The following is a 57,671-nucleotide window of genomic DNA, read 5'->3' as shown; positions in this document are numbered from 1 at the left end:
CCGCCGTATTGATCAAGTGGTGGGCTTATCTGCTACCAACCGAGGCCTATACCCCCGAGGCAGGCAGTTACGCCAAATGGTTGTTTTCCGGCGAATTGATCCACGACGCCATCGGCAGCCTGTACCGCGTCTTGCTTGGTTTTGCCATCGGAGGTGGACTGGCCTTACCGTTGGGCCTGTCGATGGGCGCCAGTCAGCGGGTATATGGGTTGATGAACCCGTTGATCCAGGTATTACGGCCGATCCCTCCCATTGCTTACATTCCGCTGTCGATTCTCTGGTTTGGCCTGGGCAACCCCCCAGCGGTATTCCTGATTGCCATCGGCGCCTTCTTCCCTGTGTTGATGAACACCATTGCCGGGGTTCGCCATGTGGACTCCATTTACATCCGTGCTGCCAAGAATCTGGGGGTAGGCAATCGCGATATGTTTGTCCGGGTGATGTTGCCTGCAGCGACACCGTACATCTTGTCAGGCGCCCGCATTGGCATGGGAACCGCTTTCATTGTGGTCATCGTGTCGGAAATGATCGCTGTCAACAATGGCCTGGGTTTTCGTATTCTGGAAGCACGTGAATATTTCTGGTCCGACAAAATCATCGCCGGCATGCTGACTATCGGCCTGCTGGGCCTGTTGATCGACACTGCCATGAACAAGCTGAACAACCACCTGCTTCGCTGGCATCGTGGGCTGGAAAACTAAGGAATCCCACATGACAACCCAAATTCATATCGACAACGTCCAGAAGGTTTTTCAGACCGCCGACAAACCTGTGGTGGCACTGAAAGATATCAATCTGACTATTCCACACGGCCAGTTCGTTTGCCTGCTCGGCCCATCTGGTTGCGGCAAATCCACCCTGCTGAATGCAGTTGCCGGCTTCAGCCTGCCCAGCAATGGGCAGATTATCGTGGATGGCAAGACTGTTCGTGAGCCGGGACCCGATCGAGGCATGGTTTTTCAGGAATATGCGCTTTTCCCTTGGATGACAGTTTCGCAAAACATCGGGTTCGGGCTGGAGATCAAGGGCCGCAGCAAGGCTGATATCAAGGAGCGAGTCGAATCGTTGCTGGCCAAGCTGCACCTGAGCGACTTCCGTGACCGGTACCCGAAAGACCTGTCTGGCGGCATGCGTCAACGTGTTGCCATTGCGCGTGTGCTGGCACTGGATTCGCCCATCATGCTGATGGACGAACCCTTTGGGGCGCTGGATGCCCTGACCCGCCGTACCTTGCAAGATGAATTGCTGAAGATCTGGGCTGAGTTTGGCAAAACCATTTTGTTCGTGACCCATTCGATTGAGGAATCCATCTATCTGGCCGACCGGATCGTGGTGATGACCTATCGTCCTGGTACCATCAAGCGCGATGTACTGGTCGACCTGCCACGCCCACGTGACCCCAGCAGCGCAGCCTTCAACGACCTGAAGAAGGAACTAGCCTGGCTGGTCATGGAAGAGCAACAGCGCCATCAGGCCGACGAAATGAAGGCCCTGACCACTGACTGACCCTGCAGCGCCCGGCAATTACATGTCAGGCGCTGCTACAGTAGACTGCTCACCATGTCACGACTGTTGATTCCTCGCCGACGCCTGCCCCTGACTGGCCTCCTGTTGTTACTCTCGTCTGCCATGCTGTGGCTGATCATGAATTGGGCTGAACGCACCGAATTGGCGAGGTTGCAGGCGGCCGGTAGCCATCGACTGGAAATCTACGCAGGTAGCCTGCGCAACACCGTTTCACGCTACAGTTATCTGCCACGCGTATTGGCATTAAATCAGGAAGTACGCGACCTGCTTGCTCATCCACAAGACCCCACCTTACAAGCCCGGGCAAATCGCTATCTGGAAACGATCAATCAGGAAGCCGGCTCAGCCAGCCTGTTCGTGCTGGATATCGACGGCACAGCGATTGCCTCCAGCAATTGGCGCGAGGCGGGTTCCTATATCGGCAACCACTACACCTTCCGGCCCTACTACCAACAGGCCCGTGTGGGTCGGCCTGGCCGCTTCTATGGCATCGGCACGACCACCGGCCAGGCGGGCTATTTTCTCAGTCTACCGATCTACCAGCAGCGTGCCCTGATCGGCATTGCCGTGGTCAAGGTCAGCCTGGATGCCCTGGAAGCCAGCTGGAAAGCCGGTGCTGAACAAGTCCTGGTGGCCGATCACCAGCATATCGTGTTTCTGGCAACGGATACCCGCTTGAAAATGCGGGCTCTGCAACCCGTGCCACCCGCAGTTCAGTCTGTTATTCGCGACTCACGACAATATACGGCTACTCACTTCCCAGCCTTGCCGGTGCATATTGATCGACCCGTCGATGTCAACACTGCTGTCTGGCAGTTGTCAGATGCCAACGGCCAAACTCAGCAATTTCTGACCCAACGCCTGCCCCTACCTGAATTCGACTGGCAAATGTTGTTGCTGACCGATGCAGCCTCGGCCCGCCGTGCCAGCCATGCCGCACTATATGCTGGTGTGCCGACCTTGGCTGCCATCTATTTCGGTCTATTCGCCTACCTGCAACGGCGTCGACGTATTCGCGACAACCTGGCAGCCAAGGCATTGTTGGAACAAGCCAATAATGTGCTGGAACAGAAAGTTGCGGATCGCACGCAAGATCTGCAGCAGATCAATCAGGCGTTATCTGACGAGATCCGTGTGCGCCAGCACGCCGAGGCAGAACTGCATGCCACACAGAACGAACTGATCCAGGCTGCCAAGCTGGCCGTATTGGGCCAGATGGCTGCCGGCATTACTCATGAATTGAATCAACCACTGGCGGCCATGCGCACCTTGACCGACAATGCCCAAACCCTGCTGGCCCGCCAGCAATCAGCGGCCGTACAAAGCAATCTGAATTTGATCGCCAACCTGACCGACCGCATGGGACGTATTACCAGTCAACTGCGCTCGTTTGCCCGCCGTGGTGGAGACGATGCCCGTCCGGTCTCCCTGCAAGCATCGTTGTCCGCCGCGCTGATGTTGCTGGACCAGCGCATTCGCCAACAGCAGGTGGACATTGACATGATCTTGCCACGCGATGATTACTGGGTCGTGTTTGAGCCGATCAAGCTGGAACAGGTCTTGATCAATCTGCTGCGCAACGCACTGGATGCATTGCAGGGGCGCGCCGACCCACGTATTGTCATCCGGACCCAAGTCCATGAAACACAGATCACCTTGATGCTTCAGGACAATGGGCCGGGCATCGAGTCAAACCATCTGCCACGACTGTTTGACCCTTTTTTCAGCACCAAACGGGATCACGACAGCATGGGCCTCGGGTTATCGATTTCGCTAGCCATCGCCCACGAATTTGGGGCAGAGCTGACCGCTGGCAATCTACCGGAAGGCGGTGCCTGTTTCAGCTTGATTCTGCAAGCCTCACCCCAGAAAGAAGCCACCCATGCCTGACGCTCTGCAAGTCTGTTTCATCGACGACGAAGTGCTAATTCGCCACGCAACCCAGCAAACACTTGATCTAGCCGACATCCCCGCGACGGTGCACGAAACCGCAGAATCTGCACTGGCCACCCTGAACACGGATTTTGCTGGGGTTGTCGTCAGCGATGTGCGCCTGCCCGGCATGGATGGCCTGCAATTGCTACGACGCATTCACACCATCGATCCGGAGCTGCCCGTCATCCTGATTACCGGCCACGGCGACATCAGCATGGCCGTGGGTGCCATGCGTGACGGAGCTTACGACTTCATTGCCAAGCCTTATCCTGCCGATACGCTGCTCGACAGTATCCGCCGCGCCCTTGATCATCGTCGACTGGTGCTGGAAAACCGTTGCCTACGGCAAGCGCTCAGCCGGCAACAAGGGCTGGACAGCGTGTTGCTGGGCAATGCCCCAGCCATGGTGCGATTGCGGGCCATGATTGCGGCCCTGGCCGATACCGACGCAGACATGCTGATCTTTGGGGAAACCGGTTGCGGAAAAGAAGTGGTTGCCCGTTGTCTGCATCAGTTTTCCTCGCGCACTGGTAAACCTTTTGTCGCCCTGAATTGTGGCGCACTGCCTGAAAGCGTCTTCGAAAGTGAAATATTCGGCCATGAACCCGGCGCTTACACTGGTGCTCAAAAACGCCGAATCGGTAAGATTGAGCATGCCAGTGGCGGTACACTGTTTCTGGATGAACTGGAAACCATGCCATTACAATTACAGATCAAGCTGTTACGTGTCTTGCAGGAACGCACATTGGAACGCTTGGGCAGTAATGACGTTGTTCCTGTGGATTGCCGCGTTGTTGCGGCTACCAAATCGGATCTGCAACACCTTGCCGACCTTGGCCAGTTCCGTGCCGACCTCTACTATCGGCTGAATGTGATCACCTTGACCTTGCCCCCATTACGCGAGCGCCGGGAAGACATCCCGCTATTGTTCGAACATTTCACCAGGCAAGCGGAAATGCGTTATCGTCGAGAAGCCAGACCAGTTGATGCAACCACCCGTGCTCGCTTGCAAGCCCATCATTGGCCAGGCAACGTACGCGAACTAAAAAATGCTGCCGATCGCCACGTACTTGGCATCCCGTTGTATGCCAGCAACACGGTCACGCCACGCAATCTGCCAGAACTGATCGAGGATTATGAAAAAACCTTGATCATGGAAGCCATGAAGCAAAGCGCACAGCAAGTGACACAAGCCGCAGAACAGTTAGGCATTCCACGCAAAACCTTATACGACAAATTGAAGCGCCACGGTCTGCACGGCGACACCCCAGCCCTGCCTCAGGCAGATCAAGGCAAATAGTGGTGATTACATACTGCAAACTAAATATCAGCAGAGCCTAGACCCGGCTCCCCTCAAGCCGTTACAATTCAATCCTTTTCGGCCATACGTTGTTCGCGCCCTTTTTCACAGTCACCCGGCATGCAGGTTTTCCGATCCCCCTTTTCGTCTGATAACACGCCCTGTGCGTTGACCATCGGCAATTTCGACGGTGTCCATCTTGGACATCAAGCCATGTTGCGAAAACTGGTCAACGTGGCGCGCAGCCGTGGTCTACCTGCAGCCGTCATGACCTTCGAACCGCATCCACGCGAGCTGTTTAGTCCTGATGCAGCACCTGCACGCCTCACCAGCCTGCGCGAAAAGTTGGAATTATTGGCCTATCACGGTATCGATCGCGTCTATGTAGTGCGCTTCACTCCTGCTTTTGCCGGATTGAGCGCCCAGGCCTTCATCGAGGATATGCTAGTTCGACGCTTACAAGCGCATTATGTGCTGGTTGGTGATGATTTCTGTTTTGGTGCCAAGCGAGCAGGTAACTATCCACTGCTGGTTGAATCAGGTCGGACCTTGGGGGTCGAAGCCGAGGCAATGCACAGTATCATGGCTGACCAACTACGTGTATCCAGTACAGCAGTGCGTGATGCATTGGCCACTGGTAACTGTTCGTTGGCGACCCGCCTTCTGGGCCGCCCTTATTCCATCAGCGGACGGGTCGTGCATGGCGACAAAATCGGCCGGACCTTGGGCTTCCCGACGGCCAACATCCAGGTGAAGCACAACAAGCCGCCGCTGAAAGGCATTTTTGTCGTCGAGGTGCACGGCCTCGATCAACGTATCTATCAAGGAGCAGCCAGCCTTGGCTTGCGCCCGACCATCACTGCCAATGGGAGAGCCACGCTCGAAGTCAATTTGTTTGACTTCGGGCGCAGTATTTATGGCGAACATCTGCGGGTGGATTTTCTGGCCAAGCTGCGTGACGAGGAGAAATATGCCAGCCTCGACGAGTTGACTCAGGCCATTGCCCGCGACGTTGACAACTGTCGCCGCTTTTTTGCAGCGCGAGACTCAATTTCATCCCCATCCATCAGCCACGCAGGTTGAACTGAACCCTGCCGCTTTTGCGATTAGAATGGGGACATACCCAATATTTGCTTGAGACCACAACGACATGTCTGATCACAAGAATACTTTGAATCTTCCCGATACCGGCTTCCCAATGCGTGGTGACTTGGCCAAACGCGAACCGGGCATGGTGGCCCAATGGCAGCAACGTCAACTGTACAAAAAAATCCGCGATGTTGCCAAAGGCCGCCCGAAGTTCATCCTGCATGACGGCCCCCCCTATGCCAACGGCGATATCCATTTAGGCCATGCGGTCAACAAGATTCTCAAGGACATCATCGTCAAGTCCAAGACCATGGCCGGTTTTGACGCACCTTATGTGCCGGGCTGGGATTGCCACGGCCTGCCGATCGAGCACCAGATCGAAAAACTGCATGGCAAGCATCTGGAGCCAAATGCCTTCCGCAAGCTGTGCCGTGAATTTGCTGAAAGCCAGATCGAACGCCAAAAGGTCGACTTTATCCGCCTGGGCATCTTGGGTGACTGGGATAAACCTTACAAGACGATGGAGTTCAAGACCGAAGCCAATATTGTCCGTACGCTAGGTCATATCCATCAGAACGGCTTCCTGTATAAAGGCGCCAAACCAGTTTACTGGTGTCTGGACTGCGGTAGCTCGCTGGCTGAAGCCGAAGTGGAGTATCAGGACAAGAATTCGCCCGCCATCGATGTGGCTTTCCGCGTCGTCGATAACAACGCTTTGGCAAAGGCTTTTGGCACGCACGTCAACGGTGAAGCAGCCTATGCCGTAATCTGGACCACCACACCATGGACCCTGCCAGCCAACGAAGCGGTCAGCGTTCATCCTGAAGTGGTATACGACCTGATCGAAACCGAAAAAGGTTTGCTGATTCTCGCCCGCGATCTGGCTGAGTTTGCGCTGCAACGTTATGGTCTGGAGTCCGTTGAAGTAGTCGGCCAATGTACTGGCGCACAATTGGAGCACCTCAAGCTCAAGCACCCATTCATCGACAAGGAGGTGTCGATCATCTGCGGCATGCACGTCACCGTCGATGCAGGTACCGGTTTGGTCCACACCGCCCCTGCGCATGGCCTGGAAGATTATCTGGTCGGCAATCATTATGGTCTGCCAGTCAACAATCCGGTTGGGCCAGATGGCAAGTACATCAGCAGCCTGCCACTGTTTGGCGGTATGAATATTTGGGATGCCAACCCCAAGATCCTGGAAACCCTGGAAGCCAACGGAGCACTGCTGGTACACAAAAAACTACAGCACAGTTACCCGCATTGCTGGCGCCACAAGACGCCAGTCATCTTCCGTGCCACCAGCCAATGGTTCATCGGTATGGAAAAAGCCGGCAACGAGGGAGAAACCCTGCGCCGTCGTGCGCAGAAGGCCGTTGAAGATACCCAATTCTTCCCATCCTGGGGTCGTGCGCGCCTAGAGGCCATGATCAACAACCGCCCTGATTGGTGTGTTTCCCGCCAGCGTTATTGGGGCGTGCCGATGACCTTGTTTGAACATAAAGAAACCGGTGAACTGCATCCCCGTACCAGTGAAATACTGGAGGCCGTGGCACAACGCATCGAACAAGGTGGCATCGAGGCTTGGTTTGCACTGGATGCCAAGGAGCTGCTGGGCGACGAAGCCACGCAATACCACAAACTGACCGATACCATGGACGTGTGGTTCGACTCTGGCTCTACACACTATGCGGTGGTTAAGCAACATGCCGACATGGTGCGCCACGATGCCAGCGATGACTTCCCGGCCGATCTGTATCTGGAAGGTTCCGACCAGCACCGCGGTTGGTTCCAGTCCTCCCTGCTGACCGGTTGCGCAACCTTTGGCCACGCCCCTTACAAGCAATTGCTGACCCATGGCTTTACCGTGGATGCACAGGGCCGTAAGATGTCGAAGTCATTGAAGAACGGCATCGAACCACAGGAAATCTGCAACAAATTGGGTGCGGACATCCTGCGCCTATGGATTGCCTCCAGCGATTACTCCGGCGATTTGTCACTGTCCGAAGAAATCCTGAAGCGCGTGACCGAAAGCTATCGCCGTATCCGTAACACACTGCGCTTCTTGCTGGCCAATCTGGCTGATTTCGATGCCAAGACCCAACTGGTACCATTTGATCAGCTGTTGGAAATCGACCAATACGCCATCGTCCAAGCCAAGGCATTGCAAGATCGTATCGCCGAATTCGCCGGCCGCGAAACAGGCAGCCACTTCCAGCGCTACACCTTCCACCATGCAGTGCAGGAACTGACCACCTATTGTTCGGAAGACCTCGGGGCGTTCTATCTGGATATCCTGAAAGACCGTTTGTACACCACAGGCGCCGACTCCTTGCCACGCCGTGCCGCACAAACCACCTTGCATCACATTACCCACAGTCTGGTTCGCCTACTGGCGCCAATCCTCAGCTTTACCGCTGAAGAAGCCTGGGGCTGGCTGACTGGCAACCAGGAAGATTCCATCTTCTTCCATATGTGGTATGACTTCCCAGTGGTCGATGTCACACACGGAGAGCGCTTGGTCACCCGTTGGTCACAGTTGCGCGAGTTCCGTTCGCAAGTACAGAAACAGATCGAAGAAGTCCGTGTCGCTGGCGGCGTTGGTTCATCGCTGCAAGCGGAAGTGACCATCACCGCTTCGGGCGATCTGCATGACCTGTTGGCATCACTCGGCGATGACCTGCGCTTTGTGTTGATCACCTCGCAATCCAAGCTGGTCAAGGCCGAAGCAAACGAAGTCACCGTGGCACCGAGCCAGTATGTGAAGTGCGAACGTTGCTGGCACTATCGTGCCGATGTGGGTAGCAATGCCGCCCACAGCAATTTGTGCAGCCGTTGCGTCAGCAACCTGCATGGTGAAGGCGAGGCACGTCGGCATGCGTAAGTGGTTATTGTTGGCCCTGATCATCGTCATTGCCGATCAGGTGACCAAATTGTGGATTGACGGCAACCTGTTCTATGGCCAGACCATTCCGGTGGTGCCGTCGTTCAACATCGTCAAAGCCTACAACCCCGGTGCGGCATTCAGCTTTCTGGCTGATGCCGGGGGCTGGCAGCGACACTTTTTCAGCTTGATTGCCATTGTTGTTTCTGGTGCGATTATTTGGATGTTGCGTAAGCAATCGGATAATAAGGTTTTGGCGACCTCGCTAAGTCTGATTCTAGGCGGTGCCATCGGCAACCTGATCGACCGCATTGCGTATGGTCATGTAGTGGACTTCATTCAGGTTTATTATCAGCAACTCTACTGGCCTGCATTCAATATCGCCGATAGTGCCATCACTGTTGGGGCTGCCTTGATGGTGATCGACAGCTTTCGTAAGCAACCTGCCTCGCCTACTTGACCCACCACGCACGGAACACCCGGGGAAACCCGGGTTTGCCGTCTGAATCCTCCGTCTCACCTGAATGCTCTGCTATGATCCAGATTGCATGCCAATGCGCACAACTTTGTATACACAGCCCGTTGGCAATCGATTGCGAATTGCAGCATACCTATAAAGGGAGAAAACATGTCCACACCACCCGGCAGTAACCCTTACGCAGCGCCGCAGGCTGTTGTTTCCAGGCCATCGGAAACCTTCGACGGTAATTTCATTCCCAACGGCCGCAGTGTTGGTGCAGGTCAGGGTGCAAGTTGGATTGGCACCGGCTGGAACCTGTTCATGCGGGCGCCGATGATGTGGGTATTGTTGTTTATTGTGCTGTTCATCATGATCATGATCATGGCCTTCATTCCATTACTGGGCAGCATCGCCATCAACCTGCTGATGCCATTTTTTCTGGGTGGCGTCATGCTGGGCTGCCGGGAACTGCAGCAAGGTGGCGAATTACGCATTGATCATCTGTTTTCTGCCAAGGAAAAACTGGGTGATCTGGTCCTGGTTGGTTTGATCTACCTGGGTGCTTTCATCCTGGTCTATATCGCACTCGCCATCATCTTCATGGTCTTTTTTGGTTTTACCGCGCTGGCCGCCATTTTTGGCGGTGGGGGTGATGCCTCTTCGGCGATTGCGCTTGGCGGTTTGGGTATTGGCATGGTGCTGTTCTTCCTGCTGGCTATGGCTGTCAGCATCCCGATTCTGATGGCTTATTGGTTTGCACCTTCACTGGTGGTATTCCATGACATGAAGCCATTTGATGCGATGAAGATGAGTTTCAAGGCATGCATAAAAAACATTGTCCCATTCCTGATATACGGTCTGATCGGGTTGCTACTGACTGTTCTGATCGTCATCACCTTTGGCCTGGGCATGCTGGTCATCTCCCCTGTGTTGATGGCGTCGATCTATGCCTCATATCATGACATTTTCATTACTGAATAACATTCCGTTGCATGCTTGATACACTCCGCGTCATCTCCACACCCGAAGGTGTGGAGTTGACTCTTCGGCTAGCTGGGCCAGTTTCCCGCGGGTTGGCCTGGTTGATGGATGTCATTATCCGTCTGGTGATCTTTGCAGTCTGCTCTGCCACACTGGCCGGCCTGGAACAGTATGGCACCGGCATGGCCATGATTCTATGGTTTCTGCTGGAGTGGTTTTACCCGGTCATCTTCGAGGTTTACCGGCATGGCGCTACGCCAGGTAAGTCGTTGATGAAATTACGCACAGTGATGGACGATGGCACCCCCGTTTCCTGGGGGGCGTCGATGACGCGCAATGTGTTGCGGGCTATCGATTTCATGCCACTCATGTACGTGACTGGCTTTTTGTCGATGATCATCAGTTCACGATTTCAGCGGTTGGGGGATCTCGCCGCCGGTACCGTTGTGGTCTACAGCAACGAACAACGTTATGGCCAGATGCTGCCGGATGCACCGATTCAATCGCCCAGAACTCGACTCCTCCCCACAGAACAACGCGCAGTCATCGATTTTGCCCAACGTTTGCCAGGTTGGACCGACGAGCGCGCCGACGAACTGGCCAGCCTTGCGGAACCATTGGTAGATCAGCGCAAGACCATTGCACCACGCCTGCAACTGGTCGGCATCGCCCGTTATTTGCTGGGGCAGCGATGACACAAGAGCAATTTGAACTACAACACCAAGCCACATGGCAAGCATTCGAGCATTGGTTGAATGGTCGCCACAAGAAAGCAACGATTCAGGAGGTCACACTGCAGGCACGTGACATTCCGGCAATCTATCGCGATGTCTGCGCCCACTTGGCATTGGCCCGTGATCGGCAGTACACCAGCGCCCTGCTGGATAGACTCAATCAACTGGCCCTGCAAGGCCATGAGGTGCTCTATGGCGCTCGAACTGGCGTCAGTACCAAGATTGGGCGGTTCTTCACACGTGACTTTCCACAATTGGTACGTGAACAACGTGGCGTCGTGTTCATTGCTGCTGCACTCTACTTCGTTCCGTTGCTGATCTGCATCATCTGGCTGCAGCAGGATCCAAAGCTGATCTATCACATCATGTCCACCGCCGAGGTTAAGAATTTTGAGCAGATGTACCAAGGCGAAATGATGAAGAATGGGCGCGATTCGGGCGCCGATTTCATGATGTGGGGCCACTATATCGGCAATAATATCAAGATCGATTTCCAGTGTTTTGCCGGAGGTCTGTTGTTTGGAATCGGCACAGTGTTCTATCTGGTCATGAATGGCATCATGCATGGCTCAGTTGCAGGTTATCTCACCCAAATCGGTGCAGGTGAACACTTCTGGGGCTTCGTTTCAGGTCACAGCGCATTCGAACTGCTGGGCGCAGTGATGTCTGGTGCCGCTGGCCTACGTATCGGCATGGCATTGATTGCACCAGGCCTTTACAGTCGCGCCACGGCCCTCAAGCATGCCGCCAAACCTGCTGTTGGCCTTTGTTTCGGGGCTGCCAGCATGACCTTCATTGCTGCGTTCATTGAAGGCTTCTGGTCTTCCAACCAGTGGGCACCATTTGAGTTCAAGGTCGGTCTGGGCATCACACTGTGGATTCTGTTGCTGATTTATTTCGTGTTCGTGGGGCGTCGACATGCAGCTTGATCGGATGTCCCTTGCCCTGCGTAGTCGCACGCCATGGGAAGCGCTGGATCTGGGCGTGGCAATGTATCGTCAACTGGCATTCCCGATGTACCGTGCCGTGCTACCCGCAATCTTGGCCATTATTCTGCCATTACTATTGATCTGTTGGCGATGGCCGATGCTTGCCATGATGCTGGTCTGGTGGCTGAAACCTGTGTATGAACGAATCATTCTGCATTTCTACTCACAAGCGATTTTCGGTAGCCATCCGGGCTGGCGGGAAACGTTATGGGCGCTTCCAAAGTTGTTGCGCCATTCTGGTACGATCTACGGCCTGACAATAGGCAGGGTTTCGCTTTCCCGTACGTTCCGCCTGCCGATTCGACAACTGGAACATCAATCTGGCAAAGCGTGCAGAGATCGACAGCGTGTACTGGATCGTGAAGGCCGTTCGCAGAGCATCTGGATGGGTATTGTGCTGGTACATATGGAGGCATTCCTTACTTTTGCCATTCTGATGGTATTGATCATTCTATGGCCAGACAGCATGGTATCGCCGGAATGGTCCAGTATCTGGGAGCCCATTACCAGTGAAGAAACCTCATGGCAATGGCTGAGTAATGGCCTTTGGCTGACGGCCATCTTGATCACTGAACCGTTATATGTAGCATCCGGCTTTGCCTTGTATTTGAATCGACGCAGCCAGTTGGAAGGATGGGATATTGAGCTGACATTCCGGCGACTCACTCATCGCAATCGTGGTAGCCACCACCTCAGGCAAGTCATGAGCTGGCTATTGGTGGGTACCTTACTGTGTCTACCGCTCATGCAATCAGGCACGGCCTATGCCAACCCACCAGCCAAACCCAGCGCCACTCCTTCACAAGCCAAACAGACCATTGACAACATCGTGGCTCGACCGGAGTTTGGCCACTATGAACACTATACGGCATGGCGGCTCAAGCCACGTATTAACCAATGGTTGCGGGAATGGCTGGATACAGATAAGCGATCCAAACATGACGCATCGGAAAATGATCCACACTGGTTGCTGGGCTTGCTGGAGCTCCTGGCCAGCAGCATGCGTTGGCTGGTCTGGCTTGTTGGTGGCCTGTTGATTGCGTTAGCCGTTGCTTGGCTATTACGACATGTCAGATTTGAAGCTGGCAAACCCAGTTGGCGTAAACGGATGCCACCCGCTGCACTATTCGGCCTGGCGATCACACCGGAATCCTTGCCGGCCCATCCGGGCCAAGCTGCACAGACATTAGCCGCGCAGGGCAAATTGCGGGAGGCTTTGTCACTGTTATATCGGGCATCGCTATCGTCACTGGTGCACGATTACCAATTACCTGTTGAACCAGGCGATACCGAACGAGATTGCACGCTGCGCAGTCGAGCGTTGATTTCCGTCGAGGCACATCACTATTTCAATGAGCTGGTGACTGCATGGCAACATGCCGCCTACGGTCACAACCTTCCCGCCCTCACGACAATCGAGTCACTTTGCACCCGTTGGGCCAGTTACTTTCTGCAGCGGGAGACCAGTGAATGACACGATTTCTCAAATGGGCCACCCTCATTCTGGTCACCGGACTGATCGCGTTCATGATCAGCGCGGTCGAGACTTATCCCAATTCCCGCTGGGTTGCCGCCAGTGGCGATGCTGCAACCGATGCTTACTATGCCCTGCGGCTTTGGCTGGGTAAATTGGGTGCAAAACCACATCGCGTGTTGACCCTGGCAGAGCTTGAAGACCTTCCCCCCTCAGCCACCCTGATGTTGGGCGATCGCCGCGATTCATTTATCAAACCCGCCCACGTCGATCAGTTGCTGGGTTGGTCCAAACGTGGCGGCCATTTGTTCATCGAAGCAGAACAACCTGATCAAAACGATCTACTGCTGGATGCACTGGATATTGACCGGGAGGCGATTGAGAATGCAGTGAAGAATAACGACTTGCCACTTGATGTCACTCACATCAAGCTTGGCGCATATCAGTTCAAAGTACAGTTCACGCCATATCAAAACCTGCTGACAGATCGCAAGGATGCCCAATGGACGATTAACGATGCCAGCGGCTTGCGCATGCTGCACCTTCAATATGGCCGTGGCCGCATTACCGTTCTGTCCAATTTTGATTTCATGGTTGAAAATGCCTTATCTCGGCATGATCATGCTGACTTTCTGTGGCAAGTGCTGAACCAAGGCGGCAAACCAAGCCCTGTATGGATTGCTGCCTTCATCGAGGGCGAAACGACCTGGACTTGGCTCAGCCGTAGTGCCCTACCTTTGATCATCACTGCTCTGGTGCTGATACTGACATGGCTATGGCATGTTGCGCCTCGATTCGGGCCAATCCAGCCAGATCCGCAGCCCGTCCGGCGTCGACTAGGTGAACATCTTGCAGCCGTGGGCCGCTTCTGGTGGCAGCATGGCATGCAAGCCTGGATGCTCACTCAAGTACGTGAATGGGTAACTCGTCGCTTGAGCCAGCAGTACCCTGCACTGGCCTCGTTGCCAACGGCTCAGTTGATCACCCAACTAAGCGAACGTAGCCATCTGACACCTTCTGATATCGAGGCTGCACTTCACGGCCAACCCAAACGCAGCGATGCATTTCTACGCTGCATCCAATCCTTGATCCGTATTCATCAATCCTTGTAGGCAAAGACATGACGCAAGATCCGACATTCGAATCCCGACTGGGCGAAGCCGTCAAAGCCCTAGATGCCATGCGCGATGCCATTGGTCGCGCACTGGTCGGCCAACGCGATATCATCGACCAAACCCTGATTGCCTTACTGGCAGGCGGACACGTATTGATTGAAGGCGTCCCAGGCTTGGGTAAGACCTTGCTGGTCAAGGCCCTGGCCAAAACCTTCAATGGCGATTTCCGGCGTATTCAGTTCACGCCGGATCTCATGCCATCCGATGTGACTGGGCATACACTTTATGACCCTGCCACCGGCAAATTCTCGACCCGTAAAGGTCCAGTTTTCACTCATCTGCTGTTGGCAGACGAAATCAACCGCGCTCCCGCCAAAACACAAGCAGCATTGCTGGAAGTCATGCAGGAACGACAGGTCACCATTGAGGGGGAAGCACACTTGCTGGACGCCCCGTTCATGGTGTTAGCCACCGAGAACCCGATTGACCAAGAAGGAACCTATCCCCTCCCTGAAGCGCAGCTGGACCGGTTCCTGCTGAAGATTCGCATTGACTATCCCACGCTCGATGAAGAAACCCGTCTGGTCAAGCAGGTCACCAACGGTGCGGTGGGCGAGCAGCTAGATGTCAATGTCGTCCCGACATTGATCAAACCAGCCACAGTACTGGCGTTGCAGGAAATGGCGGCACGCATCATCCTGGATGATCGGGTATTGGATTATGCAGTTCGCCTGACCCGTGCCACACGCGAATTTCCACGCCTGGCCAGTGGCGCAGGCCCTCGTGGTGCCATTGCCCTGGTGCGGGCCGGCAGAGCCTGCGCATTGTTGGCTGGGCGCACGTTTGTCACGCCAGATGATATCAAGCAGATTGCACTACCCACCTTGCGCCATCGGGTCATACCTGCACCAGAAGCCGAGATTGAAGGTACCGATGCCGACCGCTTGCTACAGCAATTGCTAATTGAAGTCGAGGCGCCACGCCAATAACCATGTTGCAACCCAGCCGCCTACTACTTGCGCTACTACTGGTGCTACTGGCACTGGCTGTAGCCACTATTCCCTGGCCTGAGCTGCTTCAGGAGCCCTGGCGTATCGTGCTGCTTGTATTGGGCGGTGTCGCATTACTGGATGCCATCTTGGCACTGCGAACCCCTTTGCTACTGACAGTCGAACGTGAAGTGTCTGGTGTGATTCCGGTCGGGGTGGAATCCACAGTCAAACTGACATTGCGCCACACCGGCAGCCTACCCATCAAAGCCTTGTTATATGACCATCACCCCATGGAACTGGCCTGTCAGGATCTGCCTTTGCATATTCGTCTACCAGGTAAGACGGGGATGCACTTAAGCTATCAAGTACGCGCCACTCAACGTGGCAGCTTTCAATTTGGGCGGGTCGAAGCACGGCTGAACAGTCCGCTCGGCCTGTGGCAACGCACCGTGCGACTCGGCAGGGAACAGACCATTCGCGTGTTCCCAAACTTCGCTAAAGTGGCAGGTTATGCATTGCTTGCAACCGCCAACCGCCTGAGCTTGCTGGGTGTGCTTCAGCATCGTCGGCGCGGGGAAGGCATGGAGTTTCACCAATTACGCGAATATCGAGAAGGTGACAGCCAGCGCCAAATAGACTGGAAAGCCACTGCTCGTACGCGCAAACTGATTTCACGTGAATATCAGGACGAACGGGATCAACAGGTCGTCTTTCTGTTGGATTGTGGTCGCCGTATGAGTGCGCAAGACGGCGAGCTATCACATTTTGATCACGCCTTGAATGCCTTGTTGTTACTCGGACATGTCGCGTTAAGACAAGGCGATGCGGTCGGACTGCTGACCTTTGCCAGTGAACAGGCGCGCTTTCTGTCACCACGCAAGGCCAAATCAACATCCACGTTGTTGATGGATTCGCTGTTCGATCTGCAACCAAGCAATCAGTCGCCGGACTATGTCCGTGCCGCATTGGATTTGATGGCTCAGGTCAAGCGGCGTAGCTTGGTCATCTTGGTCACAAGCCTACGTGATGAAGATAATAGCATTCTCTTGCCCGCATTGAAGCTGCTGCGCGAACGTCATCTGGTCGTACTAGCCAGCTTGCGCGAAGAGGCACTGGAATTATCGCACCACATGGTCAATACCCTTGACGATGCGCTCACCTTTGCCGCCACGGTTGACTATAACAACAGTCGCCAGCATGCCTTGCGGCAATTGACGGCCAGTGGTGCTCGATGTCTCGATGTTGTCCCCGAGCAACTACCACTGGCGCTGGTCAATCGGTATCTGGAATTGAAGCAAAGCCATGTACTTTAGACACTAAAGCACACAGAAGCCGCCAAACGCCGGTTTCGCCATAGACAAAAGCCTAGTAAAATAGTCGGTTGTTCCAACCTATTCTTCAGTTGAGTGCCATGCAAGTTCTTCTCGCCAACCCTCGGGGTTTTTGTGCCGGTGTTGACCGCGCGATTGCCATTGTTGAACGCGCACTTCAGCAGTTTGGTGCCCCCATCTATGTGCGCCACGAAGTCGTCCACAACAAGTTCGTAGTAGAAGACCTGAAACGCAAAGGTGCCATCTTCATTGAAGATCTGTCGGAAGTGCCGCCAGGTAGTACCTTGATTTTCAGTGCCCACGGTGTATCTCAAGCTGTACGCCAGGAAGCAGAATCACGAGGCCTGAAAGTTTTCGACGCCACCTGTCCGTTGGTGACCAAAGTGCATGTGGAGGTCAAGAAAATGCGGGAAGGTGGCTATGAAATCGTAATGATTGGCCACAAAGGTCATCCTGAAGTCGAAGGCACTATGGGGCAAGCCAATGGCGGGATGCATTTGGTAGAAACCGTTGCAGATGTGGCCAACTTACAAGTCGGCAATCCCGAAAAACTAGCTTATGTTACTCAGACCACCCTGTCGGTAGATGACGCCGCTGCTGTCGTGAACAGTCTACGCACCCGCTTCCCAGCAATTATCGGGCCAAAGAAAGATGATATCTGCTATGCAACCCAAAACCGTCAGGATGCGGTGAAGAAGCTGTCTGCAGAGGCTGACGTGGTGGTGGTGGTTGGCTCGCCCAACAGCTCCAATTCCAATCGCCTGCGCGAAGTGGCTGAGAACCTTGGTCGTCCTGCCTATATGGTGGACAATGCTGAGCAAATTCGCGCAGAATGGTTTGCGGATCAGCAACGTGTTGGTGTCACCGCCGGCGCCTCTGCACCTGAAGTACTAGTACAAGCAGTCATCGCCCGTATTCGTGAACTTGGTGCTGGTGCCGTGGAGGAACTTCAGGGAGTGGAAGAGAATATCGTGTTCTCGTTGCCCAAAGGGCTCAATCAGCCTGCAGCTTGATTGAAATAAGCACAGCAAATAAAAAGGGGGAGCCCAGCTCCCCTTTTTATTTGTGTAAATTTATCAGCGCAACTGATCAATCACTGCCAAAAATGCCTGTAGCGTGCTGGCACCCAACTTCTTACTACGCTCCCCGCTCCAACCATATTCTTCGTCTGGCAGGTTGGCGTTGTCCTTGAATGGCATTTCCAGGGTATAGGCCAGGCAGTCGAAATGCTGACCAACATAGTTGGTGGCCAGTGTCAGATTTGCTTCTCCCGGCTTGTCTCGCTCATAGCCGAATTTGTCCTGAAAATCAGGGTTGGCTAGCGCCAAGTTGCGCTTGAATGCATCCTCCAGTATGTGCAGCCGATCACTGTAATTTGGATTGCCTTCACAGCCCGCCACAAAGATATAGGGCAATGCCTCGTCACCATGCGCATCCAGGAAAAGATCCACACCAATCTGATGCATTTTTTGACGCACCAGAAACACTTCCGGGCTACGGTCCATACTGGGCTCCATCCACTCCCGATTCAAGTTCGCACCAGCTGCATTGGTTCGAAGATTGCCACGCACTGAACCGTCAGGGTTCATGTTTGGCACAATGTAAAAGTTGGCTTTCGCCAACAGGCTACGGGCGATGGCGTCATCTTCATCCAGCAGGCGCTCCAGTAGCCCTTCGACAAACCACTCAGCCATGGTTTCACCTGGATGTTGACGTGCCGTCACCCAGATCTTACGTTTTGCTGGGTCCTGATCACCGACAATCAACATATCAAAATCGCGGCCATCCACTGTACACCCCAGGTCTTCCACTTCACACCATGGATTGTCGGTGGCCATGCCGATCAAATCCAGATGCCGCTCGTGAGAGTACGGTTCAAAATAGGCGTAGTACACACTATTGGCTTGTGGTGTGTGATCGATGACCATTTCCTTGCCATCGAAACGCGTAGACACTCGGAACCAGTGTTCGCGGTCATATGACGCAACTGCACGATAGTCTTCCCAACCCTTGGCATAGGAAGTCTCACCCGCGTTCAGAATTCTCATTGAACATGGTTGATTGGCTGCCCCTTGCAAACGGAAATAGAACCATTGCAGGAAATCGGAATGTGAATCCTGACGAATCTTGAGTTGGATATCGTCAGCACGTTCAGTATTGATGACTTCAATACTGCCAGCGTCAAAATGAGTACTGATCTTCATGGAATCGGCCATCTGCGTGGAATGCCGGGCCAGCCGGCGATAACGTGATTATCCTGCAAACCTAGAGCCGGTGCATATTGCATCACGACAAAAAAAGAGGACGGCCAAAGCCGTCCCAAGGGATCGAGGTAAGACTGCTAAAACAACAACAACGAACTACCAACAACACACTGCAAGGACTACCAGCCCCATGCAGGTCACGCTCGCATAGCAGCGTTTGCACGCGCCACCATCAGCGTCTGGGTTCGCCAACAGCGTAGACACAAGCGATTGGCCGAATTCTGATAATGCAGCTCTCCACATTCGGCACATGGAATTCGATTATCCATCACCGGAATTGGTGGAACCGACTGATATTGCTTAGACATATATTACTCACCCCTAATACTAGTCGCACTGCAAGAATTTGCACGACTTTTCGACATGATGTCGACAACACAAACCATCTAGACAATCGACTGTACGGCTTGTTCCGGCGGGGTCGCCGGATTGTGCGCTAGCGCAGGGTACCGCTGCCAGGCAGTGAGACGGGTCACGGTCGGTGACAGTTGGCCGCATTGCATCACACAACGCGCCTGTTTACAGGTGATATGCCTGTTTGTAGTATCCAATCAGTCACATCTGAGGCTATTGTACGGATATTTGCACACTGCGCAATAGCCCCACGCAACATTCATTTATTTTTTATTTTCAATGCACAAAAATAATGCATAGATGTGCTGTGAACCCACACACGTGAGTTAATTATTGCCGAAATATTAAATTAATAACAATTCATTGCGTAGCCTGGCAAGAATCTTGCATTTCGATGCATGATTATTTGCACTGATTCGACAAACTGTCGAATGCCAGGACCGCCTCATTCATGATTCTGGGCATCAGCTCAGCCACAGTCGGCACATCATCAATCAAGCCCTGTACCTGCCCGATCATCTGCACACCATGATCGAGATCACCCTGTTCTGTTGCTTTCTTGAAACGAGGGGTGGCTGCGCCAAAATACGCAATCTGCAACATCATGCCGGGCCCTTTCAGCACTGTACCCAACAGTAGCTTGGGGATTGGCATCCGCATCTCGCGTGCAACAGTAAGCGAGGTAAACAAAGCTTTGATCAACCCCATCGGTTTCTTTTGCAAGTACTCACTCATGGGTGTTTTCATGACACGACATGGGATGCCGTCGAAGCGGGTTGAATACAGCGTATCAGACACCTGCTTTTCTGCAATTGCTGCCTTGGTCTGGCTGTGCACCGGGCTTTCTCGCGTCATGGCAAAGCGGGTCCCCATGGCAACGCCATCTGCCCCAAGCGCTAATGCAGCCAATAATCCAGCGCCATTCCCGAAACCGCCTGTCGCAATAACCGGAATCTTCACTTTCCGTGCAATGGCTGGCACCAGCACCAGCGAGGTCACCTCTCCGCCGTGCGCGGCTGCTTCATGCCCAGTAACCAATAAAGCATCACAGCCGATTCGTTCGGCTGCCTGTGCATGTTTTTCAGTAACTACGGTTGCAATCACCTTCCCACCGTAGGCATGAGCACGCTGTACGATCCAATCACCTTTGCCCAGTGAGAAATTGATGACTGGTACCTGATCTTTCAGTGCGACCTCCGCATTTTCCCTTGCGCCCGGCATCATCAACGTACAACCAATACCAAATGGTTTGTCCGTCAGACTTCGAATCTGACGAATTGCTTCACGAGTCTGCACTGCAGTCAGGGGCCCGGTCGCCAAAATCCCCAGACCACCGGCATTACTGACTGCAGCCACGAGCTCCGGCACAGCAATCCAGCTCATACCAGGGCAAACAACAGGATGCTCAATGCCAAGCAATTCAGTCAGGCGTGTTTTCATGGCAACCAATCATAGTTAGACAACAAGATTATGACGAGTCTAAAACAAGCGTTTGCTTGATTCAATCAAATTACGTACACAGGTCACATGATGAATAGTACGTCCAAGAATCAGCATTCCCTCTCGTCAACTCACACCTTGTAACGAAGGCAAAAAAAGCCGTGTGGGTGACCACACGGCTTTTGATTCGCAAGCAATCTAATCAGGCTGTACCGCCCACGGTCAATCCACCATCGATACGCAAGGTAGGCTGCCCAACACCAACCGGTACACTTTGACCTTCCTTACCACAGGTACCCACACCAGGGTCCAGCTCCATGTCATTGCCAATCATGGTAACTCGAGTCAGTACATCTGGGCCGTTGCCGATCAACGTAGCCCCTTTCACCGGATAGGTGATCTTGCCATCCTCGATCATGTAGGCCTCAGCGGCAGAAAACACGAATTTGCCACTGGTAATATCAACCTGGCCACCACCAAAATTGGCGGCATATATGCCATGCTTGACCGAAGCAATGATCTCGTCACGGGTTTTATCACCAGACAACATATAGGTATTGGTCATACGTGGCATCGGGATATGGGCATAACTTTCACGGCGGCCGTTACCTGTTACTGGCACGTCCATCAGACGTGCATTCAGCGAATCCTGCAGATAGCCACGTAGAATGCCATTTTCGATCAGCATAGTGCATTGGGTCGGATTTCCCTCGTCATCGACATTCAATGAACCACGACGCTGATGTAGCGTGCCGTCATCCACAACGGTAACGCCGGTTGCCGCCACCTTTTCTCCGATTCGACCAGAGAAGGCGCTAGAACCCTTGCGATTGAAATCACCTTCGAGTCCATGGCCAATGGCTTCGTGCAACAAAATGCCGGGCCAGCCCGCGCCCAGCACTACCGTCATTTCACCAGCCGGTGCAGGTCGAGCAGAAAGATTGATCACCGCCTGATGAACCGCCTTCGCGGCATAATCACGCAGTATGGCATCGTTAAAATAGGCGTAATCAAAGCGGCCACCTCCACCAGCGCTACCTTGTTCCCGCTTACCAGCTTCCTCTACAATCACCTGAATCGACAACCGTACCAACGGGCGCACATCGGCAGCCCGTACCCCATCATGACGCGCCACCATCACGACCTCGTATTCGGCAGCCAAATGCGCAATCACCTGTGTCACTCGCGGGTCCAGCGCACGGGCATAACCTTCAATCCGCTCCAGTAGCTCAATCTTGTCCGAATCGGTAAGACTGGCGATCGGATCGTGCGGCAGGTAAAGACCACGGCCATGATGCTGCTGCACAACACCGATCTGGCGACTGCCACCGTGACGCGCAATGGCACGGGTGGCATCAGCTGCCTGCTTCAGCGCAGGCAGGCTGATATCATCGGAATAGGCAAAAGCAGTTTTCTCACCAGAAACTGCGCGGACACCCACACCCTGATCGATATTGAAGCTACCGGATTTGACGATTCCTTCTTCTAGCGTCCAACCTTCCGAACGGCTGTATTGGAAATACAGATCGGCATAGTCCACATCATGCGTCATGATATCGCCGAACACATGATCCAGCGCATGATCATCCAGCGAATAAGGGGCTAACAGGGTATCCCGTGCGGTCTCGAACAAGACCGACGGGTTAGGTTGATAGATTGCGCTTGTGGCTTGTGTCTGCATGATGGTTCTCTTCATTCTGTCGGTGAACGGCGCCGTACACTGATACGTCGCGCCCAGCCAGGTTCGCTTTCTTCGGCAGCGGTCAACTGCCCATCCAGCTGTCGGGATAAAGTCGATTGTAACGCAATGAGCTCGCGCCGGCCGATTCGTGCACAAATACCCCAGCTGGCAAACACGCAACCCAGGTATTGCAACGTACCTGCCAAGTGCAACGGCTGAGGCCATTCGGTAGCACCACCCAGCCACTTGGCCAAAGGCATCAAGAAGAAGATGATCAATCCGAAGACAATGCTGGGCGCCCCACGTGACCGTAAATCGATATGAACCAGTGCACGGTAGCCAACCATGCCGATCACCGCACTGGATAGCCAATAGCTCCATTCAGTCGGTACTGCGTGTCTCACATACCACGCAACGGCCAATCCCACCAATAGCCATACCCACCAGCCATACCGTAAAGCTTTGACCAACCGGAGTTGGCTGGCCGTCAGTTCGACTGGATCGCGTCGCAGCAATTTCACAAGGTGCGATGCGACAGTGCCGGCAGGCTACCACGAAGGCGCTGCTGGTAGGCTGGATTGATGTTGGCAATCACGATTCCCGAACCACGCGACAACCGATCCAGCACCACCCCCCACGGATCAATGATCATGCTGTCGCCATGGGTTTCACGGCCATTGCGGTGGTAACCACCCTGTGCTGCAGCAATGATATAAACCAGATTTTCAATCGCCCGGGCACGCAGCAGTGGCTCCCAATGCGCCTTACCAGTCGTTTCGGTAAAGGCCGCCGGCACCACGATCAAGTCAACGGGATGCATAGCACGATACAGTTCCGGGAAACGCAGGTCATAGCAAATCGACAATCCGATGCGGCCGAATGGCGTCTCAACTACGATCACATCCTTACCTGGTTCAATCGTGCGCTCTTCGGAATACTTTTCCTCACCCATCTCCAAACCGAATAGATGGATCTTGTCATACCGAGCGACCTGCTTGCCTTTGTCGTCATACACCAGACAGGCATTGCGGACCTTACCCAACTGGCTGCTGACCAATGGCACCGAGCCACCAATGATCCACATTTTGTATTTCTTGGCCATCTTGGCTAGAAAACGCTGGATTGGTCCTTTACCTTCCTCCTCCCTGGCATCGACCTTGTCGGTTTCCTTCATGCCCATGATAGCGAAGTACTCAGGCAAGACCGCCAACTTGGCCCCTTCCTTGGCCGCCATATCCAGCAGCATCTCCGCTTCCGTCAGATTGGCCGATACCGACGGTCCGGAGGCCATTTGAATTGCCGCCACGCGGGTTGCACCGACAACGGATTGGGGTACGGCTTTTTTGCTCCTGCTTGATGTATGTGCTTTGGTAGACATGTTCAGGTTCTCGTTATTTTGCCCTGCAGCCGGCAGATGCCAGCAGAATTGGTCCACATGTAACATGCCAGACCAGCCTATCAGCCCGATGGCCATACTAATGTCAATCTGATAGCGAACCCAGCGGTGTCAAGGGATTCGCTTTTACTTTCCTGACTGCGGCTCTCGCTTGGGTTTAGCGGGTATACCCTTTTCCACTTTGGGCTCCCGCCAATCGCCACTGATCCGGTATTCATAGGCAATCAATTGCCCGATCGGTTCCTGCATCAGCTTCTGCAGTACCAACGCACCGACACCAGCCAATGGGTTGGCCAATGCAGCCCAGGCCGCAATGGAAATCCCATCGCCGACCTTGGGTACGACACGTACCGACAGGTTCTGTGTTTCTTTCACCACATCCACATCGCCTTTCATGGTAATGACAGCAGCAGGCCCAACAATCACACCATTGTCGGTATTCATGACCCCTTTGTTGACCAGCACCCTGCCGGTCACGGTGTCAAACGCCAATCCCTCACTGAATACATCACCAAAATCAAGCGTCATGCGACGTGGCAAGGACTGCAACGACAGAATACCCAATAGCCTACCAATGCCTGGGTCGATCTTTTCGAACTGGCCATTTTTAGCCTCCAGCATCATCTGACCGGTCAAGGTGGCCAGCACCGGGTCATAAGGGCTGCCCTGCCAACTCAATTTCCCCTCCAGCTTGGCATTACCTTTGCGGATCGTGTCGGCGTAACCGAAGCGGGCTAGGTATTTACCGACATCATCACTTTCAATCCGGAAATTGAACTGCGAGCTTTCCGGCCGGATCCGGAATGCCCATAAGCCATCAGCTTTCAAGGTACCATCCGGCGCCTGCAAGACCAGGCGTTCGAAACGCAAGGTATCGTTACGTGGCTGGGCACGTAGCTCGAGCTTGCCGATGTTCTTTTCTTTATAGAGCACGTTGTCGATGGCAATATCAAGCCAAGGCAGGTTATTACCTTGAGTCATGCTGACGGCATCCGGGCTACGCTCTGCATTGGCCAATGGCAGCTGCAAACGTTTCAATCGGGCTGTCACGCGGCCGCTTTCGTGACTGTTCCAACTGATAACACCCTGCAGTTCATGGCTGCTGACATTGAACAGCCATGAGCTGCCTTCATGCTGTGCACTCAGCTTCACATCGCGCAATGTCTTGTCCAGAATGGTCATGCTGTTGGCACGTACATCATTGATGCTCAACGAAGCCAGCGTGCTGCTACCATCACCGCTACTCAGCAATGGCAACCAACGATCGACATCAAATGCTGACAACGTACCGGACACATTGACCCCAGACCGGATTGTTCCAGCCATTGGAATCGGCTCACCCCCTAAGCCAGCTTGTTCCGGCAGCGGATTCAATACAACATTGCCCGCCATTGGCTGATCCGGCCTTTCCAGCATATCCAACATCAGTTGCCGATCAAGCCGCAGTTGCCAACGGGTCTGCCCTGCACTATCCGCCAATTGCAATCGTAATGGACGCTGCTCACTCGCCGCCTTGGCAAACGGCGGTGGCAGATCGGCTGCCATACCCTGCAAATTCGATTCCACCAGCAGATCAGTCCCGTTGTGACGGATCAACAACCCCAACTGAAAGGCTGTATCGCCTTTCAGCTGTCGATACAAGGGACGATCCAACCAGCCTTGCAAACCAGCCCCGGTCACCCGGCCGCGTCCTGTAATACGCACTGTACCGTCCGCCAAGGTATCTGCATTCGCCACATAGCGTCCACCCAAAGCCTCCCCCGCAAGATTATTGAAGGCGATACCCCGTTCCGTGAACTGCAGTGTTCCCGTGACATTGTTTAGGAGCGGAATGGACTTCCCGAAATCCAGTCGATTACTCGCTAAACGGACAAGACCAGCAACCTTGGTGTCATCGGTATGTTGCAACGGGATATCCAACTTGATACCCAAACGAGCATTCCCTTGCGCCTTGATACCTCGGGTGAAACCATCCAACGCTTGGTCTACCGGGCTGCTGTCGACAAACCGCAGAAAATCATCCGTTCTACCTTCTACTTCACCATTGATCAACAGCTTGTCACCCCGGTTAAGGCTGGGGATATCACCTTGCACTTTCAGAATGCGTGTACCAAATATGTTGCCACTTTTGCCATCGATCCGCAGTCGATCACCAACAAAGGCCAATTTTGCATTCAATTTGTCGATTCTCGGCCAACCCGGACCAAACATCAAATCGATATCACGGGCATCCACATCTACCCGGAACTCACCGCTGTTGGGTCGTTCAAATGGAAATTGATCCAATTCACCACGCAACACCATGCGGGCATTTTCTGCTGTGCCGGCTTTCAGCGCTGCCTGTAACCAATGGCGAAAATCCGCAGACGTCACCAGCGGCATATAACGCCACACCGCGCTGGCATTTACACTGCCCAGTTCAGCCTGTAAATCGGCCCAGCCCGCGCCCTTGCCAGTGTATCGATATTCACCGGAAACCCGCAGATTCAGATCTGGGTTGACGACCCGCATGCGGCGAAACTGCGCCCGCCAAGTCTTGCCATCCCGCTTCCAATCCAATGCGGCATCCAGCTTGGTCAATGCGAGGGGACGCTCGAATACACCCGGCAAGGTCAAGCTGGCCTCCTGGCTATCCAGTGTCATGGTGCCACCTTGCTCGCTAGCCATGATCGCACCCGTCAAACTGGTAACACCTGGCGAACCATCAATAGGCGCCAGGCTGACCTGCTCAAATGCACCACTGAAACGATAGCTTTGTGCAGGCGCGGCCGCCCATTCAAAACGAACATCCCGCAATCGCCCCTTTGGATTGGACTGTTGCAGGGCGCGGTTGACTCGCTCTGGCAAGGGTAAGGTACTGGCCAATTCGGCCAGTGGTGCCAAATCCAGAGCTGGCGCATTCAACTGGGTCAACTGCCAGCCGCCCGCTCCTGTATCTGTCAGTTCCACTTGCAAGTTGCGCTGCCGGATGTCAGCCCCTTGACGGCGGTCCAGATCAAACTGAGCAATCTGCAGATCATAGCGCTGGCCGGTTCGCTCCAGGTTGAATTCAGTATTCATGCGCTGTACGCTCAGTGTCGACAATTGCGGACCTAACCTGACCTGCACATCATTCAACTTTAACGCCATCTGTAAGCGTTTTGGCTTGCCACGGTCCAGCGTAAGCTGACCACTGACGCCCCCCTTACCACGCTCAAGCGAGACCGGGTAATGAATCCATTGGCGCCAGGCAGCCAGATCCGCGTAGTCGAGCGAGAAACGTGTCTGGCCAGACCAACCGCCCAATTCGGTCAGTCGCTTACCACGCAGATTACCTTGCAGCATCAGTTGTGATGCCAGCTGGGCTGGTGGTCTGCCCAACAATGTAAAACGGTGGTAGCCGAACCGATTGTCCAGGCGGAAGTCGACCTGATCGACCGTCAACGGTGGCGCCTGAAACTGATCATCCAGCCAGGTCAGCTGCGCCTGGCGAATATCGATGGCAGACTGCTCAAGCACCCAATCGCCAAAACCACTATCAGGGCCATCACCATTCAACGGGATACCTGCCAGGGAAATCACACCCTCCTGGCTACGTCGCACCACCAATGCTGGGCGTTCCAACGTCAGCGACGCAAAACGGAGCTTGAACAGCACTGGTGACCACCATGACACTGTCGCTGACACTTGATCAAACGCAACTGCGGGCCGCCCGCCAGTATCGAATAGATGGACATCCCGGAACACAATACGCGGTGACAGACCATCCCAATAACCTGACAAATTGCCAATCGTCATCGGCAAGCCGATCTCGCGAGTGGCCAATCTCACCAAGTCCGGCCGGTATTGATCCAGATTGGGAAACAACCAGAACTGCAATGTCGCCCACACGGCCAACAACAGCACACCAACAGCCAAGGTGATGCGTAATATGGCACGACAGTGCCAAGCAATGGCGCGTGAGACGAGCTTGCGACAAAAACGGAAGTAAATGGAAGCCTTGCTTGGCGAAGTATCAGACATCAACAATCAGTATCACGGGACAAGGCAGCGATTTCACACTACGCTTGTCGGCCTTATCGCAGGCCACGCCAAAGGCTAGTCAAATATGATTGGGCACAGCCACACCCCGCTGTGCTCCGTCCCAGAATGCAGTCGGGCAGTTTGCCAGCCCTGTATCAACCAGTCGAAACAGTTTGGCCTGAAAGAAAGACTGCGCCCATTCGCAGTTACCTGGATCAGGTTGGAAGGGCTCATCGACATCAGGTCTGTCTGCATACGGCACATTCAGGACTACCCGGTCGGACAACGACCACCACGTTTGCACGTAACAGTCATTTGTCCGATACACTTCTCAATCTATACCATTTCCATGCGTAACCCAGCCTGAACGAAACCAGCCAAATCATCATTGGCATCACGCTGTGGCAACAATAGGATATTGGAATATCATCGAAATCGCCGCCATTCTATCGAAAGCCCTGCCGATGCGCGAACACCAATCCGCTACCCCATTTGATCTGGCCAGCCAACATAGCCGCTACCTGCAACGTTTGCATACCGCCAGTCCCATGCTGGTCAGCACCGAAACCGCACTGGCACAGCAACCGTACGACAAAGCAGCAATGCAAGCGTTCATTGCCGAACAGCCCGCCGTCACCGATGAGGTCGGACTGAAACGTCTGCTGAGAACCCTGCGCAAACATGTCATGGCCAGAATCATCCTGCGCGACATCAGTGGCCTGGCGAACCTCAATGAAGTCGTCAGCTCCGTAACCAGCTTGGCTGAAATCAGCGTTGAACAGGCCGTTAAGCACCATGCACATTGGTTGCACCCACAATTTGGCGAGCCGATTGGCGACGAGACCGGTACGCCACAACAATTGATTGTGGTTGGCATGGGCAAACTGGGTGGCGGCGAATTGAATGTCTCGTCGGATATCGATCTGATTTTCGTGTATCCGGAAGATGGCACCACCAATGGCCCCCGCAAGCTATCGAATCACGAGTTCTTCACTAGACTGGGACGCTTGATCATTGCCACATTGCACGAGCCAACTGCCGATGGCTTTGTATTCCGAGTCGATATGCGTTTGCGACCCTATGGCGACTCCGGCCCGCTGGTATCGAGCTTTGCCATGCTGGAGGAATACCTGCATACCCAAGGCCGCGAATGGGAACGCTATGCCTGGCTGAAAGGTCGCGCCCTGACTGGGGATGCTGAGGGATTATGGGCGCTGGTCAAGCCCTTTGTCTATCGCAAATACCTGGATTACAGTGCCTATGCTTCGATGCGTAGCCTTCATGGTCAGATTCGTCGCGAGGTAGCACGACGTGACATGGCCGAAAATATCAAACTGGGTCCAGGTGGCATACGCGAAATTGAATTCATCGCACAGGTGTTTCAGCTGATCCGCGGTGGTCGGGAACGCGGCCTGCAACTACGCTCAACCCGGGCCGTACTTGCCTGGTTAGGCCAACACAAACTATTGCCACACCATGCCACACATGAGCTGCTGGATGCTTACACCTTTCTGCGCAATCTGGAACATCGCTTGCAATATCTGGATGACGCGCAGACACAAACCCTTCCGACACAAGCAGAAGACCGGCTGCAGATTGCCCACAGCATGGGTTTTGATGGGTTGGGTGCTTTTGAGAAAACCTTGCAACGGCATCGCAGCCGGGTCACCAATCATTTCGAGCATGTCTTCACAGCCCCACAGGACGAAGGCGAACACCCACTGGATGACTTATGGCAGGACGACGAATACAGTGAACAGCACACTGCCAAACTGGCTGAACTGGGGTACCACGAGCCGGATACCGTCAAGCAGTTGCTGGGGCAAATGAAATCCTCATCCCGCTATCGGCAAATCCCGGAGCGCAGCCGCAGACGGCTGGATGCACTGCTACCACCGATCATCGAAGTAGCAGCAGGCATGCCCAATCCGGACGACACCTTATCGAGAATGATCCGACTGCTGGATACCATCCTACGTCGCGAATCCTATCTGGCATTGCTGAGTGAACACCCACAAACACTCAAGCGGCTAGCCAGTCTGTATAGTGCCAGCCCATGGGTTTCCGACTATCTGACACGCCACCCGATTCTGCTGGATGAACTGCTTGATGCCAGACTGCTCTATGCCGCACCCGATTGGCCACAAGCACGTGAGCGGCTGGCCGCAGAGCTGGATGCCGTCGCCGGCGATGCAGAACAGCAGATGGACATGTTGCGACACTTCCAGCACACCCACCTGTTCCGGCTGGTTGCGCAGGATCTGGCGGGCCTGTTGCCGCTGGAAACCCTATCAGACCATTTGTCGGATCTGGCTGATCTGATCTTGGCTGAAGTGCTGCGTTGCTGCTGGCTGGCTCTACCAGGCAAGCATCGTGATATGCCACGTTTCGCGATCATCGGTTACGGCAAACTGGGTGGCAAAGAATTGGGCTACGCCTCTGACCTGGACCTGATCTTCTTATATGAAGATGATCATGACAGTGCGGGTGAGAATTACGCCAAGTTGGCCCGGCGTATCGGCACTTGGCTGAGTACATCGACTGCTGCTGGCATGCTGTACGAGATTGATCTGCGATTACGCCCCAATGGCGAAAGTGGGTTGATGGTAACCAGTATCGAAGGCTTTGCCGATTACCAGCATGGCCATGCTTGGGTATGGGAACATCAAGCCCTGACCCGCGCCCGCTACTGTGCCGGCGATGTAGCCGTTGGTGAACAATTCGAGACAATCCGACAGCACGTGCTGATGCAACATCGTGACTTGGCTACCTTGCGTCAAGAAGTTTATGCCATGCGTCACAAAATGCTGGAAAACCGACTGGGCAGCCGTGAAGGCTTTGATCTGAAACATGGCCGTGGTGGCATCATTGATGTGGAATTCATCGTACAGTATCTGGTATTGGCTTATTCGGCAGCTCACCCGAAACTGACCGGCAACAAAGGCAATATCGCCCTGCTTGGTTTTGCAGCAGACGCTGGCCTGTTACCAGCAGATCAAGCCTTGGCAGCACAACAGGAGTATCGTGAATACCGTCGGTTACAACATGCACAACGGCTTGATGGGCGAAAGCGTTACATCGTGGATGAAACTGCGATTGAGCCGCATATTGCAACGGTAATGGCGGTGTGGTGCACGGTGTTTGGACAACCCTGATCTGCCATCCCCAGAAGGCATTATCACGGCATTGCCCAAGTAAAACATTCGTACCTTTGCTTTAAGTTCTGTTGACATCTCCAACAGGATAGCCACGACACCGGTAGCTGGTTGGATTCCTGATCAAATGGAGCGACCCTTGAAATGGTGCTGTCGCAAGCGGACCTGGACAGCACTCACTTTTGGCACCTACACGACGCCGGCCGAAAATTACAGCAATTTTCCGGGATTCATGATGCCTTTAGGGTCAAACACCTGCTTGATACCACGCATCAGCTCGATTTCGGCGGCTGAGCGGGTGTAATCCAGATAAGGCTGCTTGGTCAACCCCACGCCATGCTCGGCCGAAATGCTGCCACGATACTGGCGGACCAGGTCGAATACCCATTGGTTCACCTGCTGGCAGCGGCCGACGAAATCCGGCATCGACAGATCGTCCGGCTTCAGCACATTGATGTGCAGGTTGCCATCGCCAATATGGCCAAACCAGACCACCTCGAAATCCGGGTACTCACGGGCCAGGACCGCATCCAGTGCCTGCATGAACGGCGGTACATTGGCAATGGTGATGGCAATATCGTTCTTGTAGGGCTTTTTCGGTGCAATCGATTCGCTGATATCTTCGCGCAAACGCCACAATGTCTTGGCCTGCGTATCGGACTGGCTGATCACCCCATCGACAATCCAACCTTGCTCCAGCGCTTGTTCGAACAATTGCAGGGCCAGTTCCTGCTCTGCATCGCTCTGGTTCTCGAACTCAAGCAATACATAATAATTGCTCTCGCTTTCAAATGGCCGTTGTAGATGACCACGTGCCAGCACATGTTTCAACGCCTTTTCCGAGAAAAACTCGAATGCTGTCAGATCGATGCGGCTACGGAAGCTGTTGAACACATTCATGATGCCCTCCAACTCTGGCACCGCCAATACCATGACTGACAGCTCACGTGGCGCACGGGCCAGCTTCATGGTGGCTTCCACCACAAAGCCCAGTGTACCTTCCGCACCAATGAACAGATGGCGCAGGTCATAGCCTGTTGCATTCTTGATCAGGCCATTGTTCAGTTCCAACACCTCACCACTGCCGGTCACCACTTTCAGGCCCACTACCCAGTCACGGAACAGACCATAACGTACCACCTTGATCCCGCCTGCGTTAGTCGAGATGTTGCCACCCAGCCTGCTGGAACCACGCGAGGCAAAATCCACAGGGAAGTATAAGCCTTGCTCGTGTGCAAATTGTTGCAAACGTTCGGTGATGACACCCGCTTCACACACTACCGTGCGATCGACTGGGTTGAAATCGCGCAAGTTATCCATGCGGTCGAACGACACAACCACTTCACCCTGCCTGGCCACCGCCCCCCCTGACAGACCGGTACGCCCGCCAGAGGGCACCAGTGCAATCTCATGTTCATTGGCCAAGCGCACCAGCGCTTGCACTTCGTCCACCATTTTGGGAAACACCACTGCAATCGGCTGTGGGGTGTAAATGCGAGTCCAGTCCAGGCCATATTGATTGAGTGCATCGGTATCGGTACGCACTCGCTGGTCGGTAAAAATCTGCTCAAGGGCGGGGATCAGGGAAAAGCTCATGGTGTTGTCATGTATCGTTGTTGTGAGGTCAATAGGCCACCCATGCAAGGGTTGGCCACATATACAGCGCCTGTGCCATAATACCCAATCGATTTTATCAGGTATTGTCACCGCGTGAGGCTGGAATGAAACGATATTCGCTGGATAAACACAAGATCAAGTTTCTGTTGCTGGAAGGTGTGCATGAATCTGCTGTCGCGGCGCTGAAGGCTGATGGTTATGAAAACATCGACTATCATCGCAAATCGCTACCCGAAGCAGAACTGATCGAGGCCGTGCGTGATGCACATTTCATCGGCATCCGTTCCCGTACGCAACTGACTGATGCCATTCTGGCCGAAGCATCAAAGCTGATTGCCGTAGGCTGCTTCTGCATCGGCACCAATCAGGTTGATCTGACCGCTGCCGCCCTACGTGGCATCCCGGTATTCAATGCACCATTCTCCAATACACGTTCCGTTGCCGAACTGGTGATTGCCGAGGCCATCATGCTGATGCGCGGCATCCCCGAAAAATATGCCATTGTACGCCGGGGTGGCTGGGTTAAATCGGCAGAAGGCAGTGTGGAAGTCCGTGGCAAAACCCTGGGCATCGTCGGCTATGGCCATATCGGCACTCAGGTCGGCGTGCTGGCTGAAGCACTGGGCATGCAGGTCGCCTTCTACGATATCGAAACCAAGCTGCCGCTGGGCAATGCACGCCAAGTCAGCACGCTAGATGAACTACTGACGCAAGCCGATGCCATCACCCTGCATGTGCCGGAAACCGCCCAGACCATGAACATGATCGGCAGACACGAGCTGCAACAGATGAAACCAGGCAGCCACTTGATCAATGCCTCCCGCGGCACGGTGGTGGATATCGATGCACTCGCTGCAGCCCTGTCCAGTAAACACCTTGCTGGTGCCGCGATTGACGTATTCCCGGTTGAGCCCAAAGGCAATGATGAGGAATTCCTGTCACCGTTGCGAGCATTTGACAATGTGATTCTCACCCCGCATATCGGCGGCAGCACGCTGGAAGCCCAGGCCAACATTGGTGCCGAAGTCGCCGCCAAATTCCTGCGATACTCCAACAATGGATCAACCCTGACCGCCGTCAACTTCCCGGAAGTATCGCTACCCGCCCACCCCGGAAAATGCCGACTGCTACACATTCACCGCAATGAACCCGGTGTATTGGCACACATCAACGAGGTGTTCTCCGCCAACCGCATCAATATTTCGTCACAGTTCCTGCAAACCAACGAACATGTTGGCTATGTGGTGATGGATGTCGATGTCGACTCCAGCCAGGTAGCGCTTGAGGCATTACAACAAGTGACCGGGACAATTCGGTGCCGGATTCTTTACTAATTCCAGTCCAATCCCGCGACACAACAGGGGCGTCACTCGTCCTCGCCCGACGCCTGGTCACAGTAAGGTGAAAGCCTGGAGGGATTGTGCAACGCCTTGCCGGTAATGACGGAAGATACGCGCCACCACTTTGGTCGTTTTGAAACAAATGAATGCTTGGTGGGGGCGAGTTCTTTGCTGTTGGGCGAATCGAAAACACCCAGGACAAGTGCGATGGTCGGGTTGTCGTCTATGGCACCCAAAGTACTACCACAGTTCGAGCAGAATGCGCGGCTTGAATACGCTGATGAACGCCAAGTAGCAGGCATGCCACCAGCACCCACCCATTGCACGCTGTCTTTCGGAAACTCAACCCAGATCTGGGTCAACGCGCCAGAATGACGCTGACACCGCTTACATGAGCAGGTGTGTGGGTTCAACGCCGGGCCAGATGCAACGAACCGGATGGCACCACATAAACAGCCACCGGCATAGGTTTTGACCTTGTTCATGACGCCCTCCCCCTCAATCATGGCTCATCTGATGCCGAACGTCCGAGGTAGTGGGTAGCCACAAGTAGGTGAAGCCCACATGCGGATACCCCTCCTGTCTTGTTGGATTGTTACGTCGTCGCCAGCAGCAACTCTTCCGTGTTGTTCGGCGGATGCAAACCGTCTTCCCTGCCCGCAAAATAGCGCTCAGAGAGTGCCGCAGCAGAAACATGCTCGACCTTCCTGAAGCCCGCTTCACGTGCCAAGGCCTGCATTTCGTCAGGTGTGAAGAAACTGATCCAAGGTGTACCGTTCGATGCCGCACCCGCTGCTGCGCGCTCAACACCTGGACGAACTTCCGGATCAGTCAGCTCAATTGGCAACATGAACGACATAACCAGTGTCGAACCCTGCTTGAGTGTCGCAACCTGCCGCAGCGTTGCCAAGATTGCTGCTTTGGTCAGGTACATACTGACACCAGTAGAAGCCACCACCGCCGGTTTCTCAATATCGAAACCCGATGCATTCAATTGCACCCACCAATCATCCCCTGCCTCAAAATTCACTGGAATGAGGTGCAGGAAAGGCGGAATACCGAAGCCAAGTTCAACGAGGCGCCGCCGCTTCCATGCCTGCGTAACCGGGTGGTCAATCTCGAACACCTGTATGCCAGAGGCAGTCGCAGGTTGTCGCTGCGCAAAGGTATCCAGCCCCGCCCCCAGGATTACGTATTGCGACATCCCCTGCGCGACTTGTGCTACGACCAGATCTTCGACAAAGCGGGCGCGAGCGAGGATGGAAGCACGAAACGGCCGTGTGAATGGACTCATGTCTGGGCGATTGCGCCAGCCCTCATCAGGGGCGATCAGCTTCAAGCCTACAACATCTTCAAATACGTGCGGAGGGGAATCAAGTTCTACATGCAACGCACGCCATAGTGCAGTGCGCACTGCAGTGTTGTCTGGTACAACGACTTGCTTATCGGGCATGACACATCTTTCTTGTGATTTAAAGACTTGAGTTAACGGGTGGTCAGCGAGAAGCAAAGCGAAAAGCCGCACGGTGGCCCAAACGGCCGGTCAAGCGTTCATTACGGGCACATGCGGCACTGGCCGAAATCGGAATCCACTGCTGCTATCCACTGAAATCGCGAAGCCACATGAACCCCTCCTTGGCATGTACGATGCCACCACAGCGTGCACATACAAACTTCTTACCAACCGCCTGCTCGCCATGGACACGGAAGTTACAGATCATGGTGCCGCAGGCGATACACCGGCGGAACGATGTCAGGAGATGAAAGACCAGCATGCCGCCGACAACCGCTACAACCAACGCAACGACTGCAGCCACTGTGTTGTACGCTGCGAATACCACAACGTAAACGATGCAAGGAAGCAAGACGAGCGTTCCAAGGATTCGAAACACCAGCGCAGCACGATCAAGCATCCTGTTGAAGTGCTCGGGAGCAACGGACATTTCATGTGCACCTAACCATGTGATACTCACCCATCAAGATGCATATCCAGTTTTCTTGGGTATAAAGCAGGCTAGACCACCCACTCCCCCGCTTTCCCTTCCACGAAGAAGGGATCAATCCATCAGTATCCATGCCCCATTGTGAATCGCAACAACGTGCAACATGCCGAATATGGCAATTAAAGCCAATTCAACACTCTATTCCGAATTTGCACGATGCATTGTTTTGTCAGCCGGGACAAACATATAACGGATGCACCTGACTAGGATACATGTCTGACATGAGCCGTTTTGGTGGGGGTATCAATGAAGAATAGGTCGATGAATTGCGCCGACGCGCCCAGAGCGACGAAGAAGATCCCTAGTCGCGCAATCCTGCGCAGCTTGAGAGTCTCTCGGAGAGCATCATCATACATTTGCGTTAACTCAGTACGGCTACCCTCAATAAGTAGAAGCGCGCGGTCAACCATGGTTTTCGATGGTACATCGGCCTGGACATGGGCAAATTTGCTTACAGCAAAGCGGCGTATGCTGTTCGGTGACTTCCCCTGTAGAAATGCCAGAACCTCGCAAGCCGCTGGATCGTTTCCGGCCTTATGAGTCAACGCGTTCGGATCCTCACGAAACTCTGCCTCCATCTCCAGTAGTGACAGGTACTGGCTCACGAATGCTGTTAGCGACAGCAACCCCTTGTTCAGGTTGACAACAAGCTCCCTGGCAGTTGCATCAATGACACCCTGCTTCTGCTGAAACTCCGCAAATGAGAGGTTCGCTGTCTTCGACCGATGTAGATCAATGAATAGAAAGCCGAGCCCGAGAATCTCAACTGCGAGCCCGAAAACAGTCAGCCAACTGGTTTGAAACATGTGGATACTCCTAAAGTTGAGATGTACGCGCACTAGCGAAAGGGCACGAAACTCATAACATTTTGCATCCCTGATGGTTGACTGCATCCCATTACACACAAGTCCCTTCACGTTGATGACAGCCGCGCAATCAGCCGGATCACTTCATTCAACTGTCGCGGCTTCAACGGCGGCCTTTGCTTGTTCAGGATGTACGCGCCGCGCCAGCCGTTCGGCCATCAACACCGCGCGTCGATCCAGTCGGGGATCACCAAGGTCAAGCGTGTCGAGTTCTGCGGCGGCCCAGTTCATGCGTGAGGTGCTTCATCAGTGCGGGGGGAGGTATTCTTTCATGGAACTTGTGTGTAATGGGATGCCTTTAAATGGCGCTTACTTTTGACCAAGCAGCTAGACACCTGGTACAGCAATCAAAACATCCACAACCTTGCCGCTTGCTACATCGACCACAGATCTCAACGCCACGTTGTTGCCGTTGGATTCCTGAAAGTGCATTACCACGTCTTTCAAGCCAGGCTCAACTCTGCTAAACACAAACGAAAGAGTCTTCGCATCCGATATCTGTTCAACGCCCGCTACTGCAACCTTTACTTGCCCTTGAAGCCTGGTGATCGCCCCGTCAACCTTCACTCGCACTGCTCCCGGTACATTCGCTTTTCGCGCTGCCTCAGATACCTTTTCCTGCTCTGCACGGGCCTGGGCGGCCTCTTTCTCAGCCTCGTCCTGAATCTTTTGAAGCTCCTTGAGTTGCATTTCGACTGCACCGCGCTGATCTTTGATCAGCGAAGCGAGGCTCTCAACAGCCTTGGCAAGTTCGCTACTCCACGTCACAGTTTCGGTTTCAACGATCTTCGACGACTCAGCCACAACGTTTCTGAAAAGCTCTCGTGCCTTCTTACTGCCATCTACATCGACTTGGGCATCAAAACCTGATTTCAGTATCTTCCAGTCCCACTCAATCAATCTTAACAGGGTTTTAATCCGCAACATGGCTCCCGAATAGCGGGACCATGTCGATGTAACCAGAAATACCTGATTCAAACCAACGAGAAGTCCTGCGACTAGCAGACAGGCGATAGCAGCCTGCGCCCCAGATGCGAAGCTGATGCCAAGAAAATTAACTGCACCAGTCGGGTTAAGTAGCGGTAAGAGTATGCCGCCGGCGAGGCCAGCAGTAGCTGCGACTCGAATCAGCCACGAGAATGCGATATAGCCCCAACGATGCCGGCGATACCAGTTGTAATCATCCGTGACCTGAGTGACGGCCACTTTGTACTCGTTTTCCAGTTCAGTGAGTTCCATGCTTAGCTCCTCGTGCGGTGGTCGTAAACGTTGTTGCCGATGCCTAACGCAAAACTATTGAACCGGTCTGATTTTGTTTTGACTGACCTGTCTTCTTTTTAAAACAAAGTGTTGTATACGCTTAGGCCGCTCTGCACAAATCAGAGTCAGACCGAATTTCATCAAACTTCAGTGAATTCCTAGTGATTTTGGCGCGTATGGCACCTCAAAAGCCCGTTTTACCGGGCTTTGAGCCCGCTCAAGACGCAATTGGCCGCTGGCGGCGTCAATAGTGGTCGGCACGCAACACATTGGACAAGGCTGCCAGGCACAAAAATCGGCTGAGGTTCTTCACCAGCCCCCGGTAACGCACCTTGGCATACCCGAAACGTACTTTCAGATCGAAAAACACATGCTCAACCTTGGCTCGACGACTGGCCAGCTCATGTTCAATATTGATTGCCTTTCTTGCTCTGGCTCATCTCGGGATCTCGCTCTCCCGCCGCGTTCTTGGTCGAACTGGGGACGGCGATCAGGCTGGCATCGACAATCGTGCCTTGTTTCAGAAACAAACCTTGCACATCCAGTTGCTGCTTGATCAAGCTGAATAACTCGCCGGCCAGCTATCATTACCGCCACACTTGGCCATGGCCCTTGCCACCCAATCTGGTCGGATCGATCCTGAGTTCAGCTCGGCGAGTGCTTGCTCATAGACCTGCTCGTCTTAAAGACATCGGTTTGATAGCGTGCTTTTTCGAGGCGAAGTTTCTCGACCTCCAGTTCTGCAACCGAATCACGAAAATGAGGAGCTGAATCACCTGCCATGAATTCCTCCACCTAAGAATCTGTTCAATGTCTGATTGCAAAACCATAACCGGGGTGCAAGTGTTACTTAGCGCGGCTAACAAAACCCTTCTGGCGTTGTTGTGCAAACTTGTCGTACTTTCGTACTGCCTTCGTTTGCACGCCTAACCAGAACCACTTCGCTAGGTTTTGTTAGCCGCTCTTAACATCCTCACGTATCACACATACTTTCCGGTTTTGCGCTGCGCTGGCAACTGCTCATCACAAACTTTGAACAAGTTCACAACATGAGCTTAGCGGCGCGGCAGCGTGTACCGTCCCGCGGCATCAACTTATTAGACGGCGCCTGGTTCGTTGCCAAAAAGTCTTTCTCCTACCTTCTCGGCTCATACCTCATCGCTACCACTCCCGAACCAAATTCCAGCCGGCTCACGAGCTTCAAGTCCACATGTTTCGATAGCCCCACGAACAACGTCGGCCCATGGCCTGCGAGCCTGGGCTGCACCACAAATTCGTACTCATCGATCAGCCCCAGCTCCGTCAATGCCAAAGGGAGCGCCACACCGCCCACGAACAGTCCCTTACCCGGCTCCCGTTTGAGCTGCTGAACGGTACTCTCGAGATCCCCGCGCACGAGCTCCGCATTCCAATCGACCTGGTCCAGAGTGCTGGATACGACATACTTCTTCTTCGCATCAATCGCTCGCGCGAACGGTTCCATCCAGGGTTTCATCCATTCAGGCCTCACCCCGGCCCGTGCCGGCGCTCGCCACGCTGTTTCCATCATTTGGTAGGTCACCCGGCCAAAGAGAAGAGCATCGGCCCGAGCAAGATTCTCGGCCGCGTGGCGATGTAACTCTTCGTCCGCGACAATTGCACGATGATCGCAGCACCCGTCAATTGTGACGTTGATGGAATACCGAAGGGGTCGCATTGCGTAACATCTCCTATAGCGATAGCGCCGCCCGACATGCGATCACACCCTTTAGTGTTGTAGGAAAATTATTAATTGCAACAACGTATTACATGCCAAATATTGCAACTTAATCTGATTCAGCATGGCATCTCGAATTCATGCCGTTTCTTGCTTTGCGATCCCCAAATCACACCTGCTGTGGGTACCATCCCCTGCCCTTTACGTTGCGCCTGCCCCCACCGTCCTATCTGAGCTGGCTTCGATGTTCAAATACTGGATTCAGTCATCATATGCTCGCCCGCTCGTAACACAGACACCAACACCAAGTCGGTATGCCCTGCGAAATCCGGCAAATCCACCGTGAACATGTGGTGGCAGAATACCAGGGAGCACCCACCGTGGCTGCTGAGTGTGTCTAGCCTGCCAATGACAAGCGATATCCCAAAGTCTGGGTCAGATCGGGCTACCAAATACCCGATTCCGTCCGCTCTTTTTGGCGGAATACAGGGCTTGGTCTGCGCCATACATCAGAAAGCCTTCTGCCGTTGCCTCACTGGGCACGGTGGCGGCAACACCCAGGCTGAGGGTGACATGATCGGCAGCACTGGATGCCGCGTGGGGAATCTTCAGTGTGCTGACGGCTTTGAGCATGCCTTCCGCAATGAAGATGCCACCCGCGAGGGTGGTATTGGGCAGCAGAATGACAAATTCCTCGCCCCCATAGCGGGCCAGCAGGTCACCTGGGCGGTGCAGTTGGTCCTGCAGGGCATTGGCGATCTTGCGCAGGCATTCATCACCGGCTTGATGTCCATAGTGGTCGTTGTAGTTTTTGAAGAAATCGACATCGGCAAAGATCATGGCCATCGACTCCTGAAGACGTGCTGCACGGCGCCATTCATGAGCGAGATAGTCATCGAAGTAGCGCCGATTGGCGATGCCCGTCATGCCATCCTGGTTGGCTTGGCGCAACAGTTCGGTATTGGCTTGGCGCAATTGCAGATTGGCTTTTTCTGTCTCACGCCGGGCGGCTTCCAGTTGTTCAAGCGCCCGCTTCAAGCTGTCTTCGGCCACCTTGCGTTGGGTCACATTGCGTCCAATATAGGCGGCGCCACACACCTCCCCCACTTCATCACGAATCGGGCAATAGTTCACTTCGTAGTATTCGTCACCTTTTTCAACACATTTCCAGACCTGGGTATCGGCAAACACATCGCCGGTCAGTGCACGATGCCAGTTGGTGAAGGTGCGGGCCATGGCCTCCGGCTGATCGACCAGGCTGACCAACAGGTTGGTTCCCAAGGCCACGGGCAAGCCGTAGTTGTATTCAAAGGCCTGCTTGAAGGCAGTGTTGTAGGCGATCAGTCGACACTCCCGATCCAGTGCGGCAATCAGGTCATTGGTGCCCTCGATGATGCCAAACAAGCGCATGTGCAGCAGACGAAGCGCGGACACCGATTCGCGGAACTCTGCTTCCATGCGCTTGCGTTGGGATACATCCCGCAACGATACCAGCAGCAAGTTGCGTCCTTCATGGCGGATGGCGCTGAACAAGGCTTCGGCCTGCAGCGATTCACCGGCATGGTTGATGCGGATGACATCCAGCATCACCTGCTCGCCGCGACAAGCACGGCGGTAAATGTCTTCCAGCCCGAACGGGGTCAGATCAATGTCGGGCGCTGAAATCAATTGATCAAACTGGTGCCCGATCAACCAGCCACGGTTGGTCCCCATGTGTTCGCAGGCATGCTGGTTGACATCGACGATGCGGCCACTGTTATCAACCAGGAAGAATTCGTCGCGCGCCAGATCGAACAGGGATCGCAGGCGTTCCGACTCTCGAAGGGATTCCTCTGCCATGCGACGATTGGTGATATCGCGTATCACCAACACGAAGACGCCCCCATCCCGTGGGGCGTCAGCGATCAGCTTGCCGTAGATTTCTGTCCAGATATAGTGCCCATCGTATCGCAACACACGGCACTGCAAGGTCACACCTTCAGCATACCGAGTCAGATCTTTGAGGGCTTGCAGGACCAGGTCCAGATCATCCGCATGAACCAGATCATGAGGCATCTTGCCAACCAGCTCTGTTGGTTGATAACCCAATACCTCACGACAGGCAGGCGAAATATATTCAATCCGGCCTTCGAGCGTGTGTTCGGAAATGATGTCCTTGGCTTGCTCGGTCAGCAGTCGGAACCGCTTTTCATTGGCAATCAGCGTTTGCTGACCTGTCATGGCAGCGGTTTCATCACGTACCAGTAACATTTGATGGCCAGGCTGCAATGTACAAGGCGTCAGGCTGTAACTGACAAAACGGGGCCTGCCATTGGCTGTGCGCATTTCACCATAGCCTGCACCCGTACCTGGGCGTATCAACTGTTGTAAGGTGGTAGGTATACAGAAATCGCGCAGTGCTCGTTGCAACAGGTCATCGCTGGATGCTACCTCCAGCAAGGTTGCCATGGCAGGGTTGGCATAGGTAATGTGGCCTGCTTCATCCAGTTGCAGCGCTGCATCACGACACAGGTCGAACAACGCAGGCAGGGCCTCCATGTCTTTCGCTTGCTTGCGTCGCCGCCACCAACCGATCACCGTATCCACCCCTCCCGTTACAACGTTTTTTGTCATCGCCCTTGCTGACACGGATGCGTGCCGCCCCGCCAGGTTCTGCTAATATTGACTGGCGGGAGACAAGGGCGATCTTGTATCAATCTTGTATCGGTATAGCACGGCTGCCGCATGAAGCGCTGCCAACCATGACGCGGCCTGTCTTGGCATCAGCCTGATGCACCCGTTTTCACCCATGACGGTGTTCACACCCAGCCCCTGCTGGCAAACCACGCCACGCGCCGACACAAGGGACTTCGCCGGATTATGCCATTGCATTTAAGGAATTTGAATTTACTGACACCAAAATGGCGAAAACCAACAATCGCCTTGGTGCTACTTGTTTCTCTGTCAAATGGCGTTTTCAGCGCCGAAACAGCCCCATCCTCACCGCAACAGGCCAGTGTCGAACGGTCGGCCTCATCACCCGACAGTAGTTGGTTGTGGTGGATTGGCGGCATTGCACTGGCCATGATCTGCGGCCCATTGGTGACGCTGAAGATGACCAGTCGAACGTCAGCATCCAATCGCAACAACAGCTCGACAAAGCGCCAACAGCATCAGCAAGATAACCTCGACCCACCAAACCCATTACCTATTACGCCCGATACCATGATATCCGGCACCTTGGCTGCAGGCGGCATGACGGCGCTGTCTGCCAGCACGCTACCAGATGCCGATCCAGACACCGCCCAATGCCGACCTACCGCAAAGGACAGTCAGGATATAGATCAATGCCCCAACGACGATTGGGAATCCGACTCAAGCGCTAATAGTGATTCGGATTCCGGCTCGTCGTCGGATTCCAGCAGTAGCGACGATTGACACGCTGCCTGGTCAATGACGGCGCATCAACATCAACCCTGTCAATAGCAGCGCCAGCGTGGTCGGCAGTGGTACCGCGATGACAGCCACGTTGCCAAACTGATGATATTGCCAGGATTGAATCCAGCTGACTGACGTCACGGCAGCAAAATCACTCCCGAAATCCACATGCTGGAACCCAAACAGGCCGTCCAGCGTGACCTGTTGTCGGACCGTACTACCATCTGCACGTGTACCGACGAACACCACAGCAGTCGGATCATAACTGGGTTGGCGCCAGGCTTCAGACAGATCCATGGATACCAATGAGAAGGTGGCACCATCCTCGCGTGTGAGTACTGTTGACAAGCCATCCCAGCCATTGGTCAGGGCCACTTGCCCGGCAAAATCCGGTGATGCACGCCCCCACACAAAGAAGGCATCATTTTCCACCCGGCTGCTGCCGATTCGATAACCAGCACTGGCATAGCCGGCAATACCGTGATCCCCAGCCGAGGCCAGATCGGCAAAGTCAATGAGTACGGCATGGCTTGATGATGTCGCAGCCAATGCAGCTATTGCCAATAGCATTCTGAAATTTTGTTTCTTCATTTCATCCTCCAACTTATTGGTTTTCAATGGACGTCTCATCACCCAGTGTCGTGCCATGACTTCTGATTGTCTTGATTATTTGTGCGTCACTCCAATGAAGACCCTTGAAAAAACCATCAGACAAAACGTAGTAAAGCTACGTAAATGGCTTGCCATATCAACATAAAGCATGGTGTTTGCCATGTCGCAGCGCAGCATCGGAGTTGCTTGACAGTCTTGACACCTCTCATCAACACTACCGCAAACGTTTGCGCAAACGTTTGCGCATGCATAAATACCGAAATAATCAAGTAAACCCCGTCAGCATGATCTGACAGAGCATGCTGCAGGTGTGCCGAGCCTCGCCAAACGCTTACACACCGCCTCTTAAACAAACCGAACCGCCGCAAAGGAGATTTTGGATGACCACCCGCCGTCACACACTGAAGATGCTTGCTCTGGCTGTCGCCGTCGGTGCCCTGCCGTTTCAGCAAGCCAATGCTGCCGGCAATGCCAAGCCCAAGGTTGCACTGGTGATGAAATCACTGGCCAACGAATTCTTCCGTACCATGGAAGATGGCGCCAAAGCACACCAGAAGCAAAATGCAGCCAAGTATGACCTGGTCGCCAACGGCATCAAGGACGAGACCGATACCGCAGGCCAGATCAAGATCGTGGAGCAAATGATTGCCCAACGTGTTGACGCCATCGTGATTGCTCCGGCTGATTCCAAAGCCTTGGTTCCGGCCATGAAGAATGCCGTCGATAAGGGGATTCTGGTCGTCAATATCGACAACCAGTTTGACGCTGGTGCCTTGAAAGAGAAAAGTTTGAGTATCCCCTTCGTTGGCCCGGACAACCGCGCCGGTGCCAAGCTGGTTGGCATGCATTTGGCCAAGCAACTAAAGACTGGTGACAAAGTCGGCATCATCGAGGGCGTCTCCACCACCTTCAACGCCCAACAACGGACACTGGGCTTCCAGGATGCGATGAAAGCCGCAGGAATGAATGTTGTGGCAGTGCAATCCGGCCAATGGGAAATCGAAAAAGGTAACACCGTGGCCTCCGCCATGTTACGTGAATACCCGGATCTGAAAGCCCTGCTGTCTGGTAACGACAACATGGCCCTGGGTGCAGTCGCTGCCGTGAAGTCATCCGGCAAGGCCGACAAGGTGAAGATCATTGGTTACGACAATATTTCAGCCATCAAACCCATGCTGTCCAGCGGTCGTGTCATTGCCACAGCAGACCAGTATGCTGCCAAGCAGGCCGTATTCGGTATTGAAACCGCGCTGAAGGCCATTACCGAGAAAACCCCGCAGCAATCACTGCCAACACAGGTGCAAACACCAGTGGATCTAGTCACCAAGTAATCTGGCTGTAAGCAACTGTTCAATACGTTGTTGTGCGACCGCGATCGGGGCTCACGACAGATGTTGAACAGATGCTGGTGTGGTGTTTCACGTAGATTGCGACTTAATAAAAGTGATGGATTTCACGACGAATCGAGGCGCAAACCACAGCCATAGCGAGCTATGGCGAGGATTTGCAACGAAGCGTCGGCGTGAAGGACGCACTTTTATGTCTCAAGAAAAGTGAAACACTACACTAGTGGGCATGAGCCTCGACCAGGGTGCGCCTGCCCACTATGCCTTTCAAAGCCGGACATGTTTTTTGCCTGGCCATGTGTGACGTGCCTGATGGCCGTCACGCTTGATGTTTTACACCAACGCCAGCCTGCGCACCCCGCGCCGGTCGATCTGCACGTTCTGCCGATCGACCATCAGACTGGCCTTGCATTACCGACAGGATGTGGCCATGACGCCCCCTACCCCATTATTGAGCGTTGCCGGTGTGGCCAAACACTACGCAACGCCCGTGCTGAGCGATATCGATCTGGTGCTGCACGCTGGCGAAGTGCTGGCGCTGACCGGTGAAAACGGCGCCGGCAAGAGTACGCTTTCAAAAATCATCTGTGGTTTAGTGCCTGCGACCAAAGGCACCTTGACCTTATCCGGCCAGCCTTTTCAGCCCGCTTCACGCAGCCAGGCCGAAAAGCTGGGCGTGCGGATGGTGATGCAGGAACTGAGCCTGATCCCTACATTGAGCGTGGCTGAGAATCTGCTGCTGGATAAATTGCCACACCGCTTTGGCATGATCGACCGTCGACAACTGCACGAACAAGCTGCCAAGCAAATGGCCGCCATTGGGCTGGACATGATTGACCCGAGCACACTGGTCGGCTCGCTGGGTATTGGTCATCAGCAAATGGTGGAAATCGCCCGTAATCTGGTAGGCGATTGCAAGCTGCTGATTCTGGACGAACCAACCGCAATGCTGACCGACCGCGAGATTGCCCATCTGTTCGAACAGATTGCCAAGCTCAAGGCTCAGGGGGTTGGCATCATCTATATCTCGCATCGCCTGGATGAGTTACAGCGCATCGCCGACCGTGTCGCAGTCTTGCGTGACGGTCGCCTAGTGGATGTACGGCCAATGGCCGGGGTGAGCCAGGATGAGCTGGTGCAACGCATGGTTGGCCACGCCGTCGATGAAGGGGCAAGCCGCCCACGCCGCCAGGCTGGCGCCGTGCGTTTGACCGCGCGCAAGCTACGGCGAGGTCAGCTGGTACAGGACGTGGACCTTGAACTGCGTGCGGGTGAAATCATGGGCCTGGCCGGCCTAGTGGGTGCAGGTCGAACCGAATTGTTGCGGCTGATGTTTGGTGCCGATCGCAAGGAAAGTGGCGATGTGTTTCTGGATCAGACCAGCACGCCAGCCTGCATCGATTCGCCGATGGCAGCCATTCGCCATGGCATCGGCCTGGTGACCGAAGACCGCAAGGCACAAGGGCTGCTGTTGAACCAGCCGATTCGCGTCAACACCACCTTGGCCAATCTTGCGCCTGTAAACCGTCGCGGCTGGCTCAATCACGCAGCCGAGCTGGATATCAGCCGCCACCTTGCCGAGGTTTTACACGTCAAGTGCAATTCGGTAGATCAGGCGGTCGGCGAACTCTCTGGCGGTAATCAACAGAAGGTCATCTTCGCCCGCTGGCTGCACCGCGATTGCAATGTATTGCTACTGGATGAGCCGACCCGTGGTGTCGATATTGGCGCCCGTGCCGACCTGTATCAGGAGCTGGACCGCCTGACGGCAGCTGGCAAGGCCCTGCTGATGGTCTCCAGCGACCTGCGCGAGCTGATGACGGTATGCGACCGCATCGGGGTGATGAGCGCCGGCAAACTGGTAGCCGTTTTCGAACGCGGCCACTGGACAGAACAAGCGTTACTGGAAGCCTGCTTCAGCGGTTATGCCAATCTCGCCAATACGCCGCATGCTGCGGCAGCATCTCATTGAGGTACCCATGCAATCTTCAACCCAAACCATGACCCCTCCTTCCACGCCCGCCACCGGCGGTAAATTGCGTGGTGCCATGGGCACCTACATTGGCCTGCTTGGTACGCTGGCCGCCATGATCGCGTTGTTTGGCTCGCTCAGCCAATACTTCCTGACCATGGAAACCTTCATCACCATCGCCAACGACATACCAGCATTAGCGGTAATGGCAGTCGGCATGACGTTCGTACTGGTCATCGCCGGAATCGATCTGTCAGTCGGCTCAGTCATGGCACTGGGCGGTGCTGTCACCGCCATCGCACTACAACAATGGCAGTGGGGCGTGTGGCCAGCGGCCCTGCTGGGTCTGTTGACTGGCCTGGTATGTGGCCTGATTACCGGCATGGTATCGGTGGGTTGGCGCCTGCCTTCATTCATCGTATCGCTGGGCATGCTCGAAATCGCCCGTGGCAGTGCCTATATTGCAACCGACTCACGCACTCAGTACATCGGCACGACGGTGGAATGGCTCAGTGCGCCCATTGCCGGTGGCATTTCACCGGCCTTCATTCTGGCCTTGCTGGTGGTCATCGCGGGCCAGATCGTCCTGACACGTACCGTGTTCGGCCGTTACATGATCGGCATCGGCACCAACGAGGAAGCCATGCGCCTGGCAGGTGTCGACCCACGCCCGGTCAAAGTGGCCGTCTTTGCACTGATCGGTGTGCTGGCTGCCATTGCAGGGCTGATGCAGACCTCGCGCCTGGAAGCGGCTGATCCGAATATGGGCGTCGGTGTCGAGCTGCAGGTGATTGCTGCGGTGGTCATTGGCGGCACCAGCCTGATGGGGGGCCGTGGCTCGGTCATCAATACCTTTTTTGGTGTGCTGATCATTGCGGTGCTGGAGGCCGGCCTGGCACAGGTTGGGGCCAGCGAACCCACCAAGCGCATCATTACCGGCTGCGTGATCGTGGCTGCCGTGGTGCTGGATATGTATCGCGAACGCCGCCGTACCCGCAAGGCTTGATCAACACCCGCCCAACCCAACGGAGCATGGCATGGCCACAATGAAGGAAGTCGCTCACCGCGCTGGCGTATCGGTCACGACCGTGTCACATGTGCTGAATGGCACCCGGCACGTCAGTGACGATGCCCGCGGTCGCATCGAGCAGGCAATTCGCGACCTGTCCTATGTGCCGAGCGCGGTGGCGCGCAGTCTCAAGCACAACGTCACACACACGGTCGGGATGATGATCCCGAACAGCTCCAACCCTTATTTTGCCGAAATCCTGCGGGTGATCGAGTCACGCTGTTTCGATGCAGGCTACAACGTCATCCTGTGTAATTCGGATGACAACCCGCACAAGCAAAGCGTGTATCTGCGTGTACTGACCGAGCGCCGGATTGACGGCTTGATCGTGGTCACCTCCGGCGAAGATGCGGGATTGCCTGAACTATTGGCAGACTTGACGTTACCGTTGGTATTGGTGGATCGCGAAATGGAAAACGTTGATTGCGATCTGGTCGAAGTCAGCCATGTGCAAGGTGGCTATCTCGCCACCCAGCACCTGCTCACACTGGGCCATCGCAATATCGCCTGCATCAGCGGCCCGACCGAGCTGTCACCCAGCGACCAGCGTATTGCCGGTTGGCAGTTGGCCATGGGTGAAGCAGGTATCGAGCCAGCAGACGACGCATTATGGCGCAGCGATTTCACCAGTCGCGGTGGTTATCAGGCCATGCATGCGCTGCTGCGACAGCCACAGCGCCCCAGTGCAGTGTTCGTTTGCAACGATCTGATGGCCATCGGCGCAATGTGTGCTGCCTACGAACTGGGCATTCGCGTGCCGGATCAGCTATCCGTGATCGGCTTTGACGACATTGAGCTTGCCTCGTTCAGCAGCCCACCGCTGACCACGGTGGCACAACCTAAGGAACGCATCGGCGCACTGGCTGTGGATATGTTGCTGGAACACATTCAGGGGCGGCGCGATGAGCCGCGCCGCATCATATTGCAGCCGGAGCTAAGAATACGCAGCTCCACTGCACCGTTCGACCCCGCTACCGCTTTATCGCGGCACGGGTGAAGCATCATGAACTGGCATTGTCCCAATTCCAGCAGGGATTGGAACAACTCATTCAACCAACCATTTGAACTCTCATGACCACACAAAAACCATCCACACGTCGTCTCGTTGTCGTTGGTAGCTTGAACATGGATTTGGTAATGCGGGTGCCGCGCGCACCTGAAGCAGGTGAAACGCTCACTGGTTACGACTTTGCCACCCACCCAGGTGGCAAAGGTGCCAACCAGGCCGTTGCATGCGCCCGGCTCGGTGGCAAAGTGACAATGATCGGCCGGCTGGGCAATGATGCGTTTGGCCACAGCCTGCGCGATGGCCTGATTGCCGAAGGCATTGCAGATGATACTGTCGGTTGTGACGAGGGTACCGCCACTGGCGTTGCCATGATCATGGTGGACGACTCCGCACAAAATCGCATTACCTTGGCACCCGGCACCAATGCCAAGCTGACACCAGCCCATGTCGAACAACAAGCTGCGTTGCTGGACGGTGCGGCAATGTTGATCCTGCAGCTGGAAGTGCCGATGCCAACTGTATTACGTGCCGCAGAACTCGCCAATCGTTATGGTTGCCCCGTACTGCTGAATCCAGCCCCCGCCACCTCACTGCCAGACAGCATCTGGCCGCTGATCGATTATCTGGTCCCCAACGAGACAGAAGCCTCGTTACTGACCGGGTTGACGGTCACTGACCCAGCCAGTGCCACTGAAGCCGCCAAAATCCTGCTGACCAAAGGCATACGTAACGTACTGATTACTTTAGGTGCGCAAGGGGTATTGATTGCCAATAGCGAAGGGGTTCAACACCTGCCAGCATTCCCGGTCGATGCAGTCGACACAACTGCGGCGGGCGATACTTTCATTGGCGGCTTGAGCACCGGCCTGGCGGAAGGGCTGCCGTTAGGCGACGCAGTACGCCTGGGACAACGTGCTGCCTCGGTCAGCGTGACACGCCACGGCGCCCAGCCTTCCATCCCCTACCGGGCTGAATTGGATAGTTGATGCGTTACCCTGGCATACAGCCGTTGAATTGTACTCCGATGGTATACCAGAGCCGCTAGAGCAGAACCTCAGCCGGATTGATATGAGCCTGCCCGCCTTCCCGACGGGCAGGTTGTTGAATGCCTGATTCATGGCGATCCGGTACATGCACTTGAAACAAGAGAGCAGTAAATGAAGAAAACGCAGTTGCTACACCCTGATCTGTCTGATGTCATCGCCCGCCTGGGTCATGGAGACACCTTGGTCATCGCCGATGCTGGCCTGCCCATTCCCGACGGCCCTCGCCGAATTGACTTGGCCCTGACCCCGGGCCTACCCAGCTTTGATGCGGTACTGGCAACCATCCTGACTGAGATGCATGTGGAACACATCACGATCGCCAGCGAACTGGCCAGCCACAACCCGCCCGTTGCACAACAACTGGCCGATCGCCTGCCAAACATGACTACCAGTTTGGTTGACCATGAGCAATTCAAGGCACTGACCGCCAATGCCCGCGCCATTGTACGCACTGGCGAATGCACACCTTACGCAAACGTGATTTTGCGGGCTGGTGTCGTGTTTTGATCTAAAAGCGGGAACAGTCGGTCACCGACCCATGACAACGCGCTCCCACCAACATCGCCGATGCCGGTGGCATGCATGTTGGTGATATGAAGCCCATTCAATCTCAGAATTCGCTCACGATCTGTGATGAACGGCCTTCAGCAGGATAACGCGCAGCACAGAAGCTGGGTGGGTGGGTAGGTGATACATGAGCGTGTTGCGCGGCACATGAGCCCCAGTCACACAATGAGACACTGAACAGGTTTCACTTTCAGAACAAGGCCGCATCCAATGCAGCGGCGGCCGTCCGGTTCAGCAACAGCATTTCGGTTACTCTGCCAGCCTTGATACGCCAACTATTGGCCATGACTTTCCCCGCGATCGACGATTGCAACACAAAATCCGGCAGGTGTCCGTTATGGGCAAACACCGGATCCCACTCCAACCCGTTCATCCAGGCCCGATTTGCTGACGGCACATTGACGACCAGCACACCACCGATCAGCTCCATACTCCATGCCCAGCTACCAGCGTCCGGCAAGGCCTGGTTGGTATCTTGTCGAATAAAGCGCACTGTACCGGTTCGGCCACCATTGGCATCACTGGCTGTCTGAGTAAAACGCATACCCAAGCTGCCAATCACATAGTCGTTACCTGATTCCCCATACTTGGTCAACAAACCGTCAGGCAACGTCAGCGTCGAATGGGGCGTACTTTGGAAACGGGTATACAGATCATTGGTGTTCGTCATCGTCACCCGATAGAGCTTTGTACCAGATGGCCATACTGCATCTGGGTTCCGTAAAGGCCATGTCACGTGGCTACTCAAACGATCTCCAGATACATCCAACTGGGTCAGCCGCAACTTGCTGGTGCTATTGCTACGAGCACTGGCCACCGTACTGCGGCCATCCACCTGGTTGAACTGGATAGCACCCTCGAACAGGCCAATCAGCACGTTGAAATCGGTTGACTGGGAACCATAAACCCGGCTTGGGTGACCATTCAACTCGGCAAATTTGCATGGGCTCACCATCGATATCAAGCAGTCGTCAGTACGGACATCCGATTGCGGCCCGCCCGATCCGGACTGTGCGCTCAAGCGCATCTTCAACACCGTACCGTCAGGCTGACGATAAGGATAGACATAGAGTTCGGATTCGCTCAATGCCTGGCTCAGCGAAATGTTCACCGCGCCTGCCTGCTGCGCCAAGGCCGCCTCCAGCGAGGCACGTGTCAGCACCGGCAAATGAACGACGACACTGACAGGGTCAAAGGCCTGCACATCACCCGCCGGTAACTGATTCACAATTTGACCCGCATGGCCCAACAATTCTGACGCCAGCAAATTATGCACAATACGCCATTGCGCGCCTGGCAGGCTACCTCCCCAAGCTTGCTCTGCCGCCTGCATACGCACACCCAACTGATAGGCAATAACCCTCGCCGCCTTATGCAACTTGATGGCTTCAAGCCGGTTTTGCTTGTTCTGTTCCGCAGTCAGCCTGTCACTATCCATCGGCTTCAGGAAATCGGCATTGATCGGAAATTTTGGATTCAGCTGAAAGCCATCCCGAACCTGGCTTTCGACTTCGGCATAGACGGTACCAGGACGGGTCATCATCTTGGCCCGCATCAACGTAGTAATCGGGTTGATCACGGCAAACAATCCCGTCGGTGTCCCCAATCGATAACTTCGGCCCACCGCCTGCCCGGTATCCATATCGACTGCTGACGATGGCACATCCACCCAGATGGTCGGGCTTACCACATCGGCTGAAATCACCAATGCATAGCGCCCGTCAGCATCTGTCACGGCAGACGGCTCACCTGTATCCAACTGGCCATTCTCGTTCAAATCTGCAAACACAGTGGCACCTTGCAAATAACCATCTGCCACAATGCCTGACAAGATATGGGTCGGCGGCGCATGCTCGCTACCTGAGCCCCCACCGCAACCAATGACTGCGAATGACATCAACGAAGACACCAACAGACCACGTATCGCCACGGCCACCTCAACTAGAATCATTACTCTAAAACCGGAGTATGCCAACGACACGCAATACTGTCATGCGGTTTTTCCCACAGGGAACACAAAGCCTGACTTAACCCACGATGCTGACCGATCAGATGCCGAATTCGGTCTACCTTAAGGTGGCCAGTCCACACCATGGTGAAAGTGCTTCATCACGACGACTCTGGACATTTAAAATGGCGAAAGACCCTATCTCGGCACCCCTTCTTCGATCTGAACAGTACACTACACTGACAATGGCCACGTGCAGCAGAGTTGTCGATCCAATGTGCATTAGATGGATGTCCATGCCACACAATAAAAATCAAAGACTTGACTCAGGGTTTCGTACCATCATTATAGTAGATGGCCATAACAATCATATCTAGCCATCAATCGCTTGATCACAATGGTCATTATGATATTTGAAATAATTACATTTAATATTAAGAAAGTTGAACCCATGAACACTGAACTCCCAAAAGTGAATCCCAATACAGTAGATTTTAGTGGCTCAGCAGTATATGTGAATCGAACTTCACGATTTGTTCTTTCCATCCCTAACTTGAGAGAAGCCGGCGAGTTACTGATATTTCCTGAGGGAGATTCAAAAGTGGGGCAACCGATGAAAAAGAATCAAATTGGCTCAGCTGATCGCGGGGTGATCTTTTTCAATGGGAAAGACAGCGCTTGGCAAGCAGTCCGTGCAAATGGTAACGAGGCGATACTGATTAACGACATTTCAAAAGAAGATGCGGATCTACTTAAATCACATATCGACAGTCTAACAACTGACGGACGAAAATTAACCCTACAATCAATCAAAAATATTCTTTCATACGCTCGAAATGAAATTGGATTAATTGATTTTTACCACAAAAGCCTAGCTTCAATTAAAAGAGACATGATAGCCATGTCTGTAAAGAATCCATATTACATGATCGTCACCAAATCTAATAAACACCGCGCCATTTTCGTTGATAAGCCATTCTCATTCGACGGCCCCGTTCAGCAAAAATATCCCAATGGAGCCGTACTCGTAACGGATGGAAGAAACACCTGGGGTATCGCTACGGATGTGTTCGTGAAAAACTTTAAACGAATTGAAGGTGATCAAGAAATATCTTTAACATCAACAGATGGAATGTTAAGACTACAATAGAATGATCAAGACCGTTAAATGGGCAGACCTCGCTTTCCCAGTGCCAGGTCAGGCGCTTGTTGAACGCGTCATAGATCGCCCGTGGCGTGTTGAGGTGGTCGGCGTAGACGTGGTAGATCAGCGGTTTGCTGGGGTCAGTGCTGTTGGGGCGCACCACCGCGATCGGGGTGTCGCCCAGCCAGAGGTGATCCTGGGTCGGGCTTTGGGTGGCCGGGTCGGCATGTTCCGCCAGCAGGTGGCCGGCTTCGTCGTAGACGAACTGGATCGGTTTGCTGTTGGCGGTCTTGAGTGCCAGTTGCCCTTGGGCGTTGTAGAAGAAGCTGCTGACGCTCTGGCCGTTCTTCAGGGCGTTGCGCGGGCGGCCGGCGTTGTCGTAAGTCAGGGTGATGCTGCCATCACTGGTCTGGTTGCCGCTGGCATCTAGGGTATAGGTTTTGGCAGTGCTACCAGTCTGTTTCAGCAGACCGGTTGCTGACCGGGTCAGATTAAAACTAACCCAGCCAGTTTTCCAGTTATCGATGCGTCAACTTTTCAGCATTCAAGCAGCACCATAATCGTCCGGGACTTGACATTTAATCAAGCCTCCTTAATTTTGACTCATGGATCTCAATTGATGTTCCATCCTCGAACTCTATTGTATAAACCACACCGCCAGGAAAACCCTTAAAATATGCACCATCGTGATTTTCAAAAACTCCAACAACCCATGCTTTACAACCAGGGCGGCAATCTTGAGGGGCATCATCAGCAACTATAACCTGATCATCATAATCAAATTCACTCATAGCTTGGCTTACTCCTAATAAATTGGCAGATGAGGATTTCCTGTATCTGTTGTAATACCTGGTCGATGGCCATGTGACCCTTTTGCAAGTGGATCCTTCTGATTTTTGTGCCCACCTCTATCCATGCGAACACCAGTTGGCCTTCCATCTGGGCCTAGCACCTGCTGATAATCTCCATTCGGGGAGGTTTGTATCTGTTCACCCAGGGCGGGATCGAACTTGCCAATGGCATCCTAAACTATGGCTTTCGCATGTCTAGCATGTGGGCTTTTGTGTAGGGCAAGCGTACTTTCATCAGTGAAAGTACGCTTTTAGCATAAATCAGCTGGGGATTTTGGGCGCTTTCCCCAATTTGGCGATTCATCGCGAGCCTAACTTCCATGCCAAATGAAAGTTCGATCCCGCCCTATCTGTTCACCTGTATCCACTGGAATTGCATTTCCATTCGCATCTACAGCTACAACTGGTTGACCAACTGGACCGGTATAAGGATTAGTATTCCCCGTTGAATTTTGTGTGTCACACAAATCCCCGCACTTACACGGATTCTTACACTGTCCGATATTGGATGGAATCAGAATCATGCTTAGTACGGCGCCACATCGCATTAAAGCAGGGCCAATTGTAGGAATGAGATTCGGCAACAGGCCTGAACCAGCAGGATTAGCAGATGCTGGAAACGGGGTAGATTTGACCGGGGGTAACGGTCGCATTGGCCTCGGGAATAGATTCCCCAATGGTGGCGCCACTGTCGTTTGTAACCCATTGACGTCAATCAGGTCGATAGGAGAGGCTTGGACGTACCCATACGTATTTAGCCCGCCACCAAGCCCAATCGGATCACTCTGAATGTACCGCCCCGTCTCCGGATTATAGGTCCGATACCAATTATGACTCAGCTTGATGCCATGATCCCAATACTGCCCCGGGAAGCGCAGGTTATACACGAACTGGCTGCCGTTCTTGTCCGCATCCTGATCCGGTAGGGTGTTGCCGAAGGCTTCACTTTCCCAGCGCCAGGTCAGCCGTTTGTTGAACGCGTCGTAGATCGCGCGTGGGGTGTTGAGGTGGTCGGCGTAGACGTGGTAGATCAGCGGTTTGCTGGGGTCGCTGCTGTTGGGGCGCACCACCGCAATCGGGGTGTCGCCCAGCCAGAGGTGATCCTGGGTCGGGCTTTGCGTGGCCGGGTCGGCGTGTTCCGCCAGCAGGTGGCCGGCTTCGTCGTAGACGAACTGGATCGGTTTGCTGTTGGCGGTCTTGAGTGCCAGTTGCCCTTGGGCGTTGTAGAAGAAGCTGCTGACGCTTTGACCGTTCTTGGTGGCATTGCGCAAGCGACCGGCGTTGTCGTAGCTGAGGGTGATGGCGCCATCGCTGGTCTGGTTGCCGCTGGCGTCCAGGATATAGCTCTTGGCATTGCTGCCGCTCTGTTTCAGCAGGCGGTTGCTGGCCGGGTCGGACATCGTCTGGCCCTGCCAGTTTCACCACATATCAGCAAGTCAAATAGTCATAGCTCAGGCAAGCCATGCCCTGATCACCCGGGTGACTTGACAATTATCCAGCTGCCCCATAAATATCAAATGCCATATCAACACCCAACTCACCGAGCTTCCTCATTAATTCATAACTAAACACATCCCCCGTATTCCCCTCTGAATACCAGCCAATGAAAAATTCAATTCGTCCATCACACGCCCTAATTTTTGAAAGTAACTCCAAGTGAGGTGTGAGCTCATTTGTGACTCTATCTAGCATCTCACTTAATTCCTCACCAGTCTGTTGCGGAATTTCAAATGAACAATAGGATGTTTCATAAACCCCACCCAGCGATACCCCTTTTGGACTCATACGCGGCTCGCCAACTTTATGTATCCATTTTGGCTTCCATTTAAGCAGGCTACAAATTAGTTCCGGGTTGATCTTTTCACCAAAAAATCTTAAGGATAAAGAAAATCTAAATTTATTCACAAAAACCCCATCAAGGCAAATAATCTTGATAATGACCGTGATTTATTGCATTACCGCTTGGATCGCTAGTTATTACCTCTCCATTCGGAGTCACTCCCGTCCAGTCTTTAGGCCCAGCTCCAACCCCATCCTTTATTCCATGTACGTCTTCCCTGTCTAGCCCAGGAATTGTATCTATAGGTTTCGTGCCCGGTGGGCAATCTTTTGGCTTTGAACCTTGCTTTGACTTAGCAAAGTCAAAATTCGACAACTTTCCTTTAGTTGAGTTCTGGTTAGCAGGTTCATCCCACCAGTAAGGGCGAGAATTGCTTGGCCTTGGAAAATGAGTAGGTCCTATCCAATTAGGTGGCCGGCTAGGTGCAAAAGCTGGAGGAGGAGGAAGTATCGGAATCGGGAGAATAAATAGTCCAAATGGATCGACATGTTTAGTTGGCTTGCCAGCCACATACCCATAAGTATTCAACCCACCATCCAGCCCAATCGGATCACTCTGAACATACCGCCCCGTCTCCGGATTATAGGTCCGATACCAGTTATGACTCAGCTTGATGCCGTTATCCCAATACTGCCCCGGGAAGCGAGAATCAATGGGGTCAGTGTCAATGATTTTTAGCTTCCCGATACTTCGCAGACTTTCTGTCCCCTCCTCGCCCCAGTGGAACCGCCCGCCGTCCTATCTTGGCTTCAATTTGCGCCTGGAACCGCTCATCACCCAAGACCCACGCCTTGTTTGTCGCCTCCCGGATCGCCGCGATTTCCCGTTCTGGCATTGTTCCCTGGAACAATGACCGGTAAACGCGCTGTCGTTCTTCCTCTGTCTTACCCAGCTTGAGATACAGAGCATGTGGCGTTAACAACTGGATCGGCTTGCCCAAGGCATTACCCTGGTAACTTGACCAA

47 protein-coding genes and 4 pseudogenes (1 of these 51 running past the window's edge) are annotated in these 57,671 nt (G+C 54.0%); 27 read left to right on the top strand and 24 right to left on the bottom strand.

From position 1 onward, the window contains the following. From FFS57_RS18175 to ispH, 15 genes are all read left to right on the top strand, one after another. Positions 1–701, top strand: the 3' portion of a protein-coding gene (locus FFS57_RS18175) for an ABC transporter permease (protein WP_137939234.1). It extends 121 nt beyond the left edge of the window; only the last 701 of its 822 coding nucleotides appear in the window; its start codon lies off the left edge, out of view; it ends in the stop codon at positions 699–701. Positions 702–711: 10 nt separating this feature from the next. Beyond that, positions 712–1,506, top strand: coding sequence for an ABC transporter ATP-binding protein (locus tag FFS57_RS18170; protein WP_137939233.1), 795 nt, complete (start codon positions 712–714; stop codon positions 1,504–1,506). A 54-nt stretch (positions 1,507–1,560) separates the two neighbouring features. After that, positions 1,561–3,417 (top strand): sensor histidine kinase, encoded by a 1,857-nt coding sequence (locus FFS57_RS18165; protein ID WP_137939232.1) that lies wholly within the window; start codon positions 1,561–1,563, stop codon positions 3,415–3,417. Further along, a complete protein-coding gene (locus FFS57_RS18160; protein WP_137939231.1) occupies positions 3,410–4,762 on the top strand; it encodes a sigma-54-dependent transcriptional regulator in 1,353 nt (450 codons plus the stop codon). Before FFS57_RS18165 ends, FFS57_RS18160 begins: the two co-directional genes overlap by 8 nt. Before the next feature lie 120 nt (positions 4,763–4,882). Then, positions 4,883–5,845, top strand: a complete 963-nt coding sequence (locus FFS57_RS18155) for a bifunctional riboflavin kinase/FAD synthetase (RefSeq protein ID WP_137939230.1) — start codon at positions 4,883–4,885, stop codon at positions 5,843–5,845. 67 nt (positions 5,846–5,912) lie between these two features. Continuing rightward, positions 5,913–8,735 carry an isoleucine--tRNA ligase gene (gene ileS / locus FFS57_RS18150; RefSeq protein WP_137939229.1) on the top strand — a complete coding sequence of 941 codons (2,823 nt, stop codon included), beginning with the start codon at positions 5,913–5,915 and terminating at the stop codon, positions 8,733–8,735. After that, positions 8,728–9,195 carry a signal peptidase II gene (gene lspA / locus FFS57_RS18145; RefSeq protein WP_137939228.1) on the top strand — a complete coding sequence of 156 codons (468 nt, stop codon included), beginning with the start codon at positions 8,728–8,730 and terminating at the stop codon, positions 9,193–9,195. Before ileS ends, lspA begins: the two co-directional genes overlap by 8 nt. A 168-nt stretch (positions 9,196–9,363) precedes the next feature. Continuing rightward, positions 9,364–10,176, top strand: coding sequence for a BPSS1780 family membrane protein (locus FFS57_RS18140; RefSeq protein WP_137939227.1), 813 nt, complete (start codon positions 9,364–9,366; stop codon positions 10,174–10,176). An 11-nt stretch (positions 10,177–10,187) separates the two neighbouring features. Beyond that, entirely contained in the window at positions 10,188–10,871 is a 684-nt protein-coding gene (locus FFS57_RS18135; RefSeq protein WP_137939226.1) for an RDD family protein, read from the top strand. Then, positions 10,868–11,839, top strand: coding sequence for a stage II sporulation protein M (locus FFS57_RS18130; protein WP_137939225.1), 972 nt, complete (start codon positions 10,868–10,870; stop codon positions 11,837–11,839). Before FFS57_RS18135 ends, FFS57_RS18130 begins: the two co-directional genes overlap by 4 nt. A 4-nt stretch (positions 11,840–11,843) precedes the next feature. Beyond that, positions 11,844–13,373: a hypothetical protein gene (locus tag FFS57_RS18125; protein ID WP_137939224.1), complete on the top strand. Its 1,530-nt coding sequence runs from the start codon at positions 11,844–11,846 to the stop codon at positions 13,371–13,373. Next, a complete protein-coding gene (locus FFS57_RS18120; protein ID WP_137939223.1) occupies positions 13,370–14,485 on the top strand; it encodes a DUF4350 domain-containing protein in 1,116 nt (371 codons plus the stop codon). Before FFS57_RS18125 ends, FFS57_RS18120 begins: the two co-directional genes overlap by 4 nt. Before the next feature lie 8 nt (positions 14,486–14,493). Beyond that, positions 14,494–15,477, top strand: coding sequence for an AAA family ATPase (locus tag FFS57_RS18115; protein WP_137939222.1), 984 nt, complete (start codon positions 14,494–14,496; stop codon positions 15,475–15,477). A gap of 2 nt (positions 15,478–15,479) precedes the next feature. Continuing rightward, complete coding sequence (locus FFS57_RS18110; protein ID WP_249384060.1) at positions 15,480–16,793, top strand: DUF58 domain-containing protein; 1,314 nt, start codon at positions 15,480–15,482, stop codon at positions 16,791–16,793. Between the two features lie 98 nt (positions 16,794–16,891). Next, positions 16,892–17,824, top strand: a complete 933-nt coding sequence (ispH, locus tag FFS57_RS18105; RefSeq protein WP_137939221.1) for a 4-hydroxy-3-methylbut-2-enyl diphosphate reductase — start codon at positions 16,892–16,894, stop codon at positions 17,822–17,824. Between the two features lie 63 nt (positions 17,825–17,887). Here ispH and FFS57_RS18100 read toward each other — a convergent pair whose 3' ends face one another. From FFS57_RS18100 to FFS57_RS18070, 7 genes are all read right to left on the bottom strand, one after another. Continuing rightward, entirely contained in the window at positions 17,888–19,015 is a 1,128-nt protein-coding gene (locus FFS57_RS18100; RefSeq protein WP_137939220.1) for a M14 family metallopeptidase, read from the bottom strand. An 816-nt stretch (positions 19,016–19,831) separates the two neighbouring features. Then, positions 19,832–20,869: an NAD(P)H-dependent flavin oxidoreductase gene (locus FFS57_RS18095; RefSeq protein ID WP_137939219.1), complete on the bottom strand. Its 1,038-nt coding sequence runs from the start codon at positions 20,867–20,869 to the stop codon at positions 19,832–19,834. Between the two features lie 202 nt (positions 20,870–21,071). Continuing rightward, the gene (gene tldD, locus FFS57_RS18090) at positions 21,072–22,550 is read right to left on the bottom strand and encodes a metalloprotease TldD (protein ID WP_137939218.1); all 1,479 of its coding nucleotides are present in this window, start codon (positions 22,548–22,550) and stop codon (positions 21,072–21,074) included. An 11-nt stretch (positions 22,551–22,561) separates the two neighbouring features. Next, positions 22,562–23,071, bottom strand: a complete 510-nt coding sequence (locus FFS57_RS18085; protein ID WP_137939217.1) for a hypothetical protein — start codon at positions 23,069–23,071, stop codon at positions 22,562–22,564. After that, positions 23,068–23,928 (bottom strand): carbon-nitrogen hydrolase family protein, encoded by an 861-nt coding sequence (locus tag FFS57_RS18080; protein ID WP_137939216.1) that lies wholly within the window; start codon positions 23,926–23,928, stop codon positions 23,068–23,070. Before FFS57_RS18080 ends, FFS57_RS18085 begins: the two co-directional genes overlap by 4 nt. A 144-nt stretch (positions 23,929–24,072) precedes the next feature. Continuing rightward, positions 24,073–27,948, bottom strand: a complete 3,876-nt coding sequence (locus FFS57_RS18075; RefSeq protein ID WP_137939215.1) for a YhdP family protein — start codon at positions 27,946–27,948, stop codon at positions 24,073–24,075. A gap of 79 nt (positions 27,949–28,027) precedes the next feature. Then, entirely contained in the window at positions 28,028–28,252 is a 225-nt protein-coding gene (locus FFS57_RS18070; RefSeq protein ID WP_137939214.1) for a hypothetical protein, read from the bottom strand. Positions 28,253–28,412: 160 nt separating this feature from the next. Here FFS57_RS18070 and glnE point away from each other — a divergent pair, with 160 nt between their 5' ends. Next, complete coding sequence (gene glnE, locus FFS57_RS18065; RefSeq protein ID WP_137939240.1) at positions 28,413–31,103, top strand: bifunctional [glutamate--ammonia ligase]-adenylyl-L-tyrosine phosphorylase/[glutamate--ammonia-ligase] adenylyltransferase; 2,691 nt, start codon at positions 28,413–28,415, stop codon at positions 31,101–31,103. 210 nt (positions 31,104–31,313) lie between these two features. On the opposite strand, the gene FFS57_RS18060 is transcribed toward glnE, so the two are convergent. Then, positions 31,314–32,699, bottom strand: coding sequence for a D-2-hydroxyglutarate dehydrogenase (locus FFS57_RS18060; RefSeq protein WP_137939213.1), 1,386 nt, complete (start codon positions 32,697–32,699; stop codon positions 31,314–31,316). Between the two features lie 125 nt (positions 32,700–32,824). Between FFS57_RS18060 and serA the strand changes: the two genes are divergently transcribed. Next, positions 32,825–34,054 carry a phosphoglycerate dehydrogenase gene (gene serA / locus FFS57_RS18055; protein ID WP_137939212.1) on the top strand — a complete coding sequence of 410 codons (1,230 nt, stop codon included), beginning with the start codon at positions 32,825–32,827 and terminating at the stop codon, positions 34,052–34,054. Positions 34,055–34,086: 32 nt separating this feature from the next. On the opposite strand, the gene FFS57_RS18050 is transcribed toward serA, so the two are convergent. Then, complete coding sequence (locus FFS57_RS18050; protein WP_137939211.1) at positions 34,087–34,545, bottom strand: GFA family protein; 459 nt, start codon at positions 34,543–34,545, stop codon at positions 34,087–34,089. A 110-nt stretch (positions 34,546–34,655) separates the two neighbouring features. Next, positions 34,656–35,513 (bottom strand): class I SAM-dependent methyltransferase, encoded by an 858-nt coding sequence (locus FFS57_RS18045; RefSeq protein ID WP_137939210.1) that lies wholly within the window; start codon positions 35,511–35,513, stop codon positions 34,656–34,658. A gap of 187 nt (positions 35,514–35,700) precedes the next feature. Between FFS57_RS18045 and FFS57_RS18040 the strand changes: the two genes are divergently transcribed. Further along, positions 35,701–36,018 carry a hypothetical protein gene (locus tag FFS57_RS18040; RefSeq protein WP_137939209.1) on the top strand — a complete coding sequence of 106 codons (318 nt, stop codon included), beginning with the start codon at positions 35,701–35,703 and terminating at the stop codon, positions 36,016–36,018. A 248-nt stretch (positions 36,019–36,266) separates the two neighbouring features. Here FFS57_RS18040 and FFS57_RS18035 read toward each other — a convergent pair whose 3' ends face one another. From FFS57_RS18035 to FFS57_RS18010, 7 genes and pseudogenes are all read right to left on the bottom strand, one after another. Then, entirely contained in the window at positions 36,267–36,869 is a 603-nt protein-coding gene (locus FFS57_RS18035; RefSeq protein WP_137939208.1) for a hypothetical protein, read from the bottom strand. Positions 36,870–36,976: 107 nt separating this feature from the next. Further along, positions 36,977–37,057, bottom strand: coding sequence for a hypothetical protein (locus FFS57_RS26300; RefSeq protein WP_502705926.1), 81 nt, complete (start codon positions 37,055–37,057; stop codon positions 36,977–36,979). Positions 37,058–37,103: 46 nt separating this feature from the next. Beyond that, positions 37,104–37,160: pseudogene (locus FFS57_RS26295) on the bottom strand (hypothetical protein); the annotation flags it as partial. Between the two features lie 96 nt (positions 37,161–37,256). Further along, positions 37,257–38,171: pseudogene (locus FFS57_RS18025) on the bottom strand (SLATT domain-containing protein); the annotation flags it as partial. 262 nt (positions 38,172–38,433) lie between these two features. Continuing rightward, a pseudogene (locus FFS57_RS25870) lies at positions 38,434–38,728 on the bottom strand (transposase); the annotation flags it as partial. A 596-nt stretch (positions 38,729–39,324) separates the two neighbouring features. Beyond that, complete coding sequence (locus tag FFS57_RS18015) at positions 39,325–39,885, bottom strand: dihydrofolate reductase family protein (protein ID WP_137939205.1); 561 nt, start codon at positions 39,883–39,885, stop codon at positions 39,325–39,327. A 435-nt stretch (positions 39,886–40,320) separates the two neighbouring features. After that, entirely contained in the window at positions 40,321–42,498 is a 2,178-nt protein-coding gene (locus FFS57_RS18010; RefSeq protein ID WP_137939204.1) for a diguanylate cyclase domain-containing protein, read from the bottom strand. A gap of 312 nt (positions 42,499–42,810) precedes the next feature. Between FFS57_RS18010 and FFS57_RS18005 the strand changes: the two genes are divergently transcribed. Further along, a complete protein-coding gene (locus FFS57_RS18005) occupies positions 42,811–43,302 on the top strand; it encodes a hypothetical protein (protein WP_137939203.1) in 492 nt (163 codons plus the stop codon). Between the two features lie 12 nt (positions 43,303–43,314). Here FFS57_RS18005 and FFS57_RS18000 read toward each other — a convergent pair whose 3' ends face one another. After that, positions 43,315–43,893 (bottom strand): hypothetical protein, encoded by a 579-nt coding sequence (locus FFS57_RS18000; RefSeq protein ID WP_137939202.1) that lies wholly within the window; start codon positions 43,891–43,893, stop codon positions 43,315–43,317. A gap of 401 nt (positions 43,894–44,294) precedes the next feature. On the opposite strand from FFS57_RS18000, the gene FFS57_RS17995 reads away from it, so the two are divergent. The 6 genes from FFS57_RS17995 (at position 44,295) to rbsD (ending at position 50,863) form a co-directional block, all read left to right on the top strand. Further along, positions 44,295–45,245, top strand: coding sequence for a sugar ABC transporter substrate-binding protein (locus FFS57_RS17995; RefSeq protein WP_137939201.1), 951 nt, complete (start codon positions 44,295–44,297; stop codon positions 45,243–45,245). Between the two features lie 445 nt (positions 45,246–45,690). Continuing rightward, positions 45,691–47,232 (top strand): sugar ABC transporter ATP-binding protein, encoded by a 1,542-nt coding sequence (locus FFS57_RS17990; protein WP_137939239.1) that lies wholly within the window; start codon positions 45,691–45,693, stop codon positions 47,230–47,232. Between the two features lie 7 nt (positions 47,233–47,239). Continuing rightward, a complete protein-coding gene (locus tag FFS57_RS17985) occupies positions 47,240–48,238 on the top strand; it encodes an ABC transporter permease (RefSeq protein ID WP_137939200.1) in 999 nt (332 codons plus the stop codon). Positions 48,239–48,269: 31 nt separating this feature from the next. Continuing rightward, a complete protein-coding gene (locus FFS57_RS17980) occupies positions 48,270–49,298 on the top strand; it encodes a LacI family DNA-binding transcriptional regulator (protein ID WP_137939199.1) in 1,029 nt (342 codons plus the stop codon). A 74-nt stretch (positions 49,299–49,372) separates the two neighbouring features. Further along, complete coding sequence (rbsK, locus tag FFS57_RS17975; protein WP_137939198.1) at positions 49,373–50,296, top strand: ribokinase; 924 nt, start codon at positions 49,373–49,375, stop codon at positions 50,294–50,296. Between the two features lie 171 nt (positions 50,297–50,467). Next, complete coding sequence (gene rbsD / locus FFS57_RS17970; protein WP_137939197.1) at positions 50,468–50,863, top strand: D-ribose pyranase; 396 nt, start codon at positions 50,468–50,470, stop codon at positions 50,861–50,863. 250 nt (positions 50,864–51,113) lie between these two features. Here the strand turns inward: rbsD and FFS57_RS17965 are convergent, their stop codons facing one another. Then, entirely contained in the window at positions 51,114–52,874 is a 1,761-nt protein-coding gene (locus FFS57_RS17965; RefSeq protein ID WP_137939196.1) for a hypothetical protein, read from the bottom strand. A gap of 448 nt (positions 52,875–53,322) precedes the next feature. On the opposite strand from FFS57_RS17965, the gene FFS57_RS17960 reads away from it, so the two are divergent. Both FFS57_RS17960 and FFS57_RS25865 read left to right on the top strand, forming a co-directional pair. Further along, the gene (locus tag FFS57_RS17960; protein ID WP_137939195.1) at positions 53,323–54,021 is read left to right on the top strand and encodes a hypothetical protein; all 699 of its coding nucleotides are present in this window, start codon (positions 53,323–53,325) and stop codon (positions 54,019–54,021) included. A 1-nt stretch (position 54,022) separates the two neighbouring features. Then, on the top strand, positions 54,023–54,445 hold the full coding sequence (locus tag FFS57_RS25865) for a hypothetical protein (RefSeq protein WP_249384058.1): 423 nt from the start codon (positions 54,023–54,025) through the stop codon (positions 54,443–54,445). Between the two features lie 148 nt (positions 54,446–54,593). Here FFS57_RS25865 and FFS57_RS17950 read toward each other — a convergent pair whose 3' ends face one another. From FFS57_RS17950 to FFS57_RS17925, 5 genes and pseudogenes are all read right to left on the bottom strand, one after another. After that, positions 54,594–54,806: a hypothetical protein gene (locus FFS57_RS17950; RefSeq protein WP_137939194.1), complete on the bottom strand. Its 213-nt coding sequence runs from the start codon at positions 54,804–54,806 to the stop codon at positions 54,594–54,596. A 371-nt stretch (positions 54,807–55,177) separates the two neighbouring features. Next, positions 55,178–56,266, bottom strand: coding sequence for an RHS repeat domain-containing protein (locus FFS57_RS17940; RefSeq protein ID WP_137939193.1), 1,089 nt, complete (start codon positions 56,264–56,266; stop codon positions 55,178–55,180). Positions 56,267–56,357: 91 nt separating this feature from the next. Next, positions 56,358–56,771: a DUF4279 domain-containing protein gene (locus tag FFS57_RS17935; RefSeq protein WP_171014046.1), complete on the bottom strand. Its 414-nt coding sequence runs from the start codon at positions 56,769–56,771 to the stop codon at positions 56,358–56,360. A gap of 10 nt (positions 56,772–56,781) precedes the next feature. Next, a complete protein-coding gene (locus FFS57_RS26290; protein WP_502705925.1) occupies positions 56,782–57,315 on the bottom strand; it encodes an RHS repeat-associated core domain-containing protein in 534 nt (177 codons plus the stop codon). 55 nt (positions 57,316–57,370) lie between these two features. After that, positions 57,371–57,671, bottom strand: a pseudogene (locus FFS57_RS17925) (transposase); the annotation flags it as partial.

Origin of the sequence: Chitinivorax sp. B (assembly GCF_005503445.1) — a bacterium.
GTDB lineage: Bacteria > Pseudomonadota > Gammaproteobacteria > Burkholderiales > SCOH01 > Chitinivorax.
This window is presented reverse-complemented; position numbering and strand designations above follow the sequence as displayed.

What these genes read in the sequence shown, in the direction of transcription:
- FFS57_RS18170 (WP_137939233.1), top strand. Translation starts at nt 712, where the DNA reads ATGACAACCCAAATTCATATCGACAACGTCCAGAAGGTTTTTCAGACC.
- FFS57_RS18165 (WP_137939232.1), top strand. Translation starts at nt 1,561, where the DNA reads ATGTCACGACTGTTGATTCCTCGCCGACGCCTGCCCCTGACTGGCCTC.
- FFS57_RS18160 (WP_137939231.1), top strand. Translation starts at nt 3,410, where the DNA reads ATGCCTGACGCTCTGCAAGTCTGTTTCATCGACGACGAAGTGCTAATT.
- FFS57_RS18155 (WP_137939230.1), top strand. Translation starts at nt 4,883, where the DNA reads ATGCAGGTTTTCCGATCCCCCTTTTCGTCTGATAACACGCCCTGTGCG.
- ileS (WP_137939229.1), top strand. Translation starts at nt 5,913, where the DNA reads ATGTCTGATCACAAGAATACTTTGAATCTTCCCGATACCGGCTTCCCA.
- lspA (WP_137939228.1), top strand. Translation starts at nt 8,728, where the DNA reads ATGCGTAAGTGGTTATTGTTGGCCCTGATCATCGTCATTGCCGATCAG.
- FFS57_RS18140 (WP_137939227.1), top strand. Translation starts at nt 9,364, where the DNA reads ATGTCCACACCACCCGGCAGTAACCCTTACGCAGCGCCGCAGGCTGTT.
- FFS57_RS18135 (WP_137939226.1), top strand. Translation starts at nt 10,188, where the DNA reads ATGCTTGATACACTCCGCGTCATCTCCACACCCGAAGGTGTGGAGTTG.
- FFS57_RS18130 (WP_137939225.1), top strand. Translation starts at nt 10,868, where the DNA reads ATGACACAAGAGCAATTTGAACTACAACACCAAGCCACATGGCAAGCA.
- FFS57_RS18125 (WP_137939224.1), top strand. Translation starts at nt 11,844, where the DNA reads ATGTCCCTTGCCCTGCGTAGTCGCACGCCATGGGAAGCGCTGGATCTG.
- FFS57_RS18120 (WP_137939223.1), top strand. Translation starts at nt 13,370, where the DNA reads ATGACACGATTTCTCAAATGGGCCACCCTCATTCTGGTCACCGGACTG.
- FFS57_RS18115 (WP_137939222.1), top strand. Translation starts at nt 14,494, where the DNA reads ATGACGCAAGATCCGACATTCGAATCCCGACTGGGCGAAGCCGTCAAA.
- FFS57_RS18110 (WP_249384060.1), top strand. Translation starts at nt 15,480, where the DNA reads ATGTTGCAACCCAGCCGCCTACTACTTGCGCTACTACTGGTGCTACTG.
- ispH (WP_137939221.1), top strand. Translation starts at nt 16,892, where the DNA reads ATGCAAGTTCTTCTCGCCAACCCTCGGGGTTTTTGTGCCGGTGTTGAC.
- FFS57_RS18100 (WP_137939220.1), bottom strand. Translation starts at nt 19,015, where the DNA reads ATGAAGATCAGTACTCATTTTGACGCTGGCAGTATTGAAGTCATCAAT.
- FFS57_RS18095 (WP_137939219.1), bottom strand. Translation starts at nt 20,869, where the DNA reads ATGAAAACACGCCTGACTGAATTGCTTGGCATTGAGCATCCTGTTGTT.
- tldD (WP_137939218.1), bottom strand. Translation starts at nt 22,550, where the DNA reads ATGCAGACACAAGCCACAAGCGCAATCTATCAACCTAACCCGTCGGTC.
- FFS57_RS18080 (WP_137939216.1), bottom strand. Translation starts at nt 23,928, where the DNA reads ATGTCTACCAAAGCACATACATCAAGCAGGAGCAAAAAAGCCGTACCC.
- FFS57_RS18075 (WP_137939215.1), bottom strand. Translation starts at nt 27,948, where the DNA reads ATGTCTGATACTTCGCCAAGCAAGGCTTCCATTTACTTCCGTTTTTGT.
- glnE (WP_137939240.1), top strand. Translation starts at nt 28,413, where the DNA reads ATGCGCGAACACCAATCCGCTACCCCATTTGATCTGGCCAGCCAACAT.
- FFS57_RS18060 (WP_137939213.1), bottom strand. Translation starts at nt 32,699, where the DNA reads ATGAGCTTTTCCCTGATCCCCGCCCTTGAGCAGATTTTTACCGACCAG.
- serA (WP_137939212.1), top strand. Translation starts at nt 32,825, where the DNA reads ATGAAACGATATTCGCTGGATAAACACAAGATCAAGTTTCTGTTGCTG.
- FFS57_RS18050 (WP_137939211.1), bottom strand. Translation starts at nt 34,545, where the DNA reads ATGAACAAGGTCAAAACCTATGCCGGTGGCTGTTTATGTGGTGCCATC.
- FFS57_RS18045 (WP_137939210.1), bottom strand. Translation starts at nt 35,513, where the DNA reads ATGCCCGATAAGCAAGTCGTTGTACCAGACAACACTGCAGTGCGCACT.
- FFS57_RS18040 (WP_137939209.1), top strand. Translation starts at nt 35,701, where the DNA reads ATGTACGATGCCACCACAGCGTGCACATACAAACTTCTTACCAACCGC.
- FFS57_RS18035 (WP_137939208.1), bottom strand. Translation starts at nt 36,869, where the DNA reads ATGTTTCAAACCAGTTGGCTGACTGTTTTCGGGCTCGCAGTTGAGATT.
- FFS57_RS18015 (WP_137939205.1), bottom strand. Translation starts at nt 39,885, where the DNA reads ATGCGACCCCTTCGGTATTCCATCAACGTCACAATTGACGGGTGCTGC.
- FFS57_RS18010 (WP_137939204.1), bottom strand. Translation starts at nt 42,498, where the DNA reads ATGACAAAAAACGTTGTAACGGGAGGGGTGGATACGGTGATCGGTTGG.
- FFS57_RS18000 (WP_137939202.1), bottom strand. Translation starts at nt 43,893, where the DNA reads ATGAAGAAACAAAATTTCAGAATGCTATTGGCAATAGCTGCATTGGCT.
- FFS57_RS17995 (WP_137939201.1), top strand. Translation starts at nt 44,295, where the DNA reads ATGACCACCCGCCGTCACACACTGAAGATGCTTGCTCTGGCTGTCGCC.
- FFS57_RS17990 (WP_137939239.1), top strand. Translation starts at nt 45,691, where the DNA reads ATGACGCCCCCTACCCCATTATTGAGCGTTGCCGGTGTGGCCAAACAC.
- FFS57_RS17985 (WP_137939200.1), top strand. Translation starts at nt 47,240, where the DNA reads ATGCAATCTTCAACCCAAACCATGACCCCTCCTTCCACGCCCGCCACC.
- FFS57_RS17980 (WP_137939199.1), top strand. Translation starts at nt 48,270, where the DNA reads ATGGCCACAATGAAGGAAGTCGCTCACCGCGCTGGCGTATCGGTCACG.
- rbsK (WP_137939198.1), top strand. Translation starts at nt 49,373, where the DNA reads ATGACCACACAAAAACCATCCACACGTCGTCTCGTTGTCGTTGGTAGC.
- rbsD (WP_137939197.1), top strand. Translation starts at nt 50,468, where the DNA reads ATGAAGAAAACGCAGTTGCTACACCCTGATCTGTCTGATGTCATCGCC.
- FFS57_RS17965 (WP_137939196.1), bottom strand. Translation starts at nt 52,874, where the DNA reads ATGATTCTAGTTGAGGTGGCCGTGGCGATACGTGGTCTGTTGGTGTCT.
- FFS57_RS17960 (WP_137939195.1), top strand. Translation starts at nt 53,323, where the DNA reads ATGAACACTGAACTCCCAAAAGTGAATCCCAATACAGTAGATTTTAGT.
- FFS57_RS25865 (WP_249384058.1), top strand. Translation starts at nt 54,023, where the DNA reads ATGATCAAGACCGTTAAATGGGCAGACCTCGCTTTCCCAGTGCCAGGT.
- FFS57_RS17950 (WP_137939194.1), bottom strand. Translation starts at nt 54,806, where the DNA reads ATGAGTGAATTTGATTATGATGATCAGGTTATAGTTGCTGATGATGCC.
- FFS57_RS17940 (WP_137939193.1), bottom strand. Translation starts at nt 56,266, where the DNA reads ATGTCCGACCCGGCCAGCAACCGCCTGCTGAAACAGAGCGGCAGCAAT.